Below are 55,838 nucleotides of genomic sequence, written 5' to 3'. Positions count from 1 at the left end.
TCCCGGAGGTACGAGCAGCGGAGCAGCACCTTCGCCAACCCCGGATCGCGTGCCTTGAGGACGTCGACAAGTTCGGCCACCGTCGCTCCCGCCCGCACCGCGACCGTCTCGGATTCAGTGCCGGCCGCGGCACGGGCCGCCGCGAAATAGCGAACGGTGACCTGCGCTCCTTCAGTGGGCACGGCTCACCCTCCGATCGCGCTCATCGGGCGATCGGGCTGCACGAAGTCGGGATCGTTGATCCCGTGTCCCGCCGCTTTGGCCCACATCGCGGCGCGCCAGGCGGCCTCGAGCGCTGCGTCGTCGGCTCCTGAGCGCAGGAGCACCCGTAGATCGGTCTCCTCGCGCGCGAAAAGGCAGTTGCGGACCTGGCCGTCGGCGGTCAGCCGGCTGCGGTCACAGGTCGAGCAGAAGGCGGCAGAGACCGATGCGATGATCCCGACGCGGCCCAGCAGCCGGCTGCCCTCGTGGACCTGCCACAGTTCGGCGGGTGCCGACCCCCGCGGGCGGGGATCTGATGTCAGCGTGAAATGGGCTCTGAGCGTGCCGAGGATGTCATCGGCGCTCAGCGCCCGTTCCCGCTGCCAGTTGTGGCCGGCGTCGAGTGGCATCTGCTCGATGACGCGCAGCTGATACCCGTGTTCGAGGCAGAACCTGGCCAACGGCACCACATCGTCGAGCCCGGTCACCGGATCGAGTACGGCATTGACCTTCACCGGATTCAGTCCGGCGTCGCGTGCGGCCCGAAGACCGTCCACCACGTCGCCCAGCCGGTCGCGCCGGGTGATGGCGGCGAACCGCGCGGGATCCACGGTGTCGAGTGAGACGTTGATGCGGTCCAGCCCGGCCCGCTTGAGACCATCCGCCCGCTTCGCCAGCCCGACGCCGTTCGTCGTCAAGGTGATCTCCGGACGCGGTCGCAGCGCGGCTGTGGCCGCCACGACATCTTCCAGATGTGGCACCACCAAGGGTTCACCACCGGTGAACCGGATGCTGGTGATACCCAGGCGGGTGACCGCGATGGTCAGCAGTCGGATAAGTTCGGCCGGCTGTAGCTTCTGCTGGTTCGGCAGCCAGTCCAGCCCCTCGGCCGGCATGCAATAGGTGCACCGCAGATTGCACAGATCGGTCAGCGATACCCTCAGGTCGGTCGCGACGCGGCCGAAGGTGTCGACCAGCGGGCCCTGGGCCGGGGCCGGCGACGGGGCCCGTTGCACCGACGGCAACCCGAGCGCGACAACCGTCACGGCACCGCACCCACGACGCGGCCGTGGGCCTGGTCCACCGGCACGATCTCCTTGCCCAACGGCATCAAGGACACCGGGATCAGCTTCAGGTTCGCCAGTGCGAGCGGGATGCCGATGATCGTGACCGCCATCGCGACGGCGGACACGATGTGCCCGATGGCCAGCCACACCCCGGCGACGATCACCCAGATGACATTGCCGATCAGCGCGCCCGGACGCGGGCCGGGTTTCTCGACGATGGTCCGGCCGAACGGCCACAGCGCGTAGGCGGCGATGCGCAGCGAGGCGAATCCGAACGGGATCGTCACGATGAGGATGAAGCAGATCAGCGCTGCCAGGAGGTAGCCGAGTGCCAGCCACAGGCCGCCGAAGATCAGCCAGATGACGTTCAGAATTAATCGCATATCAGTCGATCCGTCTTCCTTGAGCGCTGCCCCGCAGCCTACCGACATAAGGGGATGCTGGCCGTGTTGCCGTCCGAGTAGGATCTCCCTGGACGCGTCCCGACGCAGGCGGGGCGCTTAACTTATGTACCCACAGAGGTACCGACATCTATCGGCTTCCGACAGACAGCAGGTGAGACCAGTGCCGACCGGCCGGGTGAAGTGGTACGACGCGGAGAAGGGCTTCGGGTTCCTCTCGCAGGAAGACGGCGAGGACGTCTATGTGCGGTCCTCGGCGCTGCCGGCCGGTGTCGAAGGTCTCAAGGCGGGCCAGCGGGTCGAGTTCGGTGTCGCCGCGGGCCGGCGCGGACCGCAGGCGTTGAGCCTCAAACTCATCGATCCGCCGCCCAGTCTCACCCGGACTCGTCGGGAAGCCGCCGCGGCCGAGCACAAGCACACCCCCGACGAACTGCACGGCATGGTCGAGGACATGATCACGCTCCTGGAGGGCGCGGTACAGCCGGAACTGCGCAAGGGCCGGTACCCGGACCGCAAGGTCGCCCGTCGGGTGTCGGAAGTGGTCAAGGCCGTCGCGCGCGAACTCGACGCCTGACGCCTGCCCGGGATCCGGGTTGTTCGCCATACGACATCCGGAAAGCGCTCAACTTCAGATCCGGCGGGTATGACTGACCCATGAGCTATGTCGCCGACCCGTCGAGCACAGACGGAGAGTTCAGCAGGGACACCCAGTACATCTCGACGCGGATCACCGCCGACGGCCGCGACGGCTACCCGGTGGAACCGGGGCGCTACCGGCTCGTCGTCGCCAGGGCGTGCCCGTGGGCCAATCGCACCATCATCGTGCGCCGCCTGCTCGGGCTCGAAGACGCCCTGTCCATCGGCTTCTGCGGGCCCACCCACGACGAACGGAGCTGGACCTTCGACCTGGATCCCGACGGCGTGGATCCGGTGCTGGGCATCCACTATCTGCGCGACGCGTACAACAAGCGCATTCCCGACTACCCGAAGGGCGTCACGGTTCCCGCGATCGTCGAGGTCGCCACCGGCGAGGTCGTCACCAACGATTTCCCCCAGATCACGTTGGACTTCTCCACCGAATGGAGTGCCCATCACCGTGACGGGGCCCCGCAGCTCTATCCCGAACCGCTGCGCGAGGAGATCGACGAGGTATCCCAGCGGATCTACACCGAGGTGAACAACGGCGTCTATCGGTGTGGCTTCGCCGGCTCGCAGCGCGCCTACGAGAAGGCCTTCGACAGACTGTTCAGCGCATTGGACTGGCTGTCGGATCGGCTACAGAATCGGCGCTACCTGGTCGGGGACACCATCACCGAAGCCGATGTCCGACTGTTCACCACCTTGGCCCGGTTCGACCCGGTCTATCACGGGCATTTCAAAACCAACCGCAGCAAGCTCGACGAGATGCCGGTGCTGTGGGCCTACGCGCGCGACCTCTACCAGACACCCGGATTCGGCGACACCGTGGACTTCGTGCAGATCAAGCAGCACTACTACATCGTGCACTCGGACATCAACCCCACCGGTGTCGTGCCGAAAGGCCCTGACCTGTCCAACTGGTTGACGCCGCATCGACGAGAAGAGTTGGGCGGCAGGCCTTTCGGTGACGGCACCCCGCCCGGACCGACGCGCGAGGGCGAGCGGGTGCCCGAGGGGCACTCGGCCGGCTGATCGCTATTGCGCGGAGGCGGGGTAGTCGGAGGCCGGATCCCAGACCGTGCGCACCGACCACTCGGCGTGCGGCACCGGGAACTCGTTGCCGTCCTGATCGCGGACCAGCGTCGGCAGCTGCACCGCGAAGCCGGTGAGCCGGCCGCGCTGTGCATCGACGGTGGGGATGGTCACCGCCAACCTGGTGTCCGGCCGGAACTCCTCGACGACGTCGTCGTCCTCGTATGCCCGCAGCAGCACCCACGGCGCCTTGGCGATCTCTCCGGGGATGGACACCTGGACCGGCTGCCGGCCGCTCACCGGCAATTGGCCCTGCTCCGCGCTGACCATGCAGTCGGTCGGGTTGAGGACCTGGCAGAACCGGTACGGCCCCACCCGGGTCAGCTGCCCCTGCGAGTACGCCGAGATCTCGGGAAGCCGGGAAGCATGGTCGCGTGAGAGCTGCCACACCAGCACACCGGTACCGATCGACGAGAACAGAGCCACCGTTGCCAACACTGCGACAACACGTTTCACTCGCGGGTCACCGCCGCATCCGTCCGTACACCTTCCTGTTCGGCAAGCACCGGCCGGTTACCCCCGAAGCCCGGCACCAGTGACTCGCCACGATAGCTCAGCACCGTCTGCGCCAGTCCCAGCAGCAGGATGGCGGTGATGGTGGTGAAGCCCGCATAGAGCTCGGTGTAGATCAGCACCCCGGTGGCCCCGCCGGCCACCCACGACAGCTGCAGCAGGGACTCCGACCTGCCGAACGCCGACGCGCGTGACTCTTCGGGCAGGTCATCCTGCAGGGAAGCATCCAGCGAGGCCTTGGCGATCGCACTGGACCCGGACGTGATCAACGTTGCGACCGCCGCCACCAACAGGTTTCCGGTCAGCGCGGTCACCAGGGCCACCGCGGTGACCGCAACGGCACAGCGCACCACCAGCCGGGCCGGGTGACCGAGCTTGAGCCGGGCAGCAGTGAAGTTGCCAGCGAAATTGCCCACGGCCGCCGCCGCACCGATCATCCCGAGGATGCGCAACTGCTCCCAACCGTCGGCGTCGTGGGCTTTGGCGACGAACGCCGGGTACAGGAACAGGAATCCGACCATCACCTTGACCGTGCAGTTTCCCCACAGCGAGGTGATGATGTTGCGCCCCAGCGGTTGACGTGCCTTCTTGACGGAGACGCCGTCACCGTCCCGGTCCCGCCGGAACTCCTCGGTCCGGCCGTCGGTCTGGCCGTGGTAACTCAGGGTGGTGGGGACTTCGCCCTCGGTGACCTCCACCCACTTCGGGATCCGCATCGCCAACACGGCGCCGCTGATCGTGACCGCGACCACGACATAGAGCGCCCCCGGCATCTGGAACAGCTGGAAACCCCACTCCGCCGCGGCGGCGATCCCACCGCCGATCATGGTGCCGCCGAGCAGGCCGAACGTCGTCAACCGAGAGTTCACCCGCACCAGATCAATCGAGGGTGGCAGCACCCGTGGGGTCACGGCGCTGCGGAGCACCGAGAACGATTTGGACAGCACCATCATCCCCAGCGCGCACGGGTAGAGAACCCACGAGGGGAAGCTGCCGGTGGCGCTGTCGAAGTTCGCGATCAGCACCACGGCCAGTACTGTGCGCAACACGAACGACGCGGCCAGCGCCACCCGCCGACCGTGTTGCAGACGATCGAGCGCAGGTCCGATCAGCGGTGCGATGATCGCGAACGGGGCGATGGTGATGAGCAGGTACAGCGCCACCCGGCTCTTGCTCTCACCGGAGGCCGCTGCGAAGAACAACGTGTTGGCCAACGCGACGGCCATCGCGGCGTCGACCGCGAAATTTGCCACCACCGGCCACGTCAACGCCGTCAACCCGGATTTGTCCGCGCCGTCGGCGGTGGCGGCACGGTGCACCAAGCCGTACATCTTGGAGCCCATCTCCCGGCTGCGCTGGGCGGCCGCGCGCGTCACGGTCACCCTCTCGCCACCGGGGTGGCTGCCCGGCGGCGGGGCAGCGGACCTGTCGTGCCGGCGTGCACCGTCATCCAGCGGGGGCAACCAGCGGTTCCCGCCCTGGTGCGGTGGGTAAGGACGGCCGGCGCGGCGATCGCCGGGCCGCATGGCCGGATCGCTGGGATAGTTGGCCATCCCGGGATGCTCACCTGCCGGCGGGCGCGGCGGGTAGTAGCGCCCTCCCTGCTGACCGTCAGGGTCCCGGTGATCTCGCCGCGGTCCGGTCACGCCGTCGATTCTCCCCCATCGGCGCTGCAGGGACCGTGCAGCCGACCGGTGTGGCTAGTCGATGCCCGGCTCAGGCAGTATTGGAGGCGATGGACAGCATGACCGAACCCGATCCGCAGACCGGCACGTCGGGCCACGAGCCGGACGACCCGGCCCAGCAGCCGACGGTTCAGGAGCCCGCCCCCGACCTTGAGCGGGTGCTCCTGGGTGCCGTTGCGGATGCACGCGCCGCCATCGTGGAGTTCAGCGGCGAAGACACTGTGGGCGAGTATCTCGGTGCCGGTTTCGAGGACCCGACCTCGGCGACCCATCGCTTTCTGGCCGAGCTGCCCGGGTACCGCGGCTGGCAGTGGGCGGTGGTCGTTGCAGCGTGTCCGGGCGCCGAACACGCGACCATCAGCGAGGTCGTTCTCGTTCCCGGGCCCACCGCGTTGCTCGCACCACGCTGGGTGCCGTGGGACGAGCGGGTCCGGCCGGGCGACCTCAGTCCCGGCGACCTGCTGGCGCCCCCCGCCGACGACCCCCGGCTGGTGCCGGGTTACCTGGCCACCGGGGACCCGCAGATCGACGAGGTCGCGGTGGAGGTGGGTCTCGGGCGCCGCCAGGTGCTGAGCCTGTGGGGGCGCAACGACGCCGCGCAGCGCTGGCACGACGGTGACTTCGGTCCCGGCTCGGCGATGGCGCGGGCCACCAAGAGAGCATGTCGGGACTGCGGCTTCTACCTGCCGCTGGGCGGATCGCTGGGGGTGTTGTTCGGTGTGTGTGCCAACGAGTACGCCGCGGACGGTCACGTCGTCGACGCCGAATACGGATGCGGCGCCCATTCCGACACGCCTGCGGCGCCGGGTACCGGGTCGCCGCTGTTCGATCCGTACGACGACGGGGTTCTCGACGTCGTCGAGGTCCCGGGACCGAACCCCGAACCCCAGGGCTGATAGCTAGCGCTCGGCGGCGGCCTTGATCCGGTTCAGCGAAGCGTTCATCCCTTGAACCATCTCCTGCTCGAAGCTCGGCGTTCCGCCCATGAACCTCTCGACCAGGAACGCCGAGACCGCGGTGGTGCCGTTCTCGGCATGTCTGGTCTCGATCAGCCGGGTCCCGGCCTCGGTCGGCTCGAGTTCATAGCTCCAGACGGTGTGGTTCTCGTTGACCCGGAACGCCAGCTTCTTCTCGGGGATGAACTCGGTGATGCGGCTGGTGGTGGGCCAGAACATCAGGCCGCGGCGGTTGACGTTCACCGTCCGGGCACCCGGACGCACCTGTCCGATCGGTTTCATCAGGCGGCACTGTGGGCTCCACTGCGGCATCTTGCTCAGGTCCGAGACGAGGGCCCACACCGTGGACACCGGGGCATTGATGTCGACCTCGGCTTGCAGTACCGGCGCTGCCATCACGTCTCCTCTTAGGTCAAACCGCGTTGCGCACCGCGGTGCCCGCGACGCACCGCGTGACGTTGCCACAGAAAGATCGTCGTGCCAAGCGCCCCGACGCCCAGACCCGCCACGGTGACCGGGCGCCAGTCGTACAGTGCGGTGACGGTGAATGCGAGCACGGTGGCAATCACCCACCCCGCGGTGATGACCACGATGACGGGCCACGGGTTGACCAGGCTTGCCGGTAGCGGCGGTGGCTGGGGATCGGATTCGGTGTCCATCGTGTCCAACTTATCGAGGGCGCCGGTGCAGTGGGTAGTGTCTGCGCTGTGCGCGCCTCCGGTCCTGTCGAAACAGCGTGATCGCCAACGACGTTGAGGTCGTGGACGTCGACGATCCGGCGGACCCACGACTGGACGACTTCCGTGATCTCAACAGCGTCGACCGCAGGCCGGATCTGCCCAGCGGTAAGGGATTGGTGATCGCTGAGGGTGTGCTGGTGGTGCAGCGCATGCTGGCATCACGTTTCGTGCCGCGCGCACTGCTGGGCACCGAGCGGCGACTTGTCGAGCTCGGGGCCGCCCTCGACGGCGTCACCGCTCCCATCTACCGCGCGTCTGCCGAGGTGATGGCGGACGTGGTCGGTTTCCACCTCAAGCGCGGCGTACTCGCGTCCGCCTCACGCGCTCCCGAACTCGCCGTTTCCGAGGTTCTCGACGGCGCGCGCACGGTCGCGGTACTCGAGGGCGTCAACGACCACGAGAACCTCGGTTCGGTGTTCCGCAACGCCGCAGGGCTCGGGGTGGACGCGGTGATCTTCGGTAGCGGCTGCGCCGACCCGCTCTACCGCCGTGCGGTGCGGGTGTCGATGGGACATGCCCTGCTGGTGCCTTTCGCCCGGGCCGAAACCTGGCCCGGTGACGTCGAGCTGTTACGTGACAAAGGGTTTCGCATCCTTGCGATGACCCCCGATGCCGGTGCGCGGACCCTGGCCGAGGCGATGACGGAACTGGCCGCGAACCGGGTCGGCATCATGGTGGGTGCTGAAGGGCCGGGTCTCAGGGAGCACACCATGCGGGCCAGCGATGTGCGCGTGCGTATCCCGATGGCCCGGGGAACGGACTCGCTCAACGTCGCCACGGCCGCGGCGCTGGCGTTTTACGAGCGGGACAGGCTGCAGCGGTGAGCGACGAGACGCCCTGGGCCACCGGGCTGACGGTGGCGGCGTTCGTCGCAGCGGTCATCGCCACCGCCGTCATCGTGCTCAGCATCGGCCTGATCCGGGTGCACCCACTGCTCGCAGCGGGCCTGAATCTGGTGGCCGTGGGCGGGCTGGCGCCTACCGTATGGGGTTGGCGGAAGGTGCCGGTTTGGCGCTGGTTCGTTCTGGGGGCCGGGGTGGGTGTGGCCGGAGCGTGGATCGCACTGGTGGTTGTGGTGGCAGCCGGCGTGTGAAATCCGGCGCATTCACGCCGGCGTGAAAGCCAGCGTGAAAGCCGGTGCGCCCGTGAGTGTCTGGCCCCGCCTGGATAGGCGCCCGGCCAGATCGTCAGGCCAGATCGTCAGGCCATCGCCGGATTAGCGCTGCCCGCCGCTAGAGCGGACGCCGAGTAAGACGTCCTCCCATGCGGGCACGGCGGGCCGGCCCTTGCGTGGCCGCGGTGCCTTGGCGGCCGGAGCGGGTTCGGGTGCTTCGACGGGCTCGGGTGCTTCCACGGGTTGGAATGCTTCGACGGGTTGCGGGGCCGACTCGTGTTCGTCGTGTTCGGGTTCTCCGAGCGCCAGCTGGGCGACCGGGGCCAGCGGCCGCAGCGGTCGGGCGAAATTCGGGTCGATGAGTTCAGTGGCGGCGTCGTCGAGCGCGGTGACGGTCCCGCCATGCGCGCCGGGCGTGAAGCGAAAGTGTGCCTGCAGATCCGATCGGCCGGCGGTCCACGCCAGCTGCACCGTCCACCGGCTGTCTTCGTTCCGCCACGCATCCCAGTTCGTGTGATCGGGGTCCAGGCCGCGGGCGATCAGCGCCCCGGTGACCGTCTCCAACAGCGTCAGCACCGACGGTCCGTCGGTGAGAACCGGGTGCGCCGCGGTGGCCAGCTCGGCAGCGCGGGCCCGCTCCAGCAGGACCGGGTGGGCGAATCGCTCCACCCGGGCGATGTCGACACCGGCGGACGCGGCGACCTGCTCGACTGACGCACCGGCTCGGATCTTCGACTGGATATCTCTGGGACGCAGCAACGTGGGGACCTCGACATCGATCGATGTTTGATTCGAGCCGGCCCGGTCGCCGCGCACGGCAGCCTTGAGCCGGTCGTCGGAGCGCAGCACGAACTTCTCGCCGGAGTCGCCTGCTTCGCAGATGATGCGTTTGCCGTCGACATCGAGTCCGACGACCCTGAGTTCCCGCATTGCGACCTCCTCCGGGCCGGCCTAGCCCGATACGCAGGTCACCCTACTGCGTTATCAGTCCGTAACCGGGGTGACACGCGGCAGTCGGTCAGAGCCGTTCTCGGTGGGATGTCGCGGCTAAAGCCGCTCACCGCAGAATGTCGCGGCTAAAGCCGCTCACCGCAGAATGTCGCGGCTAAAGCCGCTCCACCACAAAGTCGACACAGGCCGTCAGGGCGCTCACATCGTCGGGCTCGACTGCGGGGAACATGCCGACGCGCAGCTGGTTGCGGCCCAGTTTGCGGTATGGCTCGGTGTCGACCACGCCGTTGGCCCGCAGGATCTTCGCCACCGCGGCGGCATCCACGTCGTCGGAGAAGTCGACGGTCCCGACGACCGCCGAACGCAGCGCGGGGTCGGCCACGAAGGGTGTCGTGAACGACGCCGCCTCGGCCCACGAATACAGCCGCGAGGACGACTCGGCGGTCCGCGTGACCGCCCAGTCCAGCCCGCCGTTGCCGAGTAGCCATTCGATCTGCTCGGCGAGCAGGATCAGCGTCGCGATCGCCGGGGTGTTGTAGGTCTGGTTTTTCACACTGTTGTCGATGGCGATCGGCAGTGACAGAAACTCCGGCACCCAGCGGCCGCCGGCCGCGATGGCGTCGACCCGGGCCAGTGCGGCGGGGGACAGGATCGCGATCCACAGGCCGCCGTCGCCGGCGAAATTCTTCTGTGGCGCGAAGTAGTAGGCGTCGGCCTCGGTGATGTCGACGGGAAGACCACCCGCGGCGGAGGTGGCGTCGATGGCGACCAGCGCGTCTCCGGAGCCCTCGGGGCGCACCACCGGCACCGCGACACCCGTGGACGTCTCGTTGTGGGCCCAGGCGATGAGGTCCACCGAAGGGTCTGACTGTGGCGTGGGCGCACTGCCCGGGTCGGCCTTGATCACGACGGGATCGCCGACGAACGGGTTCTTGGCCACGGCCGAGGCGAACTTCGCGCTGAACTCGCCGTAAGTCAGGTGCAGTGAGCGCTTGTCGACAAGCCCGAACGCGGCGGCGTCCCAGAAGGCGGTGGACCCGCCGTTGCCGAGGACCACCTCGTAACCCTCGGGCAGCGAGAACAGCTGTCGGAGTCCGTCGCGGACGCGCCCGACGAGGTTCTTGACCGGCGCCTGCCGGTGCGAGGTGCCGAACACGTCGCCGGCCGCGGCGAGCGCCTGCAGCTGTTCGGGCCGGACCTTCGAGGGCCCGCAGCCGAAGCGTCCGTCGGCGGGCTTCAGGTCAGAGGGGATGGTCAGGTTCTCGGCCATGGCCCAAGCCTAGAACCGCCGGTCGTGACCGCGGGCGCCGGTCCCGCGCGCGGGAGCGCGGCCGCCACGTACTGTGGTCCACACCACATGTGATGTGGATAACCCGGCTGACGCACAATGCGGAAAAGGCGCTGGTTAATTCCTGGGACCGTGGGTACTGTATTTGGACAGCGAGCATGCGAATGTAAACCTCACGCACGGGCAGAGAGGCTCCACGATGGCTGTCAAGGAAGCACGAACCAAGGTCGTCCGTCGGTGGCGCAAGAACATGGACGTCTTCGACGACATGGACTACGTGAACACCCTGCAGACCTTGTCCGAGGGTTCGGTGCGGCGAAATTTCAATCCGTACACCGATATCGACTGGGCTTCGCCCGAGTTCGCGGTGGTCCCGAACGACGAACGCTGGATCCTGCCGGCCACCGACCCGATCGGCCAGCACGAGTGGTACCGGTCGCAGCCCATCGAGCGCCAGATCGAGATCGGTATGTGGCGCCAGGCCAACGTGGCCAAGGTTGGCCTGCACTTCGAGTCGATCCTGATCCGCGGCTTGATGGAGTACGCGTTCTGGACGCCGAACGGCTCCCCGGAATACCGCTACTGTCTGCACGAGGCGGTCGAAGAGTGCAACCACACGCTGATGTTCCAAGAGATGGTGAACCACATCGGCGCCGACGTGCCTGGCATGCCACGGCTGCTGAAGTGGATCCAGCCCGTCATCCCGCTGGTGGCCGGACCGCTGCCGATCCCGTTCTGGTTCGGCATCCTCGCCGGTGAGGAACCCATCGACCACACGCAGAAGAACGTGCTGCGCGAGGGCAAGTCGCTGCACCCGATCATGGAGCGGGTCATGGCAATTCATGTCGCCGAGGAGGCGCGGCACATCTCGTTCGCGCACGAATACCTGCGTAAGCGTGTTCCGCACCTGCCGCGCCGCAAGCGGTTCTGGCTGTCGATCTACGTGCCGCTCGTGATGCGCGTGCTGTGCTCGGCGATCATCGTGCCGCCGCGCGCGTTCTGGAAGGAATTCGACATCCCGCGGTCGGTGCGCAAGGACATCTTCTTCCGTTCACCGCAGTCGCGGCAGATGCTGCGCGACATGTTCGGCGATGTCCGGATGCTGGCCACCGACACCGGGCTGATGAATCCGGTCGCCAAACTGATGTGGCGGATCTGCCGAATCAGCGGTAAGCCCAGCCGCTACCGCAGCGAGCCCGCCCGCGCGCACGTGGTGACCGCGGCCTGACGGCCCGGAGGCTCCCGACATGCCCCACGTGATCACCCAGTCGTGCTGCAGCGACGGGTCGTGTGTCTACGCATGCCCGGTGAACTGCATCCACCCCTCGCCCGACGAGCCGGGCTTCGCCACCGCCGAGATGCTCTACATCGATCCTGTCGCGTGCGTGGACTGCGGGGCGTGTGTTTCGGCGTGCCCGGTCGGGGCCATCGCGCCGGACTCGCGGCTCGAATCTGCGCAGCTGCCGTTCATCGAACTCAACGCCGCGTTCTATCCCAAGCGCGAGGGCAAGCTACCGCCCACGTCGAAGCTGGCGCCGGTTCTTGAGGCGCCGGTCGTGCACCCGCGAGCGGGCGGCCCGCTTCGGGTCGCGATCGTCGGCTCCGGCCCGGCCGCGATGTACGCGGCCGACGAACTACTCACCCAGCCGGGTGTGCGGGTCAATGTCTTCGAGAAACTGCCGACGCCGTACGGATTGGTGCGCGCCGGTGTGGCGCCGGACCATCAGAACACCAAGCAGGTCACGAGACTGTTCGACAAGATCGCCGACCGGGCCGAGTTCTCGTTCTACCTCAACGTCGAGGTGGGTGCGGACCTGACTCACGACGAACTTCTGGAACATCACCACGCCGTGCTCTACGCGGTCGGCGCTCCGGACGACAAACGGCTCGACGTCGAGGGCGTCGGCCTGCCGGGCACCGCGACGGCCACCGAGGTTGTCGCCTGGTACAACGGGCATCCGGACTTCGCCCGGCTGAGGGTCGATCTCAGCGGTGAGCGGGTGGTGATCATCGGCAACGGCAACGTCGCACTCGATGTGGCGCGAGTCCTGACGACCGATCCGAACCTGTTGGCGCGCACTGATATCGCCGATCACGCCCTGAGCGCGCTGCGGCGTTCCCAGGTACGCGAAGTGGTGATCGCCGCCCGGCGCGGACCTGCGGACTCGGCGTTCACGCTGCCTGAACTGATCGGTCTGACCTCGGAGTGCGAGGTGGTGCTCGACGCGGCCGATCACGACCGCGTGCTCGCCGACCTGGCCGAGGTCACCGACCCGCTGACCCGCAACAAGCTTGAGGTCCTCTCGAAGCTCGGCGATGCGTCCGCGCCGCTGACGCGGCCGCGCATCCGGTTGGCCTACCGGCTCACCCCGCAGCGCGTACTCGGCGAGGATCGAGTCGATGGGGCTCGGTTCGCCGTGACCGGCAGCGACCAGACCTGTGACCTCCCCGCCAGCCTGGTACTGACGTCGATCGGCTATCGCGGTACGCCGATCCGTGGACTGCCGTTCGACGACACGGCCGCCGTGGTCCCCAACGACGCCGGCAGGGTGGTCGATTCGGAGAGCGGCCTGCCGGTACGTGGAAGCTATGTCGCCGGGTGGATCAAGCGTGGACCGACGGGATTCATCGGCACCAACAAGTCGTGTGCCGCCGAAACGGTGCACACCCTGGTCGGTGACTACAACGCCGGTCTGCTCGCCGACCCGGTGCACAAACCGGCGGCACTGCACCGTTTCGTGCGGGGCAGGCAACCGAGGGTGATCGACACCGACGGCTGGAAAGCCATCGACGAGGCCGAGGTTGCCCGCGGTGCCGGCCTGCGGCCGCGCGCCAAGTTCACCTCGGTCGCCGAGATGGAACAAGCCGCCACCGCGGCCGGCCCGGCGCCGATTCATCGGCGGCTGTTGGCAACCCTGCGGCGCTGAGCGGTTATTCAGCCCAGATCTGCAGCACGCTGACGTAGGGCGCCGGCTGCACGGAGAGCTTGCCGACGTACGGGTGCTCGAGCGCGAAGATCAGGTACATCACGAACGACAGCAGCGCCGCAGTCAGCCCGACGCCGGCGATGTGCACCAGCCGATCCCGGGTTCCGGACAGAAACGTGAACGTCATGACCACGCCGCCACCGCCCACGAGCAACACCCACAGTTCACCGGGCACCGACGCATCACTGGTCGACACCCGCATCTTGCGGAATGCGGTGAGGTCATTGAGTCGCACGATCGCGTGGTCGAAGAACGCGATCTCGTTACGGGTGACGGGCTGCACCTGCAGGTAGCTGTCCCACACCGCGATCAGCTCGTCGGACTGCTCGGCGACCTGCTCGCCGTGGCGCATCCGCGGAAACTCGCTGTCGACCACGCTCCGGGTGTAGGCGACCAGGCTCCGTTCCACCTCTGACCTGGACTCCGGTGGCAGCGCCGCGGAATCGCGGAGCAGATCGGCGATGGCCGCGGCCTCGTGTCCACTTGCGTCCTCGGCATCGCTGAACTGTTCCCATACGACGACCACGACGAAAGCCACGAGCACCGCGTACAGGGTGCCCGCGAGCTGGAACATGGTGGCCGATACCGCGTGCCCGTGCTCCAGGCGCGACGGCCCGACGACCCTGCGGAACAGCAGCAGACCGCCGACGGAGATGCCGACGACGACGGAGACCCACAGTGCGCCGAGGATCGGAGGGGGTATCTGAAGAAGCCACAGCACGGAGCAGTTACCTCGCATCTGATGCGCGCGTTCGCGGCGCAGCCCGGCAATTATCACCGCGTGAGGATGCTCACCACCGCCAACACACCGGAGGAAATGCAGGCGCGCCCGAGGTTTTCGCCAAACCGGCAACCGGTACCAGCTCTCGGCGGTATGCAGAACGCATGAATTCTGCGCAGTGCGTGGGCCGCGTCGGAGCACTGGCGGTCGCGCTCGGGGTCGGGGCCGCGGTGTTCACCGGGTCGGGTATGGCGTGGGCGACCGAGGACGCCGCGGGCGCAGGCACGTCGGAATCCGAGCCGGCGAGGCCGGATCCCGGCGGTGACGACGCGTCGTCCTCGGGATCGTCACCGGCCAGAGAGGTCGATGCCGGCAGGGATGCAGGGGACGTCGAGCAGGAGGGGGACCTCGACGAGGACGGGGATGCCGGGGACGTCGGCGACCCTGAGACGTCCGACCCTGGCGGTGCGGGCACCGTCGACGACAACGCCGCCGAAGCAGCCCCGGGCACCGACACCGACGTTCCTGCGGCGGGCGTAGGAGCCGATCCGGGAGTGACCCGCGAGCAGGACCGCATCCCCACCGGAGCCGAAGGCGGTGTCCACACCGGAGCCGAAGGCCGAAACGTCTCCGGATACCGGGACGAGGGGGCTCCCGCGGCCGACGCGGCTCCGGAGCCGGCCTCGGCCGGCGTTGAGGTGGTCGACCCTGCGACGGACTCGGTTGCGGTGCAACGCCTCACCACCGAACCTGAAGAGGTTCTCGCCGCCGCTGCCGTCGCACCGCCGAAGGTGCCGTCCTGGCGGCCCTGGCCAACCGCTTTCGACCTGCGAACCGGGGTGACCTACGTGGTGGACCTGGTCCGCAGCTTTGTCCGGGCGCTGTTCAGCCCGTTCGCCGCGGGCCCACCACCGAAACCCCCGGCCGACCCGTCAGGGTGGGCGCTGCTGGCGTGGGTGCGGCGAGAGTTCTTCAACCGCACGCCCCGACCTGTCGAGAATCCGCTACCGCACACTCAGAGCCTGACCACCGACGGCGGTGTCGTGATCACTGGCAACGTGGGCTTCGAGGATCCCGATGGCGACGCACTGACCTACGCCGTGATCGGTCGGCCACGCAACGGCGGCGTCGTCACGGTGGACTCCGAAGGGAACTTCGTCTACCGACCGATGAACGCGATGGCGGCGGTCGGAGGAACGGACACGTTCACCGTCGCGGTCAGCGATGAGGATGACGGACTACATGTGCACGGTCTGTTCGGATGGCTGCGCTTCGTCCCGATTCTCGGTAGCTTCCTCAAGCCCGGCGGTGGACACGCCCGCTCCACGACGATCACCGTCCGTGTCGAACCGGTCGAGGGCATCGATCTCTCCCTGCCCGACGGCTTCCGCTGGGGTGTGGCGCATTCCGGGTTCCAGGCCGAAGGTGGACCGGGATCGCCGGTGGACACCCGATCGGACTGGTACCGCTGGGTGCATGATCCGATCAACAGATTGCTGGGTTTGGTCAAGGGCGTTCCGGAGAACGGACCGGGAGCCTATGTCTCCTACGCCGACGACGCCCGTCTGGCTCGGGACGAGCTGGGTGTGAACACCTTCAGGATGAGCATCGAGTGGAGCCGGATCTTCCCGAATTCCACTGCGGCGGTCGATATCTCCGATGAGGGCGGGGTGCTGAGCCTGGCCGACCTGGAAGCCCTCGACGCATTGGCCGACCAGAACGAGGTGGCTCACTACCGGGCGATGTTCGCCACGCTGCGCCAGCACGGTCTGGACCCGTTCGTCACGGTCAACCACTTCACGCTGCCGGTATGGGTGCATGATCCGGTCGTCGCGCGGCCGCTGATCCAGTTGGGTCTGCCGGCGCCCGCGGCCGGTTGGTTGTCATCGAACACGGCCGGGGAGTTCGAGAAGTACGCCGCCTACGTCGCGTGGAAGTACGGCGATCAGGTCGACAACTGGGCCACCCTCAACGAGCCGTTCCCGCCGGTGCTCACCGAATTCCTGGCGATCCCGTGGGTGGTGCCGAACTGGCCGCCCGGGGTGATCCGGCCGGATCTGGCGTCGACGTTCCTGGTCAACCAGGCCATCGGCCATGTCAGGGCCTACGACGCGATCCACGCCTGGGATACCACCGCGGCGACGGCGGGCGGCCCGGCCGCCTTCGTCGGATTCACCCACAACATGATTCCGGCGCGACCGGCCAATCCGGTCAACCGGCTCGACGTGGAAGCCGCCGACGCGTGGAATCACTACTACAACCGGTGGTTCCCCAACGCGGTGATCGACGGCTGGGTCGACGCGAACTTCGACGGGGTCAAGACCGCCGACGAGATCCATCCGGACATGGTCGGCAAGGTCGATTTCCTGGGCGTCCAGTACTACGGATCGCAGCCCATGGTGGGCTTCGGGATCGCCCCGGTGCCGGGCTTCCCGTTTCTGCGCGGATTCCCGATTCGATGCTCGGCCAAGGAACCGACGTGCAGCGACTTCAACCAGCCCACCGACCCCGGCGGTTTTCGGGAGGTGCTCGAACTCGCTTCGTCCTACGGGAAACCGCTGTGGGTCACCGAGAACGGAATCGCCGACGGTGACGACTCGAAACGGCCGTCCTACATCGTCAATCACCTCGCGGTGGTACAGGATCTGGTAGCCCACGGGATGGACATCCGGGGGTACACCTACTGGTCCTTCGTCGACAATCTCGAGTGGTCCGAAGGTTATGAGTTGCAGTTCGGGCTGTACGGGTCAGATCCGAAAACTCCTGAATTGGAGCGCATTCCGAAGCCGGACAGCATTGCCGCGCTGAGCGGCATCACCCTGGCCAACGGTCTGCCGGTACCGCTGCTGCAGGCTTACATCCCCTGACCGTCGCTCGCCATCTGGGTAGTCAGCTCGGCCATGTCCACCTCGCGGACCGTCTCGGCCAGTGACCACAGGTGGCCGAACGGGTCGCGCACCACGCCGTAGCGGTCACCCCAGAACTGATCTTCGAGCGGGTTCACCACCGTGGCACCGGCGTCGAGCGCCCGCGCGAAACGTGCCTCGACGTCGGGGCCGTGCAGGTGGAGGGTCACCGCGGAACCGCCCAGCGCGGCGGGCGTGCTCGACTTGCCGCAGTTGAACTCGGGGAAGTCGTCGTTGAGGAACACCTGGGCGCCGTTGATCCGCATGCAGGCATGGATCAACTTCCCGCCGGGGCCGGGAATGCGCGTCATCTCCTCGGCATCGAAGGCCTTGGCGTAGAAGTCGAGCGCCGCCGCGGCATCGTCGACGACCAGATGGGGAACCAGCATCGGTCGGTTGGCTTCTTCGTTCACGGCCATGGTTACTCCTCGCGGTAGGTGGACTGCCGGTACAGACCCGACCTCGCTCAGAAACTCATCGCACGCCAGGGTTCGGGGTTCTCAGACCACGGAGAACCCGGGAGGCAGCCCGCCGCGACCGGTCAGCGCGACCAGCATCGTCGATGCGTGTCCGAGCGCCACACCGATGCGGACCGCCAGCAGCGTCGCCTCGGTCAACACCTCGTCGGGAGGTTCGACGGCCAGGCCGACGGCGCGTCCGATGTCGAGGCCGTGTACCGCCAGTTCGAACGTCCGGGTCGGCAGATAGCTGCTGAGCCGGATTCCCAGACCGCCGATGACCTGGATCAGCGGGTCGTCGACGACGGCCAGATCGGCGCGCACCCGCGACGCCAGCACCTCGATCGCGGCGGCGGGGTCCGCACCGAGATCACGACCTGCTTGCCGTCCGCGCTCCACGATGGCCGCCGCGCCTGCGCTGGCGGAATAGTCTCGGATCTGGACGTAGTAGTCGGCCGCATCGGCGACGTCCTGGTGGCGGGCCGGTGTCTTGAGGTATGTGCTGACCGTGACGAGTGAGCGCGACGTGTGACCGACCAGGTCCCGGACCGTCCACTCGCCCAGGCCGGGGGCGTCCCACCGGTCGGCGGGGATCTGCCGAACCAGCGTCGCGAAATGGTCGGTGGCCGCGAGGAACACCGCACGGGTGGCGGCGTCCGTCATCGCCGGGGGAGCAGGTCCCAGCCTTCGACGGACTCGGGACTGCGGGGTTCGGGGCCGACGTAGATCGCCGACGGCCGCACCAGCTTGCCGAGCCGCTTCTGTTCCAGGATGTGGGCACACCAGCCCGCGGTGCGACCGCAGGTGAACATCGCCGGCATCATCGTGGGCGGCACCTTGGCGAAGTCGAGGATCACCGCCGCCCAGAACTCGACGTTGGTCTCGATGGCGCGGTCAGGTCGGCGCTCGCGCAGCTCGGCCAATGCGGCCTGCTCGAGTGCGGCCGCCACCTCGTACCGCGGCGCCCGGAGCCGTTCGGCGGTTGCCCGCAGCACCCGCGCCCGCGGGTCCTCGGCGCGGTAGACCCGGTGGCCGAAACCCATCAACTTCTCGTTGCGGTCCAGAATGCCCCGCACCACGCCGCGGGCGTCGCCGGTGCGCTCGGCCTCCTCGACCATCGGGATGACCCGGGCCGGTGCGCCGCCGTGCAGCGGTCCGCTCATCGCGCCGATCGCCCCGGACAGGGCGGCCGCCACATCTGCCCCGGTGGATGCGATGACCCGGGCCGTGAACGTCGAGGCGTTCATTCCGTGCTCGGCGGCGCTCACCCAGTAGGCGTCGATCGCCTCGATGTGCCTCGGATCGGGCTCGCCCTGCCATCGGGTCATGAAACGTGCTGTCACGGTGTCACATTCGTCGACGGTGCGCTGGGGCACGGCCGGCTGGTAGATGCCGCGGGCCGACTGGGCGACGTAGGACAGGGCCATGACCGAGGCGCGCGCGAGCTGGTCGCGTGCGGTGTCGTCGTCGATGTCCAGGATCGGCGCATAGCCCCAGATGGGTGCGAGCATGGCCAGCCCGGCCTGCACGTCGACCCGGACGTCGCCGCTGTGAATCGGCAGTGGGAACGGTTCGGCGGGCGGCAGGCCACGGCCGAACCGGCCGTCCACCAGCAATCCCCACACATCGCCGAAGGTGACCCGGTGCGACACCAGATCCTCGATGTCGACGCCGCGGTAGCGCAGCGCGCCACCGTCCTTGTCGGGTTCGGCGATCTCGGTCTCGAACGCCACCACCCCGGCCAGCCCCGGGGCGAAATCCTTAGGCACCGCAGTCATGCGCAGATTGTCGCACCCGCCTGCGGCGTACCGTGTGGCGCGTGGGCACTTCTGATCACCTGGCGCGGATGCGCGTCGAGTACGGGTCGGCAGAGAAAGACGGCAGTGGTGACCTGGACGCCGACTGGCTGGAGGCCGGATGGGTCGCGCTGCTGAACCGGTGGATGTCGGAGGCAGAGCAGGCCGGGGTCGCCGAACCCAACGCGATGGTGGTCGGCACCGTCGACGGGCAGGGCAGACCGGTCACCCGGAGCGTGCTGTGCAAGAGCGTCGCGGAATCCGGGCTGTCGTTCTACACCAACTACGGGTCCGACAAAGGTGACCAGCTGGCCGCCATCCCGTATGCGTCGGCGACGTTCCCCTGGTACCTCCTGGGCCGTCAGGTCCACGTGCGTGGCGCGGTCACCAAGGTCTCGCCGGACGAAACGGCCGAGTACTGGCGCAAGCGGCCGCGCGGATCGCAGCTGGGCGCGTGGGCGTCGCAGCAGAGCAAGCCGATCGCGTCGCGGGAGGCGCTGATGCGCCAGCTGGCCGAGATGACCGAACGCTTCGCCGGCGTCGACGAGATCCCGGTACCGCCGCACTGGGGTGGCTATCTGATCGCCGCGGAGGTGGTCGAGTTCTGGCAGGGCCGGGAGAACCGGGTGCACAACAGGATTCGCCTCCGCGACGGGCGCATTGACCGACTCCAGCCCTGAGTCGCGTTTGCCGCCACCCGGTCGCCGGCTCGGCCCCAGGCCCGGTCCAGGCGTGCCCTGGCGCGTCTCCGCCGCCGGGGTCTCGCCGTCGGGGACGGCTCTAACGTGCCATTTCCGCTGCTGTGTGATGGCGCGGCGGGATAGCATCCGGGTCGTGGGGAACACGGGGGGAGAGCCAGTTCTCGGTTTGCGCGAGCGCAAGAAGCGCCGCACCCGCGCCACCCTCATCGACGCCGCTGCCGGGCTGTGCGACCGGCAGGGGTTCGATGCCACCACGGTCGACCAGATCGCCGCGACCGCCGACGTGTCACCACGGACGTTCAGCCGCTACTTCGCGACCAAGGATGCGATCGCGATGGCGCTGGTCGACGAGGTCCTCGAACATACGGCCACCGAGCTTGCCCGCCAGCCCGACCATCTGTCCCATCTGGATGCGTTGCGGTGCGCCTACGTGGCGATGGCCGAGGCGACGAAGTTCGCGCCGGCCGGAGGGTTCACCTCGGAGCGGCTACTGCGGACCGTACGGATCACGATGTCGTCGCCCGCGTTGCGGCAGGCCGCCGTCGAGTTCCGGGCCAGCGCCGTCGACGAGGTGGTCGCACAGCGAATGGGAACCGCGGTCGATGACCGCCGGGTCAGGCTTCTGGCTGCGGTGTGGGCGGCACTGGTGTTCACCGCGCTGCAGGATCTCGGGCCTCCCGCGCGGGTGCACGACCCGATGACCGTCGACGATGTCATCGTCGCTTTCGAGGCCGCCTATGTGGAGTTCACCGGGGAAATCGCCGGCGTCGGGCAGCCGGTCTGAAGCAGTAGCCGCCCCCCGCGGGCGTGGCTGCTGCAATGCGACTACCTTCTGTAGACAGACTCCGGGAGTTCAGCGAAATACCCGACAGACATGAAGGGATCCCAGTGGCCGATAACGCCGAAGCCGGGCAGGAGCACGCGACGCTGGTTTACCCAGGCGGCGAGCTCGAACTCGACATCGTCAAAGCTTCCGAGGGTGCCGACGGCATCGCGCTGGGTTCGCTGTTGGCCAAGAGCGGCTACACCACCTTCGACGGCGGTTTCGTCAACACGGCGTCGACCAAAAGCGCGATCACCTACATCGACGGTGATGCAGGAATCCTGCGCTACCGGGGCTACCCGATCGAGCAGCTGGCCGAGAAGTCGACGTTCATCGAGGTCAGCTACCTGCTGATCTACGGCGAGCTGCCGACTGCCGACCAGCTGGAGAAGTTCACCACGCAGATCCAGCGGCACACCCTGCTGCACGAGGACCTGAAGCGTTTCTTCGACGGTTTCCCGCGCAACGCGCACCCCATGCCGGTGCTGTCCAGTGCGGTCAATGCGCTCAGCGCCTACTACCAGGACTCGCTGGACCCGTTCGATCCGCACCAGGTGGAGCTGTCGACCATCCGGTTGCTGGCCAAGCTGCCGACCATCGCGGCGTATGCGTACAAGAAGTCCGAGGGCCAGCCGTTCCTGTACCCGGACAACTCGCTGACCCTGGTGGAGAACTTTCTGCGCATGACGTTCGGTTTCCCGGCCGAGCCCTACGAGGTCGATCCCGAGATCGTGCGGGCGCTGGACATGCTGTTCATCCTGCACGCCGACCACGAGCAGAACTGCTCGACCTCGACGGTGCGGCTGGTGGGCTCGTCGCAGGCGAACCTGTTCACGTCGATCTCGGGCGGTATCAACGCATTGTGGGGTCCGCTGCACGGCGGCGCGAACCAGGCCGTGCTGGAGATGCTGGAGAAGATCCGCAAGGGTGATGACGACGTCGCGACGTTCGTCAAGAAGGTCAAGAACCGCGAGGACGGCGTCAAGCTGATGGGCTTCGGTCATCGCGTGTACAAGAACTACGATCCGCGGGCGCGGATCGTCAAGGAGCAGGCCGACAAGATTCTGGGCAAGATCGGCGTCAAGGACGAGCTGCTCGACATCGCCAAGGAACTCGAGGAGATCGCGCTGACCGACGATTTCTTCGTCGAGCGCAAGCTCTACCCGAATGTGGACTACTACACCGGGGTGATCTATCGGGCCATGGGCTTCCCGACGCGGATGTTCACGGTGCTGTTCGCGTTGGGCCGGTTGCCGGGCTGGATCGCGCACTGGCGCGAGATGCACGGTGAGCCGAACAAGATCGGCCGGCCGCGCCAGATCTACACCGGCTACACCGAACGCGACTACTCCGACCTCACCACCCGCTGACCAACCGGCGAGCGTGCGTGTCTGCAGCAGACACGCCGCGGTGCGGGGCCAATTTCACGCACGCTCGTGGCCGATAAATGTCACAGTCGCGCCACTTGCCCCGCTGACGATTGTAGTTTCACAATAGTTGTGTGAATACAACCGTCAGTTCGATGACGCCCAGGCGCAAGGCCATCATCCTGGTGTCCTGCTGCCTGAGCCTGCTCATCGTGTCGATGGACGCCACCATCGTCAACGTCGCGATCCCGTCGATCCGCCGGGACCTGTCTGCGACACCTGCTCAGATGCAGTGGGTGGTCGACATCTACACCCTGGTGCTGGCGTCGCTGCTGATGCTCGCCGGGGCCACCGGCGACCGGTTCGGTCGCAGGAGGGTCTTTCAGACCGGGCTCGCGGTGTTCGCGCTCGGATCGCTGGCCTGCAGTCTGGCGCCCACCATCGACACTCTCATCGGTGCCAGATTTCTGCAGGGTGTCGGCGGATCAATGCTCAATCCCGTTGCCTTGTCCATCATTTCGCAGATATTCAAGAAACCGGTGGAACGCGCCCGGGCATTGGGCATCTGGGGCGGGGTGACGGGTATCTCGATGGCGGCCGGACCCATCGTGGGCGGATTGCTGATCGAAACCGTGGGCTGGCGCTCGGTGTTCTGGATCAACCTGCCCATCTGCGCGGTGGCCATCCTGCTCACCGCGGTGTTCGTGCCGGAATCCAAATCGGCGACCATGCGCAACGTCGATCCCATCGGCCAGGGCCTGGCCATCCTCTTCCTGTTCGGGACCGTGTTCGCCCTCATCGAAGGCCCGGTGCTCGGCTGGACCAATCCGCGCGTGATCGCCATCGGAGTCATCGCCCTGGTCGCGCTGCTCGCATTCCTGCGGTTCGAATCCCGCCGCCACGACCCGTTCCTGGATCTGCGGTTCTTCCGCAGCATCCCGTTCACCACCGCAACCGTCAACGCGGTCAGCGCCTTCGCCGCTTGGAGTGCGTTCCTGTTCATGATGTCGCTGTACCTGCAGGGTGAGCGCGGCTTCTCGGCGATGCACACCGGCCTGATCTATCTGCCCATCGCGGTGGGCGCGCTACTGTTCTCCCCGCTGTCGGGCCGGCTGGTGGGGCGCTACGGGGCGCGACCGTCGCTGGTGGTGGCCGGTGTGATGATCACCGCGGCCGCGACCATGCTGACCTTTCTGACCGCGACGACGCCGGTGTGGTGGCTGCTGGTGATCTTCGCGGTGTTCGGCATCGGCTTCTCGATGGTCAACGCACCGATCACGAACGCCGCGGTGAGCGGGATGCCGCTGGACCGGGCCGGAGCCGCCTCCGCGGTGACGTCGACGAGCCGCCAGGTCGGGGTGAGCATCGGTGTGGCACTGTGTGGTTCGCTTGCAGGCTCGGCGATGACCTCCGGCGGTGCCGACTTCGCGACGGCCGCGCGGCCGCTGTGGTTCGTCTGCATCGCGCTGGGGCTGGTGATCCTCGGGGCCGGACTGTTCGCGACGTCCAGACGGGCCGTGCGCTCGGCGGAGAGGCTGGCCCCGCTGGTGTCGGGCACGGCGGAACCGGTCGGTGGTGCCCATGTCCGGTAATCCGCTCGCCGACGCAGTCTGGGGTGACCTGGCGGCGTTCGTGCACAATCACCGGGACGGCTGGAAAAGGGCGGTCGTCGAGCGATCCGGACTGCCGTTCAGTCGAATTCGCATCCTGACCCGGCTGCGTCCTGCGCCCATGACGGTCAAGGAACTCGCCGCGGCCGCGACCATCGACGCGCCGGCCGCCACGGTGGCGGTGAACGACCTGGAGGATCGCGGACTGGTGATCCGCCAGGTGGACCCGGACAACCGTCGGTGCAAGACGGTATCGCTGACCGCGGCGGGGCGTGCGGTGCTCGACGCCGTCGACGCCGTGCATGATCCGGCCCCCGAGGGGCTGGCCGCGCTCTCGGAGGATGAACTGATGGCCCTCAAGGCGATCCTCGACAAGCTCGGCTAAGTCTCCAGCACCGCCATCGCCGCATTGTGGCCGCCGATTCCTGACACGGCCCCGCCGCGGCGCGAGGCCGATCCGCACACCAGGATCCGGTCGTGCGCTGTGGACACCCCCCAGCGTTGCGCCGGTGTCGCAAGCTCGTCGTCGTCCTCGGCGAACGGCCACGACAACGCACCGTGGAAGATGTTGCCGCGGGTCATGCCCAACGCGTCGTCCAGATCGGACGTCGTCTTCACCTCGAGGCACGGCCGGCCGGCCGAATCGGCCATCAGCACGTCTTGAACAGGTTCAGCGAGAACGGAATTCAGTGATTCCAGGACTGCCGTGGTCAGGGTGTCGCGGATCTGGTCGGAGCTCGCCGGGGACATCAGCTGGTGGGGGGTGTGCAGACCGAACACCGTCAGGGTGTGTGCGCCTGCCCTCCGCAACGATTCGGACAGGATCGTCGGGTCGGCCAGGGAGTGGCAGTAGATTTCGCACGGCAACGGATCGGGCACCGAACCTGCGCTCGCCTGCCGGTGGGCGGTGTCGAGCTGGCGATAGGTCTCGTTGATGTGAAAGGTGCCGCCGAATGCCTGCTCCGCGGTGACGCTCTCGTCGCGCAACCGTGGAAGCCGGGTCAACATCATGTTCGCCTTGACCTGCGAGCCGGGCGCCAGCTCCGGCTCCGGCTCACCGAGTAGGCGCGCCAGCACTGCGGGTGTCACGTTGGCCAGTACGTGCTCGGCGACGACCTCGTGCTCGGCACCGGCGTGCCGGTAGCGCACCTCGCCGTCCGGGTTGACGGCGTGAACCTCGGCCTCGGTGACGATCTCGGCGCCGAACCCGGTGGCGGCGGCGGCCAATGCTCCGCTCACCGCCCCCATGCCGCCGATCGGCACATCCCAATCCCCGGTACCGCCGCCGATCAGGTGGTAGAGCAGGCACCGGTTCTGAACCAGCGAATCCTCGTCGAGACGGGCGAACGTCCCGATCAGCGCGTCGGTCGCCATCACACCACGCACCAGATCGTCGTGCACGGACGACGTGATGGCCTCGGCGATCGGCCGCTCGACGATCCAACGCCATGCTGTCTGCGCGTCCAGATCGCCGCCGCCCACCACGGTCCGGCGCACCTGGGAGCGGGTGCGCAGCGGTTCGGTCACGGTGGGCCAGAGCTGTGCGGTCAGTGCCCGGCAGCGCCGGTAGAACTCGACGAACCCGGCCTCGTCGTCGGCTGCCCCGACGGCCGCGAAGGTCGACCGGGGGCCGATCAGCAGGCCGGTGCGGCCGCCGTCGTCAGGGTGGGGCGTGTAGGACGAATAGCGTCGACGTGCCAGCCTGACCCGGGCGCCGAGATCGTCGGCGATGCGCCGCGGCAACAGACTCACCAGGTACGAGTACCGCGAGAGTCGGGCATCGATTCCGTCGAACGCATACGTCGAGACGGCGGCACCGCCGACGTGACCGAGACGTTCCAGCACCAGCACGCGGCGGCCGGCCTGGGCCAGATAGGCCGCCGCGACCAGTCCGTTGTGCCCGCCGCCGACGACGACGGCATCGAACCGTGCGTTGCGCATGGGCTCAGTGTGCCGTGCCTTCAGGCCCGCGTTCCGGCTTCCGCGCATGCCCATTGCGCCGACTCGGTGTCTTCGTTGACCTGCCCGGCGGCCGCGTTGAAGCGGTCTACGTCGGCGTGCAAACCCATCAGCACGAGTAGTTTCGTCGCGGACAGTGCCCATGACCGCATCGGCGCGGCGATCTGCGGTGCCAGCCCGGGTGTCCGCGATGCCGCCAACGCCGTGCTCACCGCCGCTCGGAGTCCGGTCCGACCGTCGGTGTTGGTGGCGGCCACGAGCGGGTCGGAGTAATCGGGGCGCGCATCTCCGAGGGCGATCACGTTGGCGAACCCGGAGTAGGTCAGCGACGCGAGATCGAGGGCGCGCGCGAATTGCGTACATGCCGCGACGGCCTCCGGAGCCGCCTGTTCGGGCTGCGCCGCCGCGGTCGGCCCGGCCGCCAAGAAGCAGCACAGCACCGCTGCGGCGGTGAGCATGCGGACCCCCGGAATGGCCGGCCTCCTGCCCTCGGACCCGAACGGAGATCCACCATCGGCGCCCAAGCCGTCGTGTCGGTGAACTCCGGGTGATGTGCAGGAGTCGTGAGAGAGGCCGTCGGATGCACAAAAGCCGGGCGGACAATTCTCCCTCCGTTTGCTGCCCGGAAACCCCTTAGCGTGATCATTCAACAGAATTGACGTCTCGGAAGGCGCTACTGGATGCGAATATCGTCGCTCGTGCTCGCAGCGATCTGCGTGCTCGTCCCACTGGTCGCGACGCCGCACGGTGTTGCGCAGCCGGCCGCCGACCCCGGGGTGGATGCCGCAATCGACGTGGGGACGCCGCCGCCCCCATCGCCGGCAGCTGTTCCGTCGTCGGCCGCGGGATATCTCGTCACTCCCGACGGCTGGGAACTGACCGCGGCGGCCAAGGATGAGACTCAGGAAGCGGTGGCTCCGCTGACGACCGCGCTCACCACGCGCGAGTATCTGGTGGGAGGAACGTTCACCGGAAGTGTGAAGGGAGCCGGGAGTACCGAGCTGTCCGGCGGCTCCCTGGTGGTCGGGTATCGCATCGGCTGCGGCATCATCGGCGGGCCGGTGGAGTTGTTCGGCACCGTGGGCGCCAACCCCAACATCGGGCCCAACGCGGTCCTCGGCGCGGTGGAATTCCCCATCAACGGGCAGGCGAAGATCAATCTGCGGCCCGGAACCGTCACCCTGGTTCCTGTCGGGGAGAAGAGTTTCAAGGGTGGCGACGTCCGGGTGACGGTGACGGGTTTCCGGGTGAAGATCGACGGCTGCGTCGGACAGTCGTTCCTCCAGTCGTATGCGACGTTGACCAGTTCCACGACGGACACATCGGACATCGTCACCTACGCCGGCCAGGTCAAGGTGGTGTGAGTTGAAAGCTCATCGGCATGCGTTATCGTCTGTATTCCTGTTGTGCGCGTTGCTTTTTGCGGCCCAGTCGGCGCAGGCGTCGGCACAGCCGGACACCACCCTGGTGCAGCCCGTCGCCGACATCCCGATGCCGGCCGGTCCGGTTCCCTCGGGGCCCGCGGGTGTCGTCGTCACACCGGACGGGTGGGAGTTGACGGTGGCGGCGCGCGATGAGTTCCAGGTGCCGGTGGCTCCGTTGACGACGGCCCTGTCCTCGCGCGAATACCTGGTGGCCGCCACCTTCACCGGCAGCGTGCAGGGGTCCGGTACCAGCACTCTCGAGGGCGGCACGCTCGAAGTCGGATACCAGATCGGGTGCGGAATCAGCCTCAACGTCGTCAAGCTCAACGGGTCGATCGGCATCACCCCCTCGGTGACACCAACCGGGTTGGGCAACACCAGAATTCCGGTCACCGCGCAGATCGAGGTGTTCCCGCAGCCCGGTGAGGTCATCACCGTTCAACTGACCCAGAAAGACTTCGAGGGCACCGACCCGAGGGTGACGGTCAAAGATGTGCACGTCAAGATCGACGGCTGTATCGGCCAGTCGTTCCTGCGTTCGTATGCGATCCTGACCAGCTCGACGGACACCGCCGACGACATCGTCGCCTATTACGGCGTCGCGAAGGCGGTATGACGGGCTATGAGGCGGTATGAGGCGGCGCGGCGGATCCCGGTGACTCGGCTGATCTCGGCGGTCGGCACGGTGGGTTGTGCTCTGACGGTGGCGGCAACCGCTCACGCGCAGCCGCCACCGCCACCGCCGTCACCCGCTCCGCCGGCGGCCAACCCGCTGTTCCCGTTGGCGCAGAACGGATCCCCGGTCACGGTCGGAGGGCTACCCGCCATGCCCGACCTGTCCGGGCAGACGGGGAACGAATTCGTCCTCGGTCAGCACGCGGTCCCGTCGGTCCCGGGCGCGGCGCCGGCAACTCCACCGCACCTGAACCCGTTCAACAACCAATACCTGCTGCCGCAGTACCTGGTGCCTTCGGCGCCGGGAACCGGAGAGTTGTTCGGTATCGCGCCCGGCCAGGAGAACGCCGACATCACCGGCGTCGACTACCTCAGGCGGCTGTACGAGAGCTACCGCGCCGGTGGTCTGGAAGGCGGGCTGCTGGGCCGCCGCCCGGTGGACCAGGTGGGAAAACCGTTGGAGACAAACCCGTGAGGACGTCATGACCGTGCGCGCATTGTCCCGCTCCGCCGCTGTCGCGGCATCGACGCTCTGCCTGGTTGTCACACCGGTGGCACCGATTACCGCTGCAGCACAACACCTCACATCCTCGGCGCGGCCGGCGCTCGCGGCACACACGTTGCCGATCGTCGCAGCGGCACAGCCGCGGCCGGTACCGGATGATCCGGCATCCGCGCGGTCGGCAACCCCCCGGGTGGCCGCGGCCACCCCGATCGAGTTCGCGAATGCGGCCGCGGCCGCCGCGTATCTCGCATTCGCGGTCCCGTCGCTGCTGTTCACGGTTCCGCTGCAACTGCTCACCGGTCAGCGGTCCGCGGTGGTGACCTCGCTCAACAACATCATCACCGCGGTGAACACCATCCTGGCCCTGGTGGGACGCTCCATCCCGCCGATCCCGACCGGCGCACGCGCGTCTGCCGGCGATGTCCGGTCCGCGGCGCTGGTTTCCGACGACGATCCCGACCGTCCTGGCGCCGGGGCTCCCGACGCCGGCGAAACCACGGACGACGCGGTTGGTTCCGCCGATGTCCCCGGTAACACCGAGAGCGACACCGACAGAGGCACCGCCACACCGGGGCCCGGCCCCGACACCGGCCCGGGCCCCGCTCACGACGACACCGCTCACGACGACGGCGGTCACGACGACGGCGAACCGGCGTCCGTCGACGACGCCGTCGTGCCCGAACCGGAAACCGTCGAGGACGATCACGACGTGGTATCTGCGCAGGAAACCGATGGCGACGCGACCGCGGCGCCTGAGCACCCGGCCACGACCAGCCCGGACGGTAACGAGGACGTCGCGTCCGGCGACGACAATCACGGAAGGCCTGACTCAACCGGTGCGGATGAGTCACCGTAACCGGGTGACCGGTGTGATCAGAGGAGATGAGATGGCACGCTTACCGTGGTGTGCGGCAGTGGTCCTGGCCGGTGGGCTGAGCGTGTCCGCGCTGGCGGCGCCACTCGCGCTGGCGGACCCGGTACTCCCGGTCGCCGGCTCCCAATCGCCGGGCGAGACGATCCGCGAACTGACCAATCAAGGGTTCGACGTGCAGATCAACTGGGTCGCGGGATACCCGTCGAACATCCCGCTGTCCCAGTGCACCGTCACCCGCATCGACACCTCGGCGCCGCCGGCGGCCTACGTGTCGGTCAACTGCCCCCCGGACGGATCGCAGTAGGTCAGTTCAGGTATCCCTCGACCTCGTCGGCGGGGCGGACCTGGGCTTCGCGCGGGTCACCGCCGGCTTCGCGCAGCGCTCGGCGCTGGCGTAGCAGATCCCAGCACTGGTCGAGCTGAACTTCCACGGCGCGCAGCCGCCGGTGTTCTTCCGACTCGTCGATATCGTGGTGCTGCAGCTTCGCGCGGAGGTCCTTTTCCTCCGCGACGAGCTCATTCACCTGGGCAAGGATGTCTTCGTCATTGGCCACGCCCACCAGTGTGCCCCGTTCCGCCCGACGCCACTCCGTAGAACGCGGACGGCGCGGCCGAGGGCCCGGTCGACCGACTGAGACAGCTGAGCCGAGACGTCTATGGTGAGCGCATGGCTACCAAACCCGAGATCGAATTTCCCGACGGCCCGGCTCCCACGGATCTGGTGATCGAAGACATCATCGTCGGCGAGGGCGCCGAGGCGGTCCCGGGAGCCAAGGTCGAGGTCCACTACCTGGGCGTCGAGTACGACAGCGGAGAAGAGTTCGACAGCTCCTGGAACCGCGGCGAGTCGATCGAGTTCCCGCTGCGTGGCCTGATCCAAGGCTGGCAGGACGGCATCCCCGGGATGAAGGTCGGTGGGCGCCGCAAGCTGACGATCCCGCCGGAACAGGCGTACGGGCCCGCCGGCGGCGGGCACCGGCTGTCGGGCAAGACACTGATCTTCGTCATCGACCTACTTGCCACCCGCTGACGGGAACTAGCGCGGTCCGGGCAGGCGCAGCAACAGTCTTGCCCCGCCCAGCGGGCTGGCTTCCAAGGATGCGGTTCCACCGTGCAGTTCGGCCTGCTGAGCCACCAACGCCAGACCCAGGCCCGAACCTGAGTGCGACGCTGTCGACCCCCGGGAGAAGCGGTCGAACACGACCCTGCGTTCCTCCTCGGGAACCCCGACCCCGTCGTCGTCGATGGCGATCTCCACACCTTCACGTGAGCTGACCGCCGACAACTGCACACGTCCCGCGCCGCCGTGCTTGACGGCGTTGGCGATGGCGTTGTCCACCGCCAGCCGCAGGCCCGCGGGCAGCCCGACGATGATCACCGTCGGGGCAGGAACCAATGACACCTCCAGGTCGGGGTAGACGCGCATGGCGTCATGCGCCGCCCGGTCCAGCAGCTCGGTGATGTCGACCGGCACGTGGTCATCTTCGGTGGACAGCTCACCCTGGGCGAGGCGCTCCAGCGCGCCCAGCGTCGCCTCGATCCGTGACTGGGTGCGGATGACGTCGCTGACGACCTCTTTGCGGCCCTCCTCGGTCAGGTCGAGCGTCGCCAGCACTTCCAGATTGGTGCGCATCGCGGTCAGCGGTGTCCGCAGCTCGTGCGCGGACACCGAGGCGAAGTCCCGCGCCGAGGCCAGCGCGGCCTTGGTGCGGTCCTGCTCCTCCCAGACCCGCTCGACCAGGCCTTTGATCGCGTCGGCGATCTCGACGGCCTCGGTCGCCCCGCGGATGTCGATGTCGGGTGCTTCGTCGCCGGCATCGATCTGGCGGGTCTGCTGGGCCAACCGCTTGAACGGCCGTACCGCGAATGCCGCCAGCAGCCAGCCCCCGAATGTCGCGGCCCCGACGGCGAGCGTGCAGATGATCAGCACCCGGCGGTGGAGGTTGTTGGTGTCGGCGATCGTCGCGTCGTAGGTGGCCCCGACGGCGACCGACATCGGTTCGGGGGTGGACAGCTGAACCGTGCGCACCCGGTAGTGCACGCCGTCGACCGAGGTGTCGGCGTAGCCGGGTTCCAGCTCCGGCAGCACCACATTGGAGTTCGACGTCACCTGTCCGCCTCTGCGGACGGTGATGACCGCATCCTGGTCGTTCGGCGACTGCGGAATCTCATCGAGTCCGCGGGGCAGGAACGGGATCGCGAAACCTGCTGCCTCGTCGAGGCGACGATCCAGACGCTCCTTGCGGTCGTTGGTGATGCCGACCCACACCACCGTCCCCACGATGCCGACGACGATCGCGGCGGCGATCGCGGTGGCGAACGCGACCCGCGTGCGCAGCGACGGTGTGCGGCGGAAGACGCGGGACAGCGCCATCACGGCTGTCTGTTCTTCGCGCAGGCGCTCATCGGAGTTCTCTGTTCTTCGCGCAGGCGCTCATCGGAGTTCTCTGTTCTTCGCGCAGGCGCTCATCGGAGTTCTCTGTTCTTCGCGCAGGCGCTCATCACGGCCTACTGCTGCCTCAGCACGAATCCCACGCCGCGCACGGTGTGCAGCAGTCGAGGTGCGCCGTTGGCCTCCAGTTTGCGACGAAGGTAGCCGATGAAAACGTCGACGACGTTGGTGTCGGCGGCGAAGTCGTACCCCCACACCAGCTCAAGCAGCTGAGCGCGGGAGAGCACTGCGGTCTTGTGCTCGGCCAATACCGCCAGCAGGTCGAACTCGCGCTTGGTGAGGTCGACGTCGACGCCGTCCACCCGCGCGCGCCGGCCCGGGATATCGACTTCCAGCGGACCCACCGTGATGGTCTCCGACGAGAAGGTCGCAGTCGACCCACGCCGACGCAGCAGCGCTTTGACCCGCGCCACCAGTTCGGCCAGCACGAACGGTTTGACCAGGTAGTCGTCGGCGCCGGCCTCCAGCCCGGCCACCCGGTCGTCGACCGACGATCGCGCCGACAGCACACAGACCGGCACATCGTTGTCCATCGCTCGTAGCGCTGTCACCACGGACACCCCGTCGAGCACCGGCATGTTGATGTCGAGGACGATCGCGTCCGGCCGCGTCTCGGTGGCGCTGCGCAGCGCTTCGGCTCCATCGACGGCGGTGAAAACGTCGAATCCGGACAGGCGCAGCCCGCGCTCGAGGGAGGCGAGGACGTCGGGATCATCGTCGACCACCAGCACCCGGGGCGAACCCACACCACTGTCCATGCACGCAATCTTGCCTGATGAAGCGGAGCCGTCGTGGGAGGCGCTGCCCGTTGATTGCGTCCGGAACGGGCGTCGGGCACGGCCCGGACCCCCGGGAAGGCATTGACCTCAAGAATTGTTGAGGTCCTACGGTGAAAATATGAGTTTGGAAACGGTCGCCCGGCAGTCGCTGTATCGGCAGACCCAAGCCCGTGGCGGTGACCTGCACGCCCTTGCCGACCGCCGGTTACTTGGCCGGATCTGGCGTTTCGCGCGGCGTCACCACCGCCGGTTGGCGGTCTTCGTGGCGGTCAGCGTCGTCGGCGCGGTGCTCACCGTGGCGACACCGTTGCTGGCCGGCCGGGTGGTCGATGAGATCACCGGCGGCGGCAGCGCCGCGGTGGTGGTCACCCTGGGTGTGGTCATCGCCGGGGTGGCGCTCGCCGAAGCGGCCGTCGCACTGCTGACCCGGTGGCTGTCGTCGACCATCGGTGAGGGCCTGATTTTGGATCTGCGTACCGCCGTGTTCGATCACGTCCAGCGCATGCCGATCGCCTTCTTCACCCGCACCCGCACCGGGGCGCTGGTGAGCAGGCTCGGTAACGACGTCATGGGGGCTCAGCGCGCGTTCTCCGACACCCTGTCCGGGGTGGTCGCCAACGTCGTCACGTTGACGTTGACGTTGGCGGTGATGCTGAGCATCTCCTGGCAGATCACACTCGCAGCCCTGGTGGTGCTTCCGCTGTTCTTGATCCCGGCGCGGCGGATCGGCTCCGCGATGGCGCGGCTGTCTCGTGAGGCGGCCGCACACAACGCGACGATGAACACCCAGATGACCGAGCGGTTCTCCGCGCCCGGCGCGACGCTGGTGAAGCTGTTCGGCGACACCGCGTCGGAGTCGCGGGAGTTCGGCGCCCGGGCCGGCCGGGTGCGCGACATCGGTGTGCGCACCGCGATGCTGCAGGCCACGTTCATGAACTCGTTGACCCTGATGTCGGCGCTGGCGCTGGCACTGGTCTACGGGCTGGGCGGAGCACTGGCCATCGGCGGACACCTGCAGGCCGGTGCGATCGTCTCACTGGCGCTGCTGTTGACCCGGCTGTACGCACCGTTGACGGCATTGGCCAATGCACGCGTCGAGATCGCCACGGCGCTGGTCAGTTTCGAGCGGGTGTTCGAAGTGATCGATCTGGTGCCGCTGATCCGCGAAAGTCCGGACGCCGTCCCGGTGCCCGAGGGCCCGGTCACGGTGGAGTTCGACGATGTGCGGTTCTCCTACCCGGCGGCCGATCAGGTCTCGCTCGCGTCGCTGGAGGACGTCGCCGAACTCGATCACCGTGGTGGCGAAGAGGTGCTGCACGGGATCTCGTTCACCGCGCCGGCCGGCCAGGTGGTGGCCCTGGTCGGGTCTTCGGGAGCGGGCAAGTCCACGATCGCCTCGCTGGCGGCGCGGCTCTACGACGTGTCGGGGCCGAATGACGACGACCCGTCGGGTTCGGCCGGAGCGATCCGGCTCAACGGTGTCGACATCCGGGATGTGACGTTCACGTCCTTGAAGGAGACGGTCGGCATGGTCACCCAGGACGGACACCTGTTCCACGAGTCCATCCGGTCCAATCTGTTGCTGGCTGCCCCGGACGCCACCGATGACCAGGTATGGGACGCGCTGCGCCGAGCTCGCCTCGACGACGTCGTCGCCGCTATGCCCGACGGACTGGACACGGTGGTCGGGGAGCGCGGGTACCGGCTGTCGGGCGGACAGCGGCAGCGGCTGACCATCGCGCGGGTGCTGCTGGCCTCCCCGCAGGTGGTGATCCTCGATGAGGCGACGGCCTCCCTGGACTCGGAATCGGAGGCTGCCGTGCAGGCCGCACTCGCCGAGGCGCTGGCCGGGCGCACCTCCCTCGTCATCGCTCACCGGTTGTCCACGGTCCGCACCGCCGATGTGATCCTGGTCGTCGAGGACGGCCGGATCGTCGAACGCGGGAACCACGAGCAACTGCTGGCGCGCCACGGGCGATACGCCGAGCTGTACCGCACCCAGTTCGGTACCGCCCGCCGGCACTGCGCCGCTCGTGCCGGGCGGGGCGGTCCATGCGGACGCCACGGCGGTTCGGCGGCAGAGTTAACCGCTTGCCCGCAATGGGAAGATGTCCTAAGTGGCTGACTCCCGATCTGAATCCCTCTATGCGACGCCCGCGATCGGGCCGCCGCCGGATCGCGTGAAGCCGAGCAGCGACCTGTGGCGGATGCTGCCCTACCTGCTGCCGTATCGCCGCCGCTGGACCGTCATGATCGTGGTCGCACTGGCCAGCCTGGCCGCGACCATCTCGATCCCGTTGATGACCAAGGCGGTCATCGACGGCCCGGTGCGCCACCAGGATCAGCAGGGCCTCTGGCTGGTCGGTGCCGCGGCGGTCGGTGTGGGTGTCACCGAGGCCGTGCTGTGGTTCATCCGTCGCTGGCTGGTGGCCCGCGCCACGATGGGTGTCGAGGCCGACATCCGCAAACAGCTCTATGCCCGGCTGCAGATCCTGCCGATGTCGTTCCACGGACGCTGGCAGTCCGGCCAGCTGCTGTCACGGATCATGAACGACCTGGGCACCATTCGTCGCTTCATGTCCTTCGGCCTGATCTTCCTGATGCTCAACGTCCTGCAGATCACCGTGGTGACCGCGATCCTGCTGGCGATGTACTGGCCGCTGGGCGTGGTGGTGCTGGTGTCGATCGTGCCGATCACGTTGACGGTGTTGCATTTCCAGCAGGAGTACACCCGGCTGTCACGGTTGGCCCAGGATCAGGCCGGCCACGTCGCCACCCACGTCGAAGAGGCTGCGCTTGGTTTGCGGGTGGTCAAATCGTTCGGCCGGGAGGACTACGTCTACCAGCGTTTCGACGATCAGCTCACCGATCTCTACGACACCCAGGTCAGTCGGGTGTCGGTGTCGGCGAAATTCTGGACCCTGCTGGAGATCATTCCGAACCTGACCTTGATCGTCGTGCTCGGTTTCGGCGCCTACGCAGCCGGCCACGGGTACGTCACGATGGGCACCCTGGTCGCGTTCATCACGATGATGTTGTCGCTGGTGTGGCCGATCGCATCGCTGGGTTTTCTGCTGTCCATGACCCAGGAGTCGTTCACCGCGGCCAACCGCATCGCCGAGATCTTCGACGCCCCACGCGAGATCACCGACGGGCCGCGCGATCAGGCGCCGCGCGGGGGTCGGCTTGAGCTCATCGACGTCGGCTTCCGCTTCCCGGACTCTGCGTCCGGCGAGCCGGACCGAGTTGCCGGAGACTGGGCGTTGCGGCACGTCGACGTCACCGTCGAGCCGGGGGAGACGCTGGCTCTGGTCGGCGCGACCGGGTCGGGCAAATCCGTGCTGGCCGGTCTGCTGTCGCGGCTCTACGACGTCACCGAAGGCCAGATCCGCATCGACGGACAGGACATCCGGGAGCTGTCACTGCGGGCGCTGCGCGAGACGGTGGCGACCGCATTCGAGGATCCGACCCTGTTCTCGATGTCGGTAGCCGAGAACTTGAGGTTGGGCCGTCCGAATGCGACCGAGGCGGACCTGCGGCAGGCCATCGATGTCGCCGCCGCCCACTTCGTCTACGACCTGCCGTTCGGGTTGGACACCCGGATCGGTGAGCAGGGGATGAGTCTGTCCGGTGGTCAGCGGCAACGCCTTTCACTTGCGCGGGCGATCCTGGCCGAGCCCAGGATCCTGGTGCTCGACGACACGCTGTCGGCGTTGGACGTCCACACCGAGGCCGTCGTCGAGGAGGCGCTGCGGCGCGTACTGCACCAGGTCACCGGCATCGTGGTGGCCCACCGCGCCTCGACCGTGCTTCTCGCCGACCGGGTGGCGCTACTGCAGCACGGCACCATCACCCACGTCGGCACCCACGCCGAGTTGCTCGCGCAGGTGCCCGAGTACCGGTATCTGCTGGCCGCCGACGACGAACTCGACGACGGCAGCGAACGAGACTGCGACTGGGAGGAGCAGCAGGCCCGAGCCCGGCTCGAGCACGAGGAGGAGCGCACCCGCCTGGACGCCGAGATCTTGGGCAGGCGGGCATGACCGGCACCGACTGGCGCGGAAAGTTCGACGAGCACAACGACCTACCGATCGACGAGACGGTGCCCCGTCGCCGCGAGGCACGGGCACTGCTTTTCTCGCTGCTGCGACCCTACCGGCGGGTGGTGGCCGTGCTCGCGATCGTCGTGGTGGTGGAAAATGCTGCCCGGCTGTCGGTTCCGCTGCTCGTCCAGAAGGGCATCGACGACGGGATCCCGCCGCTGCTCGACGGTGGACCCGCCACCGTCCTGTTGACGATCGTGGCAACGCTGTGCGGTGTCGTCGTGGTGCAGGCGACCAGCCGGATGTACTTCCTGCGGCGGTCGGGGCGGACCGGCCAGAAGGTGCTGCTGGAATTGCGCCGCCGGGTGTTCCGCCACTTCGGCCGGCTCGACATCGCGTTCCACGACCGCTACACCTCGGGGCGGGTGGTGAGCCGGTCGACCAACGACGTCGAGGCCATCCAGGACATGCTGGAGACCGGGTTCGACAGCCTGATCACCGCGGTGCTCACCATGTTCGGCACCGCGGTGCTGCTGGTGGTGCTCGACGTCAAGCTCGGCCTGATGTGCCTGGCGGCGTTCCCGATCCTGGTGTTGCTGGTCTGGTGGTTCCAGCGGGAGTCATCGAAGACCTACCGGGAGGTCCGGGAGATCTCGGCGCTGGTCATCGTGCAGTTCGTCGAGACGATGACCGGGATCAAGGCGGTGCAGGCCTACCGCCGGGAGCCGCGCAACCAGGAGATCTTCGAAGACATCGCCGACCGCTACCGCGAGATCAACGAGAAGACGTTCAAGCTGCTCGCGGTCTTCATGCCCGGCGTGAAACTGGTCGGCAACCTCACCACCGGTGTGGTGTTGCTCTACGGCGGTTACCGCGTGCTCCACGGCGAGATGACGATCGGCACCCTCGCGGCGTTCCTGCTGTATCTGCGGATGTTCTTCGAGCCCATGCAGGAGATATCGCAGTTTTTCAACACGTTCCAGTCCGCGGCGTCCGCGCTGGAGAAGCTCGCCGGGGTGCTTGCCGAAAAACCCGCGATCGACGATCCGGCTCACCCGGTACAGCTGGGGGAGGTGCGCGGCGAGATCGCGCTGCGCGATGTCCGTTTCGAGTACACCCCGGGGCGTCCCGTGTTGCCGGGGCTGGATCTGGTCGTCCCGGCCGGGCAGACGGTCGCACTCGTCGGCACCACCGGTGCGGGTAAGACCACCATCGCAAAGCTGATCACCAGGTTCTACGACCCGGTGGCGGGGACGGTGTCGCTCGATGGCGTCGATCTGCGGGAGGTGTCGCAGTCCGAGTTGCGCCGCAACGTCGTGATGGTGACCCAGGAGAACTTCATGTTCGGCGGAACGGTCGCCGACAACATCCGGTTCGGAAGACCGGAGGCCACCGACGAGGAAGTCCGCGCGGCGGCCCGGGCGGTGGGTGCCGACGGCTTCATCGGGGCGCTGCCGGACGGCTACGACACCGATGTCGCCAAGCGCGGCGGCCGCCTGTCGGCGGGGCAGCGCCAGCTCGTCGCATTCGCGCGGGCGTTCCTGGCCGACCCCGCGGTGCTGATTCTCGACGAGGCGACGTCGTCGCTGGACATCCCGAGCGAGCGCATGGTGCAGCGCGCACTGGAGACGGTGCTGGCCGACCGGACAGCAGTCGTGATCGCCCATCGGCTCTCGACGGTGCAGATCGCCGACCGGGTGCTGGTGCTCGAGCATGGCCGCATCGTCGAGGACGGGTCGCCCGAGGAACTCACCGAACGCGATGACGGCCACTACGCCGCGTTGCACCGGTCCTGGGTGCAGTCGCTGGCGTAGGCGCTGGCGTCAGCGGAAGTCGTCGAAGAACGCGGCGACCTCCTCGACGAACAGTTCAGGTTGCTCGAACGCCGCGAAGTGCCCGCCGCGCGGCATCGTCGTCCAGCGGGTGATGTTGTAGTGGGGCTCGCACCACTGCCGAGGCGAGCGCAGGATCTCCCCGGGGAACGCCGCCACCCCGGTGGGCAGCGTCACCGGGTCCGCGGCGAAGGGGCCGAAACTCTCCCAGTACAGCCGCGCCGACGACGCCCCGCTGCGGGTCGCCCAGTACAGCATCACGTTGTCGAGCAGTTCGTCCTTGGTGAGCACGTTCTCGGGATGGCCGTCGCAGTCCATCCACGACCAGAACTTCTCCACGATCCAGGCGAGTTGGCCGACCGGGGAGTCGGTCAGGCCGTACCCAAGCGTCTGAGGCCGGGTCGACTGCTGTTTGGAGTACCCCGAGTCCCACTTTCGGTAGTAGCCGAGCCGCTCCAGCGCGGCCGATTCGTCGGTGCTGGGTTCGGTCAGATCCTTGGGCGGACGCCCGATCGGCATGTTCGTATGGATAGCGACGCAGTGGCCGACGTTGCGGCCGATCTGGGTGGTCACCACAGCTCCCCAGTCCCCGCCCTGGGCGCCGTAGCGCCGGTAGCCCAGCCGCACCATCAGCTCGTCCCATGCCGCCGCGATCCGCTCCACACCCCACCCGGTGCTGGTCGGCTTGCCCGAGAATCCGTAACCGGGCAGCGACGGGCAGACGACATGGAAGCCGGCGTCGACCAGCGGTTCGATCACCTTGTGGAACTCGACGATCGAACCGGGCCAGCCGTGGGTGATGATCAGCGGGAAGGCATCCTGGCGCGCCGAGCGCTGGTGGATGAAGTGGATGGGCAATCCGTCGATCTCGGTGCTGAACTGGTCGAACCGGTTCAGTGCTGATTCCCTTGCCCGCCAGTCGTATTCGTCGGCCCAGTAATCGGCCAGTTCCCGGGTGTAGGCCAGCGGGATGCCCTGTTGCCAGCCGTCGACACACTCCGCGTCCGGCCAGCGGGTGCGGTGCAGGCGATCCGTGAGGTCGGCGAGGTCGCCGTCGGGTATCGCGATGCGGAACGGCTGGACATTGGCCATGGCACATCCTGGCATTGGGATAATCGGGAGTCGTGGGTACCCCGACGCTCATCCTGCTGGCCGCGACCACGCTCGCTGCGTGCGTAGCTCTCGGCGGTGCTGTCTACGAGGCGCTCGTCGTCGATCCGTACTGGCCCAAACGTCCGGGCATCATCCAATCCAGAAACGGCGGGATCTCCCGCGTACGGTTCTGGCTGCCCGCACCGGTGATCTTCGAGGTGCTGCTCGTCGTCACGCTCGTGGTCACGTGGGGCGATGCCACCGTAGGGGTGGCGCTGCTGATCGCGCTCATCAGCCACGCGACGATGCGGTTGTGGGCGCTGTTCGACCTGATCCCCAAGGCCGCCGAGTTCGAACGGACCGACCCCGCGGACGTCGACGCCCACGCGGCGGTGCGGTGGACGAGGAAGAACCTGCTTCGGGTGCCGCTGCTGCTGGTGACGTCCTGCGCGATGTTGGCGGCTTTGGCGCTGGCGTGACGTCGGCCACCCTCATCCCAGCGTCCGGCGACACCACTCAGGCTTCCAGCTCACCGAGAACCCGGTTCTCGATCGCGGCCCGGGTGGTGGCCGGCAGCACGACCAGGCCGGCCAGTTCGTGCTGGGCACGCCGATAGGCACCCTGTCGTTCCTGTGCGGTGGCGCCGTCGTCGGCAGCCAGGCGAAGCAAGTTCTGCGCCCGCGTGAGCCGCTGCTGATCGTCGCTGGTGAAGTCGGTTCGCCGTCGTCGCACGGCCTCGGTCTCGGCGACGTCAAACGCCGTGACGTAGTCGCCGACCGCGTCGCGGTACGCCAATTGCGCGTCGCGATCGTCGAGGATGTCCTCGATACTGTTTGGGCGCAACAGGTCTGCCCGACTCTTGGCCTTGTGAAAGCCCAGGGTCAACGGGTCCCGCAAATCGGTCATCACCGGGAAGTCCAGCAGCTTTGCCACGTCCAATTCATAAGACAGCCACCGTCGGTCGGTCGCGTCGTGGCGTTCGGTCACCTTGGCCATCTCGCGGCGGTTGACCTCGGACCGCTCCTTTCCGGCCGCGGTCGCGTTGGCGAGGGCCACCTTGGTCTCCTGCTTGATCCGGTATCGCTCCAACCGGCGCTGGGCCCGCCGCTCGTTCGCCGCGGCGATTCCCTTCGCGGCACCGGCGATGGTTCCGCCGAAGATGAAGATCAGCCACCAGAAGTTCCCCACAAAATCCAGGAGGGCTTGCACAACTCCAGAATGCCACCGGTGGGTGTGGTGGGATTGGTGGGTGTCAGATGCACCCGGCCCTGAGCCGGCGATTGTTGCCCGGACGATCACGCTGCGCGGCCCCTGGGGGCCTGTGTACGGACCCGTCGACCTCGAGATCGAAGCGGGCGGTGTGACGATTCTCGTGTGCCCGCCGGGCTCGGGACGTACCGCGCTGTTGATGACGCTGGCCGGACGGATGCGGCCGGACTCGGGCAGCCTGTCCGTCTTCGGCCGTACTCGGGTGCGCGAGATCTTCGCCCACGCCGCGCTGGCCGCGATCGAAAGCCTGGACGACGTCGCCGAATCTGTCACGGTGCGCGATCTGATCACTGAACAGTTGCGCTGGGATGCCCGCTGGTACAAGCTGATTCGCCGCGCTGACGAGGCGGCGCTGGCCAGGATCTGCGGTCCGGTCTTCGGTGATCTGCCACTGCCGCCACTCTCGGAGTATGTCGAGGAGCTCACCGAACTCGACGGTCTGCTCTTGAGGATCGCGCTGGCAGACACCGCCAAGCCCCCGCTGCTGGTCGTCGGTGACATAGAGCAGGTCACCAGCGATCACCACCGGGAACTGTTGGTATCGCGCCTGGTCGAACTGGGCCGTACCCAAACCGTGGTCACCGCCAGCACCAACGGTGTCCGCGGCGACCTGGTCCGCCAGATCGCGGTGCGTCACACATCCCGGGCGGACATGGCCGAACAGCAGGCTGGTGCCTGATGGCGCTCGCCGGCATGTCACTGGGCACCGACCTCAAGCGGTACTCGCGCGGGCTGTTGCCGAGAATCGCGCTGATCACGATCATCGTGATGCCGCTGCTGTACGGGGCGATGTACCTGTGGGCGTTCTGGAACCCGTTCGCCGAGGTGAACAAGGTCCCGGTGGCCATCGTCAACCAGGACCGCGGCGCCATTGTCGACGGCCAGCAGCTGCGGGCCGGCCAAGAGGTCACCCAGGCGCTGATCGACTCCGGACAGCTCAAGCTCACCGAGATGTCGGCCCAGCAGGCAGCCGAGGGGGTCGGCAGCGGCGACTACTACTTCGCGATCACGCTGCCCGAGGATTTCAGCGAACGGGTGGCCTCACCGTCGGGCGGCGATCCGCAGCAGGCGCAGATCCGGTTCACCTTCAACGACGCCAACAACTATCTGGCGTCGATCATCGGCCAGAACGCGTCGCGCGAGGTGATCAACCAGGTCAACGCGAAGATCGGGCAACGCTCGGTGGGGACCGTGCTGACCGGGCTGACCGACGCCGGCGCGGGACTCGACCAGGCGGCTGACGGGGCACGACAACTCGCGGTCGGCCTGGGTATCGCCGATGAGGGCGCCCACCGGCTGGCCGGTGGAGCCGCCACCCTGTCCTCGGGGCTCGACACCGCCCGCGCCGGTTCGGTGCAACTGGCGGCGGGAACCGAGCAACTGGCGTCCAAGGTCGACAGTGCCACAGGTCCGCTGCTGGAGATGCTGGACCGGGTCGGTGGCCTGGGTCTGGACCCGAACGAGGTCGCGAACGCCGCCCAGCACCTGTCGGCCGCGGTACGGTCGACCTCCGATCGCATCGCTGCCCTCAACGTCAACAGCGCACAGGCGGCCGCGATCGTCGACCAGGCCGTCGGGTTCCTGGTGTCCAACCCCGACCCGGCGGTGCGCGACGCCGGGCACGCACTTGCCGGTGCGCAACGGCTGTTGCGGGCCCAGGGAATCGATCCCACCACCGACGACGGGCTGGTTCGGTTGCGCGAGAACGCGACCCGGCTGGAGAACGAATTGGGGGACCCCGACAGCAGGTTGCGGGTTTTCCTCGCCCGGGCACTCGACGGTGGATTGCGATCGGACGTCGCCGAGCTCAAGACCGGGGTGGGCGAGCTGAATTCCGGTGCCCGGCGACTCGCCACCGGATTGGTGCAGCTGGCCAACGGTGGCCGCGAACTGTCAAGCGGGGCAACTCAACTCGCCGATGGCACAGACAAGTTGCAGTCCGGTGGGCAGGAGTTGGCGACCAAACTGCGGGAGGGCAGCGCCCAGATCCCGTCGTGGACCCCGCAGCAGCGCAGCGTGGTGGCCCAAACGCTGGCCGCACCGGTGAGTGCGGATCTGGTCACCGACAACCCCGCGCCCACGTTCGGCACCGGCTTTGCCCCGTTCTTCATGCCGCTGGCACTGTTCATCGGTGCGCTGATCGTCTGGATGCTGTTGACGCCCCTGCAGTCGCGGCCCATCATCAACGGATTGGGTGCGCTACGGGTGGTTCTCGCGTCGTACTGGCCGGGCCTGCTGGTGGTGGTGTGCCAAGTGGTCGTGATGTACGCCGTCGTGCACTTCGGGGTGGGTCTGCATGCCCGATACCCGCTGGCCACCGTCGGGTTCCTGATCCTGATCGCCGGAACGTTCCTGGCGATGATCCAAGCCTTCAACGCGGTCTTCGGGGTGGCCGTCGGTCGTGTCGTGACGCTGGCATTCCTGATGCTGCAACTGGTGTCCGCCGGAGGCATCTACCCGGTGGAGACCACCGCCAGACCGTTCCAGATCATCCACCCGTTCGACCCGATGACGTACGCGGTCAACGGGCTGCGGCAGCTGACGGTGGGCGGTGTCGATGCCCGGCTCTGGATTGCGATCGCGGTGCTGGCAGGCCTGCTGACGGTATCGCTGGCCGCGAGCGCGTGGGCGGCGCGGCGTAACCGCCAGTACACGATGGAGCGGCTGCGTCCACCCATCGAGGTGTGAAGGCTCAGGGCAGACCGATCCGCCGGTAACGGTCCAGGCGGGCGGCCAGCCGCTGCTCGTCGGGTATCGCGCGCAGCCGGTGCAGTTCGGTCGCGATGGAGGCCGACAACCGCTGGGTGAAGGCTCTCGGTTCGTCGGCAGCGTCGGGGTACTCGGGCACGATCGCGTCGACGATGCCGTTGCGCAGGAGGTCTGACGATCGAATGCCTTGTGCGGCAGCCAATTCGGGTGCGTGATCGGTGTCGCGGAAGACGATCGCGCTGGCACCTTCCGGGGGCAGCGGTGCCAGCCATCCGTGCAGCGCCGCGAGAACACGGTCGGCCGGCACCATCGCCAGCGCCGGGCCGCCGCTCCCCTGGCCCAGCAGCACCGACACGGTGGGGGTGTCGAGGGTGACCAGTTCGGCCAGGCAGCGTGCGATCTCACCGGCCAGGCCGCCCTCTTCGGCCTCGGCCGACAACGCCGGGCCCGCGGTGTCGATCACGAGTACCAGCGGCAGCCGCAGTCCGGCGGCCAGCGCCATTCCCCGCCGCGCCTCCCGTAACGCCACCGGGCCGATCAGTCCGCCGACGACGCGCTGTTGTCCGAGCACGACGGCGGGCTGTCCGCCGAACCGGGCCAGTGCCAGCAACGTGGCCGCCGCCTCGCCCTGACCGGTCCCCGACAGCAGCACTCGCTCGGTGGCGCCGTACCGCAGCAGCGCGCTGACCCCGGGCCGGTCGGGGCGCCGGGAGATCTCCACCGATTCCCAGGCTTCGATGTCCGGCGGGGTTTCCGGTGGCGGCGCGGCCGGTGGCTCATCGGGGGAGTCGGCGACCACCTTGAGCGCGCGGTCCAGGGTGGCCCGCAGCACGTCCAGCGGGACCACGGCGTCGATGACGCCGTGGCGGTGCAGGTTCTCGGCGGTCTGGATGCCCGGCGGGAACGGCTCGCCGTACAAATGCTGGTAGACCCGGGGCCCGAGGAAGCCGATCAGCGCACCGGGCTCTGCGGCGGTGACGTGACCGAGGGAGCCCCAGGATGCGAACACCCCGCCGGTGGTGGGATGGCGCAGATACACCAGGTACGGCAGGTGCGCTTTCTTGTGCAGTTCGACCGCGGCCGCGATCTTGACCATCTGCAGGAACGCGACGGTGCCCTCCTGCATCCGGGTGCCGCCGGAACTGGGGGACGCCAGCAGCGGCAGCCCCTCGGCGGTCGCCCGGTGCACGGCGTCGATGATGCGTTCGGCGGCCGCGACCCCGATGGAGCCGGCCAGGAAGTCGAATTCGCAGGCCACCAGCGCCACCCGCCGTCCGAACACCATGCCCTCGCCGGTCAGCACCGACTCGTCGAATCCGGTCGCGGCCCGGGCCGCGTCGAGTTCGGCGCGGTATGCCGCCGAGGCCGGCACGTCGGGCAGCGGTGAGTCCCAGCTGATGAAGGATCCGGCGTCCAGCAGTGCGTCACGCAGCTCGAGGGCGCGGATCCGGCTCACAGGAAGAGGCTAACTACTCTGGTGCCCATGATTGGACTGACCCGTGACGGCCAGGTGATGACGCTGGAGCTGCAGCGCCCGGAGCGGCGCAATGCGCTCAACGCCGAACTTGTCGACGGCCTGCGCGAAGCGATCGAGAAGGCCGCCGCCGAGGACGTCCGTGCCATGGTGCTCACCGGCGCGGGCCATGTCTTCAGTTCCGGGGCCGACCTGTCCGGCGGCCAGGGCGTCGCCGACGAGCTGCCCGACAAGGCCAGGGCGCTCAACCTGGCGATCGACCGGGCCCCCTTCCCGGTGATCGGCGCGGTCAACGGACCCGCGATCGGCGCCGGCGTGATCCTCGCGATGATCTGCGATCTGCGGGTGGTCGCGCCGGAGGCATACTTCCAGTTCCCTGTCGCCAAGTACGGCATCGCGCTTGACAATTGGAGCATCCGGCGACTGACGTCGCTGGTGGGGGCCGGCCGGGCCAGAGGCATGCTGCTGGCGGCCGAGCGGCTCACCGCCGACATCGCGCTGCAGACCGGGATGGCCAACCGGATCGGCACCCTCGCCGACGCCCAGGCCTGGGCGCAGGAGATCGCCGGGTTCGCGCCGCTGGCCCTGCAGCACGCCAAGCGGGTGCTCAACGACGACGGCGCCTACGAGGACCCGTGGCCGGCGCATCAGGAGCTCTTCGACCGGGCCTGGGCCAGTCAGGACATCATCGAGGCGCAGGTGGCGCGCATCGAGAAGCGGCCGCCGCGATTCCAGGGCGCCTGATGGTGGCGCGGGCGGCCCTGCGGTACGGGTTCGGGTCGGCGTCGCTGCTGGCCGGCGGCTGGGTGCTGCGTGCGTTGCGCGGCACCCCGGCGTCGCTGGGGGCGACTCCGGCCGAGGTCGCTCCGGTGGCGCGACGCTCGCCGAACTACCGCGACGGGAAGTTCGTCAACCTGGAGCCGCCGTCCGGGATCACGATGGACCGGGATCTGCAGCGCATGCTGCTGCGCGATTTGGCCAACGCAGCATCCCAGGGCAAACCGAAGGCACCCATCCCTGTCGTGGAGCCACCCACCGCGGAACCGACGCCGACGTCGGCGGCCGCCAGTTGGTACGGCCACTCCAGCGCGTTGATCGAGGTCGACGGCTACCGCGTGCTGGCCGACCCGGTGTGGAGCGATCGGTGCTCACCGTCGCGCGCGGTCGGTCCGCAACGGATGCACGACGTGCCCGTGGCGCTGGAGGCGCTGCCCGCCGTCGACGCCGTCGTGATCAGTCACGACCACTACGACCACCTCGACATCGACACCGTGATTGCGTTGGCGCACACCCAGCGCGGCCCGTTTGTCGTGCCGTTGGGCATCGGTGCTCATCTGCGTAAATGGGGCGTTCCGGAAAGCCGCATCGTCGAGCTGGACTGGCATGAGGCCCACCGGATCGGCGATCTCACGCTGATCTGTACGCCCGCCCGGCATTTCTCCGGGCGGCTGTTCTCACGTGATTCCACGTTGTGGGCGTCGTGGGTGGTGGCCGGACCTGAACACACCGCGTTCTTCGGCGGCGACACCGGCTACACGAAGAGCTTCGCCGAGATCGGCGCCGAGTACGGTCCCTTCGATCTGACGCTGTTGCCGATCGGTGCCTACCACCCCGCCTTCGCCGACATCCACATGAACCCCGAGGAGGCGGTGCGAGCCCATCTCGACCTGACCGATGTGGACCGCGGCCTGCTGGTTCCCATCCATTGGGCCACGTTTCGGCTCGCCCCGCATCCGTGGGCGGAACCGGCCGAGCGGCTACTGAGCGCAGCCGGGGCCGAGCGGGTGCGGATCGTGGTGCCCAAACCGGGTCAGCGGGTGGTCCCGGACTCGACATCCGACCCGTGGTGGCGGTTCTAGGGCGCCCCGACGCGTTACGGTGCTGATCATGAAGTCCCAGGCCAGGGTGGCCGCGCTCGCGCTGTCGGTGGTACTGCTGGCCGGTTGTGCTTCCAACCCCGGCGATCCGGGACCCTCCGGTGCGCCGCCGGTCGCCCCGTCCCCCGACATACCGCCGCCGCTGGTGCCGGCGCTGCCGCTGCCGCAGAACGCGGTTGTCGACGCGGTGGCCGAGCTCGACCGCCTCGCCGAGGAGCTGATGTCGACCTCCGGCATCCCGGGAATGGCGGTGGCCGTCGTGCACGGGGGAGTTCACGGCGGAGAGACGGTCTACGCCAAGGGCTTCGGAGTCAAGAATGCCGAGCTGCCCGACGATCCGGCGAACCGGGTCGGCGCCGACACGGTGTTCCAGTTGGCGTCGTTGTCCAAACCGCTGAGCGCCACCGTCGTGGCCCGGTTGGTCAGCCAGAACCAGATCGGCTGGGACACCGCGCTGGTGTCGCGCCTGCCGTGGTTCGCGCTTTCGGACCCGTCGGTCACCCGGATGGTCACGGTGGGCGATATGTTCGCCCACCGTTCCGGGTTACCCGACCACGCCGGGGACAAGCTCGAAGACCTCGGTTACGACCGTCGTCAGGTGCTCGAACGGCTCGGTGAACTCCCACTCGATCCGTTCCGGATCTCCTACGCCTACACCAACTTCGGGCTGACGGCGGGCGCCGAGGCGGCCGCCTCGGGCACCGGCCGCAGCTGGGAGGATCTGGCGGCCGAGGTGCTGCTGCGCCCGCTCGGGATGGACGCCACCAGTTATCGCTTCAGCGACTACCAGGCAAGTACCGACCGCGCGGTCGGGCACATCCTCCTCGATGGCCGCTACCAGCCCCGTTATGTCCGGGACGCGCAGGCGCAATCACCGGCCGGCGGCGTGAGCTCGTCGGTCAACGACATGACCCGCTGGCTGGCGATGATGCTCGCCGACGGGCGGCGCGACGGGGAGTCCTTCATCGACCCCGAGGCGCTGCTACCCGCGGTCACCCCGCAGGTGGTGGCGTCCCGCGGCACCGAACCCGCCATGAGATCGGGTTTCTACGGCTTCGGCTTCAACGTCGGAACGACCGCGGCCGCGCGCACCGAACTGAGCCACTCCGGTGCGTTCGAGCTCGGCGCGGCCACCAACGTGGTCATCCTGCCTTCGGCCGACGTCGCCATCGTCGCACTGACCAACGCGACGCCGACCGGCGTCCCGGAGACGCTGACCGCACAGTTCGCCGACCTGGTGCAGTTCGGGGAGATTCGCGAAGACTGGTATGCGTTGTACGGCAAGGCCTTTGCAGACATGGACCGGCCGAGTGGGTCGTTGGCCGGCCGGCAACGACCCGCGGACGCGGCGCCACCGGCACCCCTGCCGAGCTATGCCGGGGTGTACGACAACGCCTACTGGGGACCCGCGACGGTCACTGAGGGCGGCGACCGTCTGCAGCTGGCCCTCGGCCCCCGCGGCTCCTTCGAACTGACCCCGTGGGACGGCGACACCTTCACATTCCCGGTGTCCTCGGAAAACGCGCCGCCCGGAACCGTTTCCGCGGCGACGTTCGAGGGCGGCCGGCTCACCCTGGAGTACTTCGACGATGAGGGCAAAGGGGTTTTCATCCGATGACGGCTTCTGTGATCAGCGGACTCTCCGACGCCGAGGTGGCCGATCGGGTCGCCGCGGGCCAGACCAACGACGTGCCCACCCGCGCCGCCCGCAGCGTGTCGGAGATCGTCCGCGGGAACGTGTTCACCCGCATCAATGCCATTCTCGGCGTGCTGCTGATCATCGTGCTGTCCACCGGCTCGATCATCAACGGTGCGTTCGGTCTGCTCATCATCGCCAACAGCGGGATCGGCATCATCCAGGAGCTGCGCGCCAAGCGGACCCTGGACAAACTGGCGATCGTCGGGCAGGCCAAACCGTTGGTGCGCAGGCAGTCCGGGACCCGCCCGCTGGCGCCCGGTGAGGTCGTGCTCGACGACGTCATCGAACTGGGACCCGGCGATCAGATCGTGGTCGACGGCGTCGTCTTGGAGGAGGCCAACCTCGAAGTCGACGAGTCCCTGCTCACCGGTGAAGCCGACCCGATCGCGAAAGACACCGGCGACCAGGTGATGTCGGGGAGCTTCGTCGTCGCCGGCAGCGGCGCTTACCGCGCCACGAAGGTCGGCCGGGAAGCCTACGCGGCCAAATTGGCCGAGGAGGCCAGCAAGTTCACGCTGGTGAAATCCGAACTGCGCAGCGGTATCAACAAGATTCTGCAGTTCATCACCTACCTCCTGGTGCCGGCCGGGGCGCTGATCATCTACACCCAGCTGTTCACCACCGATGCCGGGTGGCGGGAGTCGGTGCTACGCATGGTCGGGGCCCTGGTCCCGATGGTGCCCGAGGGACTCGTGCTGATGACGTCGATCGCGTTCGCGGTCGGGGTGGTCCGGCTGGGCCGCAAACAGTGTCTGGTGAACGAACTGCCCGCGATCGAGGGCCTGGCCCGCGTCGACGTGGTCTGCGCGGACAAGACCGGGACGCTGACCGAGAACGGGATGCGGGTCAGCGACCTCAAATCGCTGAACGATGCCCACGCGGAAAACCAAGCTCCGGTGGGCGAGGTGTTGGCGCAGCTCGCGGCCGACGACGCCCGACCCAACGCCAGCATGACCGCGATCGCGGAGGCCTACCCGACGCCGCCGGGTTGGACGGCCACCGCGTCCGCACCGTTCAAGTCGGCGACCAAATGGAGCGGGACGTCCTACTCCGAGCACGGCAACTGGGTGATCGGCGCTCCGGACGTGCTGCTCGATCCGGCCTCGCCGGTCGCCGAGCAGGCCGAGCAGATCGGCGCCAAAGGCTTACGAGTGTTGCTGCTGGCATCCAGCGACCGCCCCGTCGACGCGCCGGACGCGCCCGGGCGCGTCACCCCGGCTGCTCTGGTGGTGCTCGAGCAGCGCATCCGCCCCGACGCGCGCGACACACTGGACTACTTCGCCACGCAGAAAGTCTCGATCAAGGTGATCTCGGGCGACAACGCCGTGTCAGTGGGTGCGGTGGCCGGCTCGCTGGGCCTGCACGGCGAGACGATGGATGCGCGTCGGTTACCTGAGCAGCCCGATGCGCTGGCCGAAACGTTGGAGCAGTACACCACGTTCGGTCGGGTGCGGCCCGATCAGAAGCGCGCCATGGTGCATGCCCTGCAGTCCCGCGGTCACACCGTCGCGATGACCGGTGACGGTGTCAACGACGTGCTGGCGCTCAAGGACGCCGACATCGGTGTGGCGATGGGTTCGGGCAGCTCGGCCTCGCGGGCGGTTGCGCAGATCGTGCTGCTGGACAACAAGTTCGCGACCCTGCCCTATGTCGTCGGGGAGGGCCGGCGGGTGATCGGCAACATCGAGCGGGTCTCCAATCTGTTCCTGACCAAAACCGTCTACTCGGTGCTGCTCGCTGTCCTCGTCGGCCTGGCCGGATTGTCGGCCAAACTGTTCGGATCCGATCCGCTGCTGTTCCCGTTCCAGCCCATCCACGTCACCATCGCCGCCTGGTTCACCATCGGCATCCCGGCGTTCGTGCTGTCGCTGGCCCCCAACAACGAGCGCGCACAGCCGGGTTTCGTGCGCCGGGTGATGACCTCGGCGCTGCCGTCGGGCATCGTCGTCGGGGCCGCGACGTTCACCTCCTACCTGGTCGCCTACCAGGGTCGGGCTGCCACCGCGGTCGAGCAGACCCAGGCGTCGACCGCGGCGTTGATCACCCTGCTGGTGTCGGCGGTGTGGGTGTTGTCCGTCGTGGCGCGCCCCTACGAATGGTGGCGGGTGCTGCTGGTCGCGGTGTCCGGGCTGGCCTATGTGGTCATCTTCAGCATCCCGGCGGCCCGCGAGCTGTTTCTCCTGGACCCGTCCAACCCGACGGTCACCTCCACTGCGCTGGCGATCGGGCTCGCCGGTGCGGCCGCCGTCGAGGTGATCTGGTGGCTGCAGGGCCGTGTACTGGGAGAACGCCGCAGACTGTGGCGTCCTCGCGAGCGGTAGGGTTGGCGCATGGGATTTCTGGACAAGGCCAAAGATCTGCTTTCCAAGAATGCGGACAAGGTCGACACCGTGATCGACAAGGCCGGCGATCTCGTCGACAAGAAGACCCAGGGCAAGTACGCCTCGACGGTCGACAAGGTGCAGGACGCGGCGAAGAAGGCCGTCGCTGACACCACGGCGGACAAGGCCAGCCCGGGGCCTGCCGATCAGGCTCCGGTGTCCGAGCCGGCCTCCGAGCCGCCGCCCGGCCCGCAGCACCAGCAGCCGCCGACCGCCCCGCCCGTCTCGTAGGCCGCCCGCGGTATGGCCAAGCTCTCGGTGTCGGTCGACGTTCCGCTGCCCCCCGAACAGGCGTGGGCGAGCGCGTCGGATCTGTCACGCTACAAAGAATGGCTGTCCATCCACCGGGTGTGGCGGTCCACACTGCCCGACGTCATCGAGAAGGGCACCCAGCTCGACTCCATCGTCGAGGTCAAGGGCATGCCGAACCGGGTGAGCTGGACGGTGGTGCACTACCGTCCGCCGGAGGCGATGACGCTCAACGGAGACGGCAAAGGCGGCGTCAAGGTCAAGTTGATCGGCAAGATCACGCCCGGGCCGCACGATCCGGCGGGCTCCTCGACGGTCACCTTCGACATCCACCTCGGTGGTCCGGCGCTGTTCGGGCCGATCGGGATGGTCGTCGCGGGCGCGCTCAAGGGTGACATCCAGGAGTCGCTGAACCGCTTCAAGGCGGTGTTCGCGCCCTCCTGACGGTGTTCGCCGGCCGGCGTCAGGCCCCCACGGCGGCGACCGCGTCGGCGATCGGGATGTCACCGGAGATGACCTCGAAGGTGTGGCCCGCGGTCAGCGGTGTGTCCAACGCCGCGATGAGCACCGCGGCGACATCGGCGCGGGGGATGGCGCCGCGGCCGGTGCGCTCGGCCACGGTGACCCGTCCGGTGGGCGCGTCATCGGTGAGCAGTCCCGGCCGCACGATGGTGGCGAGTAGTTCGGTGCGCGCGCGGATCACGTCGTCGGCGGCGCCTTTGGCGCGCAGGTAGGCGACGAACACGTCGTCGCCCGCGTCATCAGGCGCCTGGGCGTCGGCGCCCATCGACGAGATCATCACATACCGTCGCACCCCCGCCGCTTCTGCTGCATCGGCCAGCAGGATCGCCGCGTCGCGGTCCACGGTCTCCTTGCGGGCCGCCCCGCTCCCGGGTCCCGCGCCCGCGGCGAAGATGACCGCGTCGGCGCCGCGCAGGTGGGTGGACACCACGCCGTTGGTGGTGTTCTCCAGGTCGATGACGACCGGCTCGGCGCCGGCGACGCGGACATCGTCGGCATGGTCGGGGTTGCGGATGAACCCCGTGACCGCGTCGCCGCGACCCGACAGCAGCCGCGACGTGATCAGCGCGATCTTGCCGTGTCCGCCGGCGATGACGACGTGCATGGTCTACCTCCTCCGGCACCGCACGTGACCGGGCCGATCCGGCGTCTGGCGGTGCACCGACTGGAACTCGAGCGACACCGACAATCTAGCCTCAGCTGCGAAATCACCGATGGCCGCGGCGCTGCTCCCGCCGCGCGACAGCCGCGTGAGCGATCGTCTCCACCACGTTCTCGCGGGTCTGGGGGCGCCCGAAGTGGTAGCCCTGCGCCATGTGGCATCCCATCCCGCGCAGTACCGCCGCCTGGTGCGGGGTCTCCACCCCCTCGGCGAGGATGGGCAGCCCGAGTGCCTCGGCCAGCCCGGCGACCGCCTGTAGCAGCGCCGGTGCGGCACTCGACGCCGAGCTGATCGACGATGTGAACGAGGCGTCGAGCTTGATCAGATCGGTGGGCATGTTTCCGAGCCTGCTCAACGACGAGTAGCCGGTGCCGAAATCGTCGATGGCGATCCGGACACCGCGCTTGCGAAGTTCCAGCAGCGCGTCGATCGACGCGGGCCGGTCGACCGCGAGCACACTTTCGGTGACCTCCACGACCAATTGTTCGGCCGACCAGCCGGTGACCCGTAGCGTATCGAAAACCCTTTCCACATAGTCGTTTTGGACCAGATCGAGTCCGGAGACGTTGACGCCCAACGTTAGCCGCACGCCGGGGGCCCGCTGCTGCATCCACTGCGCGTCCAGGCAGGCGCGCCGCAGGACGTACAGATCGAGCAGCCCGATCAGGTTGTTGTCCTCGGCGACCCTGACGACTTCGCTGGCGGGCAGCTCGGGTCCGAAAGCGGGCGCCCAGCGCAGCAGCGCCTCCACCCCGACGACCGCATCGTTGTCGGTGAGCCGCACCACCGGCTGGTAGCGGACCCCGACGGTTTCGGCGGTGAGCGCGTCATCGAGCTGGACGGCGAGCGACGGCAGGCGCGCGGACTCCAGCATCGTCCGGTTGCGGCCGATCATCCGGGCCCGGCGCAACGCGGTGTCGGCGCGCTCGACCACCGAGGACGCAGATTCACCGGGATGCCATGCGCTCACTCCGGCGCAGAACTCGCGCGCGGTCTGCGAATGTAGGGCCTGCACGAACGAGTACGCCTGCCGTTCTGTGGTTGTCGGTAGCAGCAGAGCAAGCTCGTTGTCGCTGCGGCGGGCGATGACCTGACCCGCGCTGAGCAGTCCGCCCCACGCTGCGATCAGGTGCCGCATCGCCGCGTCCCCCGTCCGGTCGTCGAAGTCGCCGGTGGCGGATGGTGGGCGTTCCACCCAGACCAGGACGACCGCCGGTGCGGAATCGGCCGTCGCCGTCCGGTTGATCTCCGCGGTGAGGGCCCGGTCGAACCCGCGGCGGTTCGGTACTCCGGTGGCGTCGTCGAGTTCGGCCTTCGCCACGTTGCGGCCGAGGATCGCGATGACCGTTCCGATCGCCCCCGTGGTGACGCACGTCGGGATTGCGGTCCACCACGGCACGTCCGGCGCCACGGACAGCGCCGTCAGGCAGCATCCGATGGTCAGCGCCAGATACAGCAACGCCGTCGGCCAGGCGACGAAGAACGCGGCGGCGGCGACGAACACATACAGAGTCGCCAACGACACCGCCACGCTGCCGGAAGCCGCGGTGACCGACAGCGTGATCTGCGCAATGGCGACGATGACGAGTAGATGGAACAACCACCCTGTCATCCGCCGTCCGATGGCCAATACGCAGATGCCGATCACACCGGCAGCCGCCGCGTTTCGATACTGGACCGCGGCGGTCGCCGACGAGTCCGGCGCCAGTGCGGTGAAAAGCACCACCAGCGCGCTGCCGACCAGAAAACACGCACCAGCCGTGCCGGCCATCAATGTCGGTGTGGCGATGCCCGGCCACATCCGGGCACGTCGGACCACGGCCCAGCCGGCCCGCACCCACCCCACCGGGCCATGGTAGCGGGCGGATGGCCGGATGCTCGGACCCTCGCATGACGTGCCACCCGCGACCGCGCGCCGGGGCGACCGAGCCGCGGCAGCCCGCGGTACTCGAACCCGACGCCGGCAGGGGCCATCGGCAAGGCCGATGCTGTTGGGGCGGTGGGCATTTGAGGCCGTGAAACACCTGGGCCCGGTGCGCACCGGAGTTGCCGGCCCGGCATCGATTTCGCACCTGGTATGCAGAAGGTAGTCAGCGGCCGGCGATCTAGGGAAGATGAGAAGCGGTCGCACCGTCGCGAGTCGAGGAGGAACCATGCGTGAGTACCTGAAGCACTACATCGACGGCCGGTGGGTCGAACCGGTGCGGCCCAATGCACTCGACGTCGACAATCCCTCCACCGAGGAGGTCTCCGGCCGCATCGCGTTGGGGTCGTCCGCCGACGTCGACCTCGCGGTCACCGCAGCTCGGCGAGCGTTTGGTACCTGGTCACAGACCAGCCGCGAGGAGCGGCTCGACGTGCTCGGCGCCGTCCTGGCCGAGTATCAGAAGCGGGCCGCTGAACTGGCCGAAGCCGTCACCGAGGAGATGGGAGCACCGCCGTCCTTGGCCTCCGGCCCGCAGGTGCACCTGGGCATGGGTCACCTCACCGCCGCGATCGATGTGCTGAAGAACTTCCAGTTCGAGGAGCAGCAGGGCAGCACGCTGGTGGTCAAGGAACCGATCGGGGTGTGCGGATTGATCACGCCCTGGAACTGGCCGATCAACCAGATCGCGTGCAAGGTGTTCCCGGCGCTGGCCACCGGATGCACGATGGTGCTCAAGCCCTCCGAGGTCGCCCCCTATTCGGCGCAGATCTTCACCGAGATCCTCGACGCCGCAGGCGTTCCCGCCGGCGTGTACAACCTGGTCTACGGTGACGGGCCTGGCGTCGGTGTCCCGATCTCCAGCCATCCCGACATCGACATGGTGTCCTTCACCGGATCGACGCGTGCCGGCATCGAGGTGGCCCGCAACGCTGCGCCCACCGTCAAGCGCGTCACCCAGGAACTCGGCGGCAAGAGCCCCAACATCGTGCTCGATGACGACGACTTCGCCACAAGCGTGGCGACGGGCACCAAGGCGATGATGATGAACAGCGGGCAGAGCTGCAATGCGCCGTCGCGTATGTTGGTGCCGGCCTCCCGCATGGACGAAGCGATCGAGGTCGCCCGTGCCACCGCAGGCGGCGTGAAAGTCGGTGACCCGGCAGACAAGACCGCGATCGGGCCCGTCGCCTCGAAGGCGCAGTTCGACAAAATCCAGGGATTGATCCAGAGGGGGATCGACGAGGGTGCCACGCTCGTCGTCGGCGGCACCGGGCGGCCCGAGGGTATCGATCGCGGCTATTACGTGAAGCCGACCGTGTTCGCCGACGTCACCAACGACATGACGATCGCGCGCGAGGAGATCTTCGGACCGGTGCTGTGCATTCTGGGCTACGACGACCTGGACGAAGCCGTCGAGAT

Annotated in this window: 55 protein-coding genes (2 of these 55 running past the window's edge); 32 read left to right on the top strand and 23 right to left on the bottom strand. The window is 68.0% G+C overall.

Annotated features, from left to right (window positions below; translation table 11 throughout):
* The 3 genes in view from ACNUDN_RS22755 to ACNUDN_RS22745 are tightly spaced (at most 3 nt apart) and all read right to left on the bottom strand, a layout consistent with a single transcriptional unit that may run on beyond the window.
* A protein-coding gene (locus ACNUDN_RS22755) for a MoaD/ThiS family protein (protein WP_419123999.1) crosses the window boundary here: on the bottom strand, positions 1-182 show its 5' portion. Its footprint begins 82 nt before the window's first position; the window shows 182 of its 264 coding nt (coding positions 1-182); it begins with the start codon at positions 180-182; its stop codon lies beyond the left edge, outside the window.
* A gap of 3 nt (positions 183-185) precedes the next feature.
* Positions 186-1,247: a GTP 3',8-cyclase MoaA gene (gene moaA / locus ACNUDN_RS22750; protein ID WP_431960669.1), complete on the bottom strand. Its 1,062-nt coding sequence runs from the start codon at positions 1,245-1,247 to the stop codon at positions 186-188.
* Entirely contained in the window at positions 1,244-1,651 is a 408-nt protein-coding gene (locus ACNUDN_RS22745; protein ID WP_419123998.1) for a YccF domain-containing protein, read from the bottom strand. Before ACNUDN_RS22745 ends, moaA begins: the two co-directional genes overlap by 4 nt.
* A gap of 181 nt (positions 1,652-1,832) precedes the next feature.
* On the opposite strand from ACNUDN_RS22745, the gene ACNUDN_RS22740 reads away from it, so the two are divergent.
* Positions 1,833-2,243 (top strand): cold-shock protein, encoded by a 411-nt coding sequence (locus ACNUDN_RS22740; RefSeq protein ID WP_419125274.1) that lies wholly within the window; start codon positions 1,833-1,835, stop codon positions 2,241-2,243.
* Positions 2,244-2,323: 80 nt separating this feature from the next.
* Complete coding sequence (locus ACNUDN_RS22735; protein WP_419123997.1) at positions 2,324-3,340, top strand: glutathione S-transferase family protein; 1,017 nt, start codon at positions 2,324-2,326, stop codon at positions 3,338-3,340.
* Between the two features lie 3 nt (positions 3,341-3,343).
* On the opposite strand, the gene ACNUDN_RS22730 is transcribed toward ACNUDN_RS22735, so the two are convergent.
* A complete protein-coding gene (locus ACNUDN_RS22730) occupies positions 3,344-3,856 on the bottom strand; it encodes a DUF2771 domain-containing protein (protein ID WP_419123996.1) in 513 nt (170 codons plus the stop codon).
* Positions 3,853-5,466 carry an MFS transporter gene (locus tag ACNUDN_RS22725; protein ID WP_419125273.1) on the bottom strand — a complete coding sequence of 538 codons (1,614 nt, stop codon included), beginning with the start codon at positions 5,464-5,466 and terminating at the stop codon, positions 3,853-3,855. Before ACNUDN_RS22725 ends, ACNUDN_RS22730 begins: the two co-directional genes overlap by 4 nt.
* Positions 5,467-5,657: 191 nt before the next feature.
* Between ACNUDN_RS22725 and ACNUDN_RS22720 the strand changes: the two genes are divergently transcribed.
* Entirely contained in the window at positions 5,658-6,494 is an 837-nt protein-coding gene (locus ACNUDN_RS22720) for a DUF3027 domain-containing protein (protein ID WP_419125272.1), read from the top strand.
* Between the two features lie 3 nt (positions 6,495-6,497).
* Here ACNUDN_RS22720 and ACNUDN_RS22715 read toward each other — a convergent pair whose 3' ends face one another.
* Together ACNUDN_RS22715 and ACNUDN_RS22710 are read right to left on the bottom strand one after the other, a co-directional pair.
* Positions 6,498-6,950, bottom strand: a complete 453-nt coding sequence (locus tag ACNUDN_RS22715; protein ID WP_419123995.1) for an SRPBCC family protein — start codon at positions 6,948-6,950, stop codon at positions 6,498-6,500.
* Positions 6,951-6,961: 11 nt separating this feature from the next.
* A complete protein-coding gene (locus tag ACNUDN_RS22710; RefSeq protein WP_419123994.1) occupies positions 6,962-7,213 on the bottom strand; it encodes a DUF2530 domain-containing protein in 252 nt (83 codons plus the stop codon).
* Positions 7,214-7,290: 77 nt separating this feature from the next.
* Between ACNUDN_RS22710 and ACNUDN_RS22705 the strand changes: the two genes are divergently transcribed.
* Positions 7,291-8,118, top strand: a complete 828-nt coding sequence (locus tag ACNUDN_RS22705) for a TrmH family RNA methyltransferase (RefSeq protein WP_419123993.1) — start codon at positions 7,291-7,293, stop codon at positions 8,116-8,118.
* The gene (locus ACNUDN_RS22700) at positions 8,115-8,387 is read left to right on the top strand and encodes a DUF2537 domain-containing protein (RefSeq protein ID WP_419123992.1); all 273 of its coding nucleotides are present in this window, start codon (positions 8,115-8,117) and stop codon (positions 8,385-8,387) included. Before ACNUDN_RS22705 ends, ACNUDN_RS22700 begins: the two co-directional genes overlap by 4 nt.
* A 123-nt stretch (positions 8,388-8,510) precedes the next feature.
* On the opposite strand, the gene sepH is transcribed toward ACNUDN_RS22700, so the two are convergent.
* Both sepH and serC read right to left on the bottom strand, forming a co-directional pair.
* Entirely contained in the window at positions 8,511-9,338 is an 828-nt protein-coding gene (sepH, locus tag ACNUDN_RS22695) for a septation protein SepH (protein WP_419123991.1), read from the bottom strand.
* A gap of 175 nt (positions 9,339-9,513) precedes the next feature.
* Positions 9,514-10,629, bottom strand: a complete 1,116-nt coding sequence (gene serC, locus ACNUDN_RS22690; RefSeq protein WP_419123990.1) for a phosphoserine transaminase — start codon at positions 10,627-10,629, stop codon at positions 9,514-9,516.
* Positions 10,630-10,846: 217 nt separating this feature from the next.
* Between serC and ACNUDN_RS22685 the strand changes: the two genes are divergently transcribed.
* Both ACNUDN_RS22685 and ACNUDN_RS22680 read left to right on the top strand, forming a co-directional pair.
* Positions 10,847-11,875 carry an AurF N-oxygenase family protein gene (locus ACNUDN_RS22685; protein WP_419123989.1) on the top strand — a complete coding sequence of 343 codons (1,029 nt, stop codon included), beginning with the start codon at positions 10,847-10,849 and terminating at the stop codon, positions 11,873-11,875.
* 19 nt (positions 11,876-11,894) lie between these two features.
* Complete coding sequence (locus tag ACNUDN_RS22680; protein WP_419123988.1) at positions 11,895-13,574, top strand: FAD-dependent oxidoreductase; 1,680 nt, start codon at positions 11,895-11,897, stop codon at positions 13,572-13,574.
* 4 nt (positions 13,575-13,578) lie between these two features.
* Here ACNUDN_RS22680 and ACNUDN_RS22675 read toward each other — a convergent pair whose 3' ends face one another.
* A complete protein-coding gene (locus tag ACNUDN_RS22675) occupies positions 13,579-14,355 on the bottom strand; it encodes a bestrophin-like domain (RefSeq protein WP_419123987.1) in 777 nt (258 codons plus the stop codon).
* Positions 14,356-14,519: 164 nt separating this feature from the next.
* On the opposite strand from ACNUDN_RS22675, the gene ACNUDN_RS22670 reads away from it, so the two are divergent.
* Complete coding sequence (locus ACNUDN_RS22670) at positions 14,520-17,222, top strand: family 1 glycosylhydrolase (RefSeq protein WP_419123986.1); 2,703 nt, start codon at positions 14,520-14,522, stop codon at positions 17,220-17,222.
* Here the strand turns inward: ACNUDN_RS22670 and ACNUDN_RS22665 are convergent.
* The 3 genes from ACNUDN_RS22665 to ACNUDN_RS22655 all read right to left on the bottom strand — a co-directional run bounded on the left by ACNUDN_RS22665 (position 17,210) and on the right by ACNUDN_RS22655 (position 19,497).
* Entirely contained in the window at positions 17,210-17,680 is a 471-nt protein-coding gene (locus ACNUDN_RS22665; RefSeq protein WP_419123985.1) for a VOC family protein, read from the bottom strand. The two genes, ACNUDN_RS22670 and ACNUDN_RS22665, sit on opposite strands and share 13 nt — an antisense overlap.
* Before the next feature lie 81 nt (positions 17,681-17,761).
* The gene (locus ACNUDN_RS22660) at positions 17,762-18,382 is read right to left on the bottom strand and encodes a maleylpyruvate isomerase family mycothiol-dependent enzyme (RefSeq protein ID WP_419123984.1); all 621 of its coding nucleotides are present in this window, start codon (positions 18,380-18,382) and stop codon (positions 17,762-17,764) included.
* A complete protein-coding gene (locus ACNUDN_RS22655) occupies positions 18,379-19,497 on the bottom strand; it encodes a citrate synthase 2 (RefSeq protein WP_419123983.1) in 1,119 nt (372 codons plus the stop codon). Before ACNUDN_RS22655 ends, ACNUDN_RS22660 begins: the two co-directional genes overlap by 4 nt.
* A gap of 41 nt (positions 19,498-19,538) precedes the next feature.
* On the opposite strand from ACNUDN_RS22655, the gene pdxH reads away from it, so the two are divergent.
* From pdxH to ACNUDN_RS22630, 5 genes are all read left to right on the top strand, one after another.
* Positions 19,539-20,195, top strand: a complete 657-nt coding sequence (pdxH, locus tag ACNUDN_RS22650) for a pyridoxamine 5'-phosphate oxidase (RefSeq protein WP_419123982.1) — start codon at positions 19,539-19,541, stop codon at positions 20,193-20,195.
* Between the two features lie 154 nt (positions 20,196-20,349).
* A complete protein-coding gene (locus tag ACNUDN_RS22645) occupies positions 20,350-21,000 on the top strand; it encodes a TetR family transcriptional regulator (protein ID WP_419123981.1) in 651 nt (216 codons plus the stop codon).
* 104 nt (positions 21,001-21,104) lie between these two features.
* Positions 21,105-22,409 (top strand): citrate synthase, encoded by a 1,305-nt coding sequence (locus tag ACNUDN_RS22640; protein ID WP_419123980.1) that lies wholly within the window; start codon positions 21,105-21,107, stop codon positions 22,407-22,409.
* A 152-nt stretch (positions 22,410-22,561) separates the two neighbouring features.
* Entirely contained in the window at positions 22,562-23,998 is a 1,437-nt protein-coding gene (locus tag ACNUDN_RS22635) for an MFS transporter (RefSeq protein WP_419125271.1), read from the top strand.
* Complete coding sequence (locus ACNUDN_RS22630) at positions 23,988-24,401, top strand: MarR family winged helix-turn-helix transcriptional regulator (RefSeq protein ID WP_419123979.1); 414 nt, start codon at positions 23,988-23,990, stop codon at positions 24,399-24,401. Before ACNUDN_RS22635 ends, ACNUDN_RS22630 begins: the two co-directional genes overlap by 11 nt.
* Here ACNUDN_RS22630 and ACNUDN_RS22625 read toward each other — a convergent pair.
* Together ACNUDN_RS22625 and ACNUDN_RS22620 are read right to left on the bottom strand one after the other, a co-directional pair.
* The gene (locus tag ACNUDN_RS22625) at positions 24,398-25,957 is read right to left on the bottom strand and encodes a phytoene desaturase family protein (protein WP_419123978.1); all 1,560 of its coding nucleotides are present in this window, start codon (positions 25,955-25,957) and stop codon (positions 24,398-24,400) included. The genes ACNUDN_RS22630 and ACNUDN_RS22625 overlap by 4 nt on opposite strands.
* Positions 25,958-25,977: 20 nt before the next feature.
* The gene (locus tag ACNUDN_RS22620) at positions 25,978-26,433 is read right to left on the bottom strand and encodes an Rv2240c family protein (RefSeq protein WP_419123977.1); all 456 of its coding nucleotides are present in this window, start codon (positions 26,431-26,433) and stop codon (positions 25,978-25,980) included.
* Between the two features lie 222 nt (positions 26,434-26,655).
* Between ACNUDN_RS22620 and ACNUDN_RS22615 the strand changes: the two genes are divergently transcribed.
* The 5 genes from ACNUDN_RS22615 to ACNUDN_RS22595 are packed head-to-tail and all read left to right on the top strand — an operon-like array spanning position 26,656 to position 29,757.
* Entirely contained in the window at positions 26,656-27,339 is a 684-nt protein-coding gene (locus tag ACNUDN_RS22615) for an MspA family porin (RefSeq protein WP_419123976.1), read from the top strand.
* A 1-nt stretch (position 27,340) separates the two neighbouring features.
* A complete protein-coding gene (locus ACNUDN_RS22610) occupies positions 27,341-28,015 on the top strand; it encodes an MspA family porin (protein ID WP_419123975.1) in 675 nt (224 codons plus the stop codon).
* A gap of 6 nt (positions 28,016-28,021) precedes the next feature.
* Positions 28,022-28,549 carry a hypothetical protein gene (locus tag ACNUDN_RS22605; RefSeq protein WP_419123974.1) on the top strand — a complete coding sequence of 176 codons (528 nt, stop codon included), beginning with the start codon at positions 28,022-28,024 and terminating at the stop codon, positions 28,547-28,549.
* 7 nt (positions 28,550-28,556) lie between these two features.
* Positions 28,557-29,435, top strand: coding sequence for a hypothetical protein (locus ACNUDN_RS22600; RefSeq protein WP_419123973.1), 879 nt, complete (start codon positions 28,557-28,559; stop codon positions 29,433-29,435).
* A 31-nt stretch (positions 29,436-29,466) separates the two neighbouring features.
* Positions 29,467-29,757 (top strand): hypothetical protein, encoded by a 291-nt coding sequence (locus ACNUDN_RS22595; RefSeq protein WP_419123972.1) that lies wholly within the window; start codon positions 29,467-29,469, stop codon positions 29,755-29,757.
* Position 29,758: 1 nt separating this feature from the next.
* On the opposite strand, the gene ACNUDN_RS22590 is transcribed toward ACNUDN_RS22595, so the two are convergent.
* On the bottom strand, positions 29,759-30,007 hold the full coding sequence (locus tag ACNUDN_RS22590; protein WP_419123971.1) for a DUF2630 family protein: 249 nt from the start codon (positions 30,005-30,007) through the stop codon (positions 29,759-29,761).
* A 113-nt stretch (positions 30,008-30,120) separates the two neighbouring features.
* Between ACNUDN_RS22590 and ACNUDN_RS22585 the strand changes: the two genes are divergently transcribed.
* Positions 30,121-30,483 (top strand): FKBP-type peptidyl-prolyl cis-trans isomerase, encoded by a 363-nt coding sequence (locus tag ACNUDN_RS22585; RefSeq protein WP_419123970.1) that lies wholly within the window; start codon positions 30,121-30,123, stop codon positions 30,481-30,483.
* A 6-nt stretch (positions 30,484-30,489) separates the two neighbouring features.
* Here ACNUDN_RS22585 and ACNUDN_RS22580 read toward each other — a convergent pair whose 3' ends face one another.
* Complete coding sequence (locus ACNUDN_RS22580) at positions 30,490-31,830, bottom strand: HAMP domain-containing sensor histidine kinase (protein WP_419123969.1); 1,341 nt, start codon at positions 31,828-31,830, stop codon at positions 30,490-30,492.
* Between the two features lie 131 nt (positions 31,831-31,961).
* On the bottom strand, positions 31,962-32,672 hold the full coding sequence (gene prrA, locus ACNUDN_RS22575; RefSeq protein ID WP_419125270.1) for a two-component system response regulator PrrA: 711 nt from the start codon (positions 32,670-32,672) through the stop codon (positions 31,962-31,964).
* A gap of 130 nt (positions 32,673-32,802) precedes the next feature.
* On the opposite strand from prrA, the gene ACNUDN_RS22570 reads away from it, so the two are divergent.
* The 3 genes from ACNUDN_RS22570 to ACNUDN_RS22560 are packed head-to-tail and all read left to right on the top strand — an operon-like array spanning position 32,803 to position 38,541.
* The gene (locus tag ACNUDN_RS22570) at positions 32,803-34,809 is read left to right on the top strand and encodes an ABC transporter ATP-binding protein (protein ID WP_431960654.1); all 2,007 of its coding nucleotides are present in this window, start codon (positions 32,803-32,805) and stop codon (positions 34,807-34,809) included.
* Positions 34,802-36,727, top strand: coding sequence for an ABC transporter ATP-binding protein (locus ACNUDN_RS22565; protein WP_419123968.1), 1,926 nt, complete (start codon positions 34,802-34,804; stop codon positions 36,725-36,727). Before ACNUDN_RS22570 ends, ACNUDN_RS22565 begins: the two co-directional genes overlap by 8 nt.
* The gene (locus ACNUDN_RS22560; protein WP_419123967.1) at positions 36,724-38,541 is read left to right on the top strand and encodes an ABC transporter ATP-binding protein; all 1,818 of its coding nucleotides are present in this window, start codon (positions 36,724-36,726) and stop codon (positions 38,539-38,541) included. Before ACNUDN_RS22565 ends, ACNUDN_RS22560 begins: the two co-directional genes overlap by 4 nt.
* Positions 38,542-38,550: 9 nt before the next feature.
* Here ACNUDN_RS22560 and ACNUDN_RS22555 read toward each other — a convergent pair whose 3' ends face one another.
* On the bottom strand, positions 38,551-39,651 hold the full coding sequence (locus tag ACNUDN_RS22555; protein WP_419123966.1) for an epoxide hydrolase family protein: 1,101 nt from the start codon (positions 39,649-39,651) through the stop codon (positions 38,551-38,553).
* A gap of 32 nt (positions 39,652-39,683) precedes the next feature.
* Between ACNUDN_RS22555 and ACNUDN_RS22550 the strand changes: the two genes are divergently transcribed.
* On the top strand, positions 39,684-40,130 hold the full coding sequence (locus ACNUDN_RS22550) for a hypothetical protein (protein WP_419123965.1): 447 nt from the start codon (positions 39,684-39,686) through the stop codon (positions 40,128-40,130).
* 37 nt (positions 40,131-40,167) lie between these two features.
* Here ACNUDN_RS22550 and ACNUDN_RS22545 read toward each other — a convergent pair whose 3' ends face one another.
* Positions 40,168-40,860: a hypothetical protein gene (locus ACNUDN_RS22545; protein WP_419123964.1), complete on the bottom strand. Its 693-nt coding sequence runs from the start codon at positions 40,858-40,860 to the stop codon at positions 40,168-40,170.
* Between the two features lie 40 nt (positions 40,861-40,900).
* Between ACNUDN_RS22545 and ACNUDN_RS22540 the strand changes: the two genes are divergently transcribed.
* Positions 40,901-41,599 carry an ATP-binding cassette domain-containing protein gene (locus tag ACNUDN_RS22540; protein ID WP_419123963.1) on the top strand — a complete coding sequence of 233 codons (699 nt, stop codon included), beginning with the start codon at positions 40,901-40,903 and terminating at the stop codon, positions 41,597-41,599.
* Positions 41,599-43,608 (top strand): YhgE/Pip family protein, encoded by a 2,010-nt coding sequence (locus ACNUDN_RS22535; protein WP_419123962.1) that lies wholly within the window; start codon positions 41,599-41,601, stop codon positions 43,606-43,608. Before ACNUDN_RS22540 ends, ACNUDN_RS22535 begins: the two co-directional genes overlap by 1 nt.
* Positions 43,609-43,612: 4 nt before the next feature.
* Here the strand turns inward: ACNUDN_RS22535 and ACNUDN_RS22530 are convergent, their stop codons facing one another.
* Complete coding sequence (locus tag ACNUDN_RS22530) at positions 43,613-45,085, bottom strand: carboxyl transferase domain-containing protein (RefSeq protein ID WP_419123961.1); 1,473 nt, start codon at positions 45,083-45,085, stop codon at positions 43,613-43,615.
* 27 nt (positions 45,086-45,112) lie between these two features.
* On the opposite strand from ACNUDN_RS22530, the gene ACNUDN_RS22525 reads away from it, so the two are divergent.
* The 6 genes from ACNUDN_RS22525 to ACNUDN_RS22500 are packed head-to-tail and all read left to right on the top strand — an operon-like array spanning position 45,113 to position 51,753.
* A complete protein-coding gene (locus tag ACNUDN_RS22525; protein WP_419123960.1) occupies positions 45,113-45,847 on the top strand; it encodes an enoyl-CoA hydratase in 735 nt (244 codons plus the stop codon).
* Positions 45,847-46,962 carry an MBL fold metallo-hydrolase gene (locus ACNUDN_RS22520; protein ID WP_419123959.1) on the top strand — a complete coding sequence of 372 codons (1,116 nt, stop codon included), beginning with the start codon at positions 45,847-45,849 and terminating at the stop codon, positions 46,960-46,962. The genes ACNUDN_RS22525 and ACNUDN_RS22520 overlap by 1 nt, the downstream gene beginning before the upstream one ends.
* Positions 46,963-46,990: 28 nt before the next feature.
* A complete protein-coding gene (locus ACNUDN_RS22515; RefSeq protein WP_419123958.1) occupies positions 46,991-48,598 on the top strand; it encodes a serine hydrolase domain-containing protein in 1,608 nt (535 codons plus the stop codon).
* Positions 48,595-51,000, top strand: coding sequence for a cation-translocating P-type ATPase (locus ACNUDN_RS22510; protein ID WP_419123957.1), 2,406 nt, complete (start codon positions 48,595-48,597; stop codon positions 50,998-51,000). Before ACNUDN_RS22515 ends, ACNUDN_RS22510 begins: the two co-directional genes overlap by 4 nt.
* Before the next feature lie 9 nt (positions 51,001-51,009).
* On the top strand, positions 51,010-51,291 hold the full coding sequence (locus ACNUDN_RS22505; RefSeq protein WP_419123956.1) for an antitoxin: 282 nt from the start codon (positions 51,010-51,012) through the stop codon (positions 51,289-51,291).
* A 12-nt stretch (positions 51,292-51,303) separates the two neighbouring features.
* Positions 51,304-51,753: a type II toxin-antitoxin system Rv0910 family toxin gene (locus ACNUDN_RS22500; RefSeq protein WP_419123955.1), complete on the top strand. Its 450-nt coding sequence runs from the start codon at positions 51,304-51,306 to the stop codon at positions 51,751-51,753.
* Positions 51,754-51,772: 19 nt separating this feature from the next.
* Here ACNUDN_RS22500 and ACNUDN_RS22495 read toward each other — a convergent pair whose 3' ends face one another.
* Together ACNUDN_RS22495 and ACNUDN_RS22490 are read right to left on the bottom strand one after the other, a co-directional pair.
* A complete protein-coding gene (locus ACNUDN_RS22495) occupies positions 51,773-52,435 on the bottom strand; it encodes an NAD(P)H-binding protein (RefSeq protein ID WP_419123954.1) in 663 nt (220 codons plus the stop codon).
* Between the two features lie 103 nt (positions 52,436-52,538).
* Entirely contained in the window at positions 52,539-54,338 is a 1,800-nt protein-coding gene (locus ACNUDN_RS22490; RefSeq protein WP_419123953.1) for an EAL domain-containing protein, read from the bottom strand.
* Positions 54,339-54,645: 307 nt separating this feature from the next.
* On the opposite strand from ACNUDN_RS22490, the gene ACNUDN_RS22485 reads away from it, so the two are divergent.
* A protein-coding gene (locus ACNUDN_RS22485; protein ID WP_419123952.1) for an aldehyde dehydrogenase family protein crosses the window boundary here: on the top strand, positions 54,646-55,838 show its 5' portion. 232 nt of this gene lie beyond the right edge of the window; only the first 1,193 of its 1,425 coding nucleotides appear in the window; its start codon is at positions 54,646-54,648; its stop codon lies beyond the right edge, outside the window.

Source organism: Mycobacterium sp. smrl_JER01 (assembly GCF_048513595.2).
Classification (GTDB): domain Bacteria; phylum Actinomycetota; class Actinomycetes; order Mycobacteriales; family Mycobacteriaceae; genus Mycobacterium.
The sequence above is the reverse complement of the archived record's forward strand: the minus strand, read 5'-3'. Positions and strand labels throughout refer to the sequence as shown.

Bases quoted from the DNA above. Each gene is read 5' to 3' on its own strand.
- ACNUDN_RS22745 (WP_419123998.1), bottom strand. From the start codon at position 1,651: ATGCGATTAATTCTGAACGTCATCTGGCTGATCTTCGGCGGCCTGTGG.
- ACNUDN_RS22735 (WP_419123997.1), top strand. From the start codon at position 2,324: ATGAGCTATGTCGCCGACCCGTCGAGCACAGACGGAGAGTTCAGCAGG.
- ACNUDN_RS22725 (WP_419125273.1), bottom strand. From the start codon at position 5,466: ATGGCCAACTATCCCAGCGATCCGGCCATGCGGCCCGGCGATCGCCGC.
- ACNUDN_RS22720 (WP_419125272.1), top strand. From the start codon at position 5,658: ATGACCGAACCCGATCCGCAGACCGGCACGTCGGGCCACGAGCCGGAC.
- ACNUDN_RS22715 (WP_419123995.1), bottom strand. From the start codon at position 6,950: ATGGCAGCGCCGGTACTGCAAGCCGAGGTCGACATCAATGCCCCGGTG.
- ACNUDN_RS22710 (WP_419123994.1), bottom strand. From the start codon at position 7,213: ATGGACACCGAATCCGATCCCCAGCCACCGCCGCTACCGGCAAGCCTG.
- sepH (WP_419123991.1), bottom strand. From the start codon at position 9,338: ATGCGGGAACTCAGGGTCGTCGGACTCGATGTCGACGGCAAACGCATC.
- serC (WP_419123990.1), bottom strand. From the start codon at position 10,629: ATGGCCGAGAACCTGACCATCCCCTCTGACCTGAAGCCCGCCGACGGA.
- ACNUDN_RS22685 (WP_419123989.1), top strand. From the start codon at position 10,847: ATGGCTGTCAAGGAAGCACGAACCAAGGTCGTCCGTCGGTGGCGCAAG.
- ACNUDN_RS22680 (WP_419123988.1), top strand. From the start codon at position 11,895: ATGCCCCACGTGATCACCCAGTCGTGCTGCAGCGACGGGTCGTGTGTC.
- ACNUDN_RS22670 (WP_419123986.1), top strand. From the start codon at position 14,520: ATGAATTCTGCGCAGTGCGTGGGCCGCGTCGGAGCACTGGCGGTCGCG.
- ACNUDN_RS22665 (WP_419123985.1), bottom strand. From the start codon at position 17,680: ATGGCCGTGAACGAAGAAGCCAACCGACCGATGCTGGTTCCCCATCTG.
- ACNUDN_RS22660 (WP_419123984.1), bottom strand. From the start codon at position 18,382: ATGACGGACGCCGCCACCCGTGCGGTGTTCCTCGCGGCCACCGACCAT.
- ACNUDN_RS22655 (WP_419123983.1), bottom strand. From the start codon at position 19,497: ATGACTGCGGTGCCTAAGGATTTCGCCCCGGGGCTGGCCGGGGTGGTG.
- ACNUDN_RS22635 (WP_419125271.1), top strand. From the start codon at position 22,562: ATGACGCCCAGGCGCAAGGCCATCATCCTGGTGTCCTGCTGCCTGAGC.
- ACNUDN_RS22630 (WP_419123979.1), top strand. From the start codon at position 23,988: ATGTCCGGTAATCCGCTCGCCGACGCAGTCTGGGGTGACCTGGCGGCG.
- ACNUDN_RS22625 (WP_419123978.1), bottom strand. From the start codon at position 25,957: ATGCGCAACGCACGGTTCGATGCCGTCGTCGTCGGCGGCGGGCACAAC.
- ACNUDN_RS22620 (WP_419123977.1), bottom strand. From the start codon at position 26,433: ATGCTCACCGCCGCAGCGGTGCTGTGCTGCTTCTTGGCGGCCGGGCCG.
- ACNUDN_RS22615 (WP_419123976.1), top strand. From the start codon at position 26,656: ATGCGAATATCGTCGCTCGTGCTCGCAGCGATCTGCGTGCTCGTCCCA.
- ACNUDN_RS22605 (WP_419123974.1), top strand. From the start codon at position 28,022: ATGAGGCGGTATGAGGCGGCGCGGCGGATCCCGGTGACTCGGCTGATC.
- ACNUDN_RS22600 (WP_419123973.1), top strand. From the start codon at position 28,557: ATGACCGTGCGCGCATTGTCCCGCTCCGCCGCTGTCGCGGCATCGACG.
- ACNUDN_RS22595 (WP_419123972.1), top strand. From the start codon at position 29,467: ATGGCACGCTTACCGTGGTGTGCGGCAGTGGTCCTGGCCGGTGGGCTG.
- ACNUDN_RS22585 (WP_419123970.1), top strand. From the start codon at position 30,121: ATGGCTACCAAACCCGAGATCGAATTTCCCGACGGCCCGGCTCCCACG.
- ACNUDN_RS22570 (WP_431960654.1), top strand. From the start codon at position 32,803: ATGAGTTTGGAAACGGTCGCCCGGCAGTCGCTGTATCGGCAGACCCAA.
- ACNUDN_RS22560 (WP_419123967.1), top strand. From the start codon at position 36,724: ATGACCGGCACCGACTGGCGCGGAAAGTTCGACGAGCACAACGACCTA.
- ACNUDN_RS22555 (WP_419123966.1), bottom strand. From the start codon at position 39,651: ATGGCCAATGTCCAGCCGTTCCGCATCGCGATACCCGACGGCGACCTC.
- ACNUDN_RS22535 (WP_419123962.1), top strand. From the start codon at position 41,599: ATGGCGCTCGCCGGCATGTCACTGGGCACCGACCTCAAGCGGTACTCG.
- ACNUDN_RS22525 (WP_419123960.1), top strand. From the start codon at position 45,113: ATGATTGGACTGACCCGTGACGGCCAGGTGATGACGCTGGAGCTGCAG.
- ACNUDN_RS22520 (WP_419123959.1), top strand. From the start codon at position 45,847: ATGGTGGCGCGGGCGGCCCTGCGGTACGGGTTCGGGTCGGCGTCGCTG.
- ACNUDN_RS22515 (WP_419123958.1), top strand. From the start codon at position 46,991: ATGAAGTCCCAGGCCAGGGTGGCCGCGCTCGCGCTGTCGGTGGTACTG.
- ACNUDN_RS22510 (WP_419123957.1), top strand. From the start codon at position 48,595: ATGACGGCTTCTGTGATCAGCGGACTCTCCGACGCCGAGGTGGCCGAT.
- ACNUDN_RS22505 (WP_419123956.1), top strand. From the start codon at position 51,010: ATGGGATTTCTGGACAAGGCCAAAGATCTGCTTTCCAAGAATGCGGAC.
- ACNUDN_RS22500 (WP_419123955.1), top strand. From the start codon at position 51,304: ATGGCCAAGCTCTCGGTGTCGGTCGACGTTCCGCTGCCCCCCGAACAG.
- ACNUDN_RS22495 (WP_419123954.1), bottom strand. From the start codon at position 52,435: ATGCACGTCGTCATCGCCGGCGGACACGGCAAGATCGCGCTGATCACG.